General features: G+C 70.1%; 51 protein-coding genes and 2 tRNA genes (2 of these 53 running past the window's edge). 38 read left to right on the forward strand and 15 right to left on the reverse strand.

Annotated features, from left to right (window positions below):
* Positions 1-364, forward strand: the 3' portion of a protein-coding gene (locus H9I38_RS01100; RefSeq protein WP_226336782.1) for a DsbA family protein. 230 nt of this gene lie to the left of the window's left edge; only the last 364 of its 594 coding nucleotides appear in the window; the start codon falls outside the window, past its left edge; its stop codon occupies positions 362-364.
* Between the two features lie 154 nt (positions 365-518).
* On the opposite strand, the gene H9I38_RS01105 is transcribed toward H9I38_RS01100, so the two are convergent.
* A complete protein-coding gene (locus tag H9I38_RS01105; protein WP_226336783.1) occupies positions 519-983 on the reverse strand; it encodes a DUF2231 domain-containing protein in 465 nt (154 codons plus the stop codon).
* 1 nt (position 984) lies between these two features.
* On the reverse strand, positions 985-3,594 hold the full coding sequence (gene valS, locus H9I38_RS01110) for a valine--tRNA ligase (RefSeq protein ID WP_226336784.1): 2,610 nt from the start codon (positions 3,592-3,594) through the stop codon (positions 985-987).
* 112 nt (positions 3,595-3,706) lie between these two features.
* Between valS and H9I38_RS01115 the strand changes: the two genes are divergently transcribed.
* The 7 genes from H9I38_RS01115 (at position 3,707) to H9I38_RS01145 (ending at position 12,251) form a co-directional block, all read left to right on the forward strand.
* Positions 3,707-4,456: an SDR family oxidoreductase gene (locus H9I38_RS01115; RefSeq protein WP_226336785.1), complete on the forward strand. Its 750-nt coding sequence runs from the start codon at positions 3,707-3,709 to the stop codon at positions 4,454-4,456.
* 417 nt (positions 4,457-4,873) lie between these two features.
* Positions 4,874-8,161 (forward strand): isoleucine--tRNA ligase, encoded by a 3,288-nt coding sequence (gene ileS / locus H9I38_RS01120; RefSeq protein WP_226336786.1) that lies wholly within the window; start codon positions 4,874-4,876, stop codon positions 8,159-8,161.
* On the forward strand, positions 8,158-9,549 hold the full coding sequence (locus H9I38_RS01125; protein WP_226336787.1) for a bifunctional folylpolyglutamate synthase/dihydrofolate synthase: 1,392 nt from the start codon (positions 8,158-8,160) through the stop codon (positions 9,547-9,549). Before ileS ends, H9I38_RS01125 begins: the two co-directional genes overlap by 4 nt.
* A complete protein-coding gene (locus H9I38_RS01130) occupies positions 9,539-10,015 on the forward strand; it encodes a DUF4233 domain-containing protein (protein WP_226336788.1) in 477 nt (158 codons plus the stop codon). The genes H9I38_RS01125 and H9I38_RS01130 overlap by 11 nt, the downstream gene beginning before the upstream one ends.
* A 93-nt stretch (positions 10,016-10,108) precedes the next feature.
* Complete coding sequence (gene ndk / locus H9I38_RS01135; protein ID WP_226336789.1) at positions 10,109-10,525, forward strand: nucleoside-diphosphate kinase; 417 nt, start codon at positions 10,109-10,111, stop codon at positions 10,523-10,525.
* 428 nt (positions 10,526-10,953) lie between these two features.
* Positions 10,954-11,160, forward strand: a complete 207-nt coding sequence (locus H9I38_RS01140) for a helix-turn-helix transcriptional regulator (protein ID WP_226336790.1) — start codon at positions 10,954-10,956, stop codon at positions 11,158-11,160.
* Complete coding sequence (locus H9I38_RS01145; RefSeq protein ID WP_226336791.1) at positions 11,157-12,251, forward strand: type II toxin-antitoxin system HipA family toxin; 1,095 nt, start codon at positions 11,157-11,159, stop codon at positions 12,249-12,251. Before H9I38_RS01140 ends, H9I38_RS01145 begins: the two co-directional genes overlap by 4 nt.
* 34 nt (positions 12,252-12,285) lie before the next feature.
* On the opposite strand, the gene H9I38_RS01150 is transcribed toward H9I38_RS01145, so the two are convergent.
* Positions 12,286-13,500, reverse strand: coding sequence for a glucose-1-phosphate adenylyltransferase family protein (locus tag H9I38_RS01150; RefSeq protein ID WP_226336792.1), 1,215 nt, complete (start codon positions 13,498-13,500; stop codon positions 12,286-12,288).
* A 1,244-nt stretch (positions 13,501-14,744) separates the two neighbouring features.
* Positions 14,745-15,386, reverse strand: coding sequence for a vitamin K epoxide reductase family protein (locus H9I38_RS01155; RefSeq protein WP_226336793.1), 642 nt, complete (start codon positions 15,384-15,386; stop codon positions 14,745-14,747).
* A gap of 360 nt (positions 15,387-15,746) precedes the next feature.
* On the opposite strand from H9I38_RS01155, the gene H9I38_RS01160 reads away from it, so the two are divergent.
* The 12 genes from H9I38_RS01160 (at position 15,747) to H9I38_RS01215 (ending at position 27,371) form a co-directional block, all read left to right on the forward strand.
* Positions 15,747-18,740, forward strand: coding sequence for an Rne/Rng family ribonuclease (locus H9I38_RS01160; protein ID WP_226336794.1), 2,994 nt, complete (start codon positions 15,747-15,749; stop codon positions 18,738-18,740).
* A 285-nt stretch (positions 18,741-19,025) separates the two neighbouring features.
* Positions 19,026-19,334, forward strand: a complete 309-nt coding sequence (gene rplU / locus H9I38_RS01165) for a 50S ribosomal protein L21 (protein WP_226336795.1) — start codon at positions 19,026-19,028, stop codon at positions 19,332-19,334.
* 49 nt (positions 19,335-19,383) lie between these two features.
* Complete coding sequence (gene rpmA, locus H9I38_RS01170; RefSeq protein WP_226336796.1) at positions 19,384-19,641, forward strand: 50S ribosomal protein L27; 258 nt, start codon at positions 19,384-19,386, stop codon at positions 19,639-19,641.
* Between the two features lie 137 nt (positions 19,642-19,778).
* On the forward strand, positions 19,779-21,401 hold the full coding sequence (gene obgE / locus H9I38_RS01175; protein ID WP_226336797.1) for a GTPase ObgE: 1,623 nt from the start codon (positions 19,779-19,781) through the stop codon (positions 21,399-21,401).
* 3 nt (positions 21,402-21,404) lie between these two features.
* A complete protein-coding gene (proB, locus tag H9I38_RS01180; protein WP_226336798.1) occupies positions 21,405-22,547 on the forward strand; it encodes a glutamate 5-kinase in 1,143 nt (380 codons plus the stop codon).
* A gap of 2 nt (positions 22,548-22,549) precedes the next feature.
* A complete protein-coding gene (locus H9I38_RS01185) occupies positions 22,550-23,824 on the forward strand; it encodes a glutamate-5-semialdehyde dehydrogenase (protein ID WP_226336799.1) in 1,275 nt (424 codons plus the stop codon).
* Positions 23,825-23,964: 140 nt separating this feature from the next.
* A complete protein-coding gene (locus tag H9I38_RS01190; RefSeq protein ID WP_226336800.1) occupies positions 23,965-24,180 on the forward strand; it encodes a hypothetical protein in 216 nt (71 codons plus the stop codon).
* A 24-nt stretch (positions 24,181-24,204) separates the two neighbouring features.
* Positions 24,205-24,852, forward strand: coding sequence for a nicotinate-nucleotide adenylyltransferase (gene nadD / locus H9I38_RS01195; protein ID WP_226336801.1), 648 nt, complete (start codon positions 24,205-24,207; stop codon positions 24,850-24,852).
* A 12-nt stretch (positions 24,853-24,864) separates the two neighbouring features.
* Complete coding sequence (locus tag H9I38_RS01200; protein WP_226336802.1) at positions 24,865-26,013, forward strand: hypothetical protein; 1,149 nt, start codon at positions 24,865-24,867, stop codon at positions 26,011-26,013.
* A 26-nt stretch (positions 26,014-26,039) separates the two neighbouring features.
* Complete coding sequence (gene rsfS, locus H9I38_RS01205; RefSeq protein ID WP_226336803.1) at positions 26,040-26,462, forward strand: ribosome silencing factor; 423 nt, start codon at positions 26,040-26,042, stop codon at positions 26,460-26,462.
* Positions 26,463-26,470: 8 nt separating this feature from the next.
* On the forward strand, positions 26,471-27,247 hold the full coding sequence (locus H9I38_RS01210) for a histidine phosphatase family protein (protein ID WP_226336804.1): 777 nt from the start codon (positions 26,471-26,473) through the stop codon (positions 27,245-27,247).
* Between the two features lie 51 nt (positions 27,248-27,298).
* Positions 27,299-27,371, forward strand: a tRNA-Ala gene (locus H9I38_RS01215).
* 143 nt (positions 27,372-27,514) lie between these two features.
* On the opposite strand, the gene H9I38_RS01220 is transcribed toward H9I38_RS01215, so the two are convergent.
* Positions 27,515-28,696 (reverse strand): NAD-dependent formate dehydrogenase, encoded by a 1,182-nt coding sequence (locus H9I38_RS01220; RefSeq protein ID WP_226336805.1) that lies wholly within the window; start codon positions 28,694-28,696, stop codon positions 27,515-27,517.
* A 127-nt stretch (positions 28,697-28,823) separates the two neighbouring features.
* On the opposite strand from H9I38_RS01220, the gene H9I38_RS01225 reads away from it, so the two are divergent.
* The gene (locus H9I38_RS01225) at positions 28,824-29,780 is read left to right on the forward strand and encodes a LysR family transcriptional regulator (RefSeq protein WP_226336806.1); all 957 of its coding nucleotides are present in this window, start codon (positions 28,824-28,826) and stop codon (positions 29,778-29,780) included.
* 63 nt (positions 29,781-29,843) lie between these two features.
* Here H9I38_RS01225 and H9I38_RS01230 read toward each other — a convergent pair whose 3' ends face one another.
* Positions 29,844-30,635, reverse strand: coding sequence for a putative hydro-lyase (locus H9I38_RS01230; protein WP_226336807.1), 792 nt, complete (start codon positions 30,633-30,635; stop codon positions 29,844-29,846).
* A complete protein-coding gene (locus tag H9I38_RS01235; RefSeq protein WP_226336808.1) occupies positions 30,635-31,933 on the reverse strand; it encodes an NRAMP family divalent metal transporter in 1,299 nt (432 codons plus the stop codon). The genes H9I38_RS01230 and H9I38_RS01235 overlap by 1 nt, the downstream gene beginning before the upstream one ends.
* A 241-nt stretch (positions 31,934-32,174) precedes the next feature.
* On the opposite strand from H9I38_RS01235, the gene H9I38_RS01240 reads away from it, so the two are divergent.
* The 5 genes from H9I38_RS01240 to H9I38_RS10710 all read left to right on the forward strand — a co-directional run bounded on the left by H9I38_RS01240 (position 32,175) and on the right by H9I38_RS10710 (position 36,326).
* Positions 32,175-32,921, forward strand: a complete 747-nt coding sequence (locus H9I38_RS01240; RefSeq protein ID WP_226336809.1) for a hypothetical protein — start codon at positions 32,175-32,177, stop codon at positions 32,919-32,921.
* A 169-nt stretch (positions 32,922-33,090) separates the two neighbouring features.
* A tRNA-Ala gene (locus H9I38_RS01245) sits at positions 33,091-33,163 on the forward strand.
* Between the two features lie 210 nt (positions 33,164-33,373).
* Positions 33,374-34,075, forward strand: a complete 702-nt coding sequence (locus H9I38_RS01250; protein WP_226336810.1) for a hypothetical protein — start codon at positions 33,374-33,376, stop codon at positions 34,073-34,075.
* 322 nt (positions 34,076-34,397) lie between these two features.
* Complete coding sequence (locus H9I38_RS01255) at positions 34,398-35,936, forward strand: PepSY-associated TM helix domain-containing protein (RefSeq protein WP_226336811.1); 1,539 nt, start codon at positions 34,398-34,400, stop codon at positions 35,934-35,936.
* Between the two features lie 258 nt (positions 35,937-36,194).
* Entirely contained in the window at positions 36,195-36,326 is a 132-nt protein-coding gene (locus tag H9I38_RS10710; protein ID WP_264177253.1) for a hypothetical protein, read from the forward strand.
* A 213-nt stretch (positions 36,327-36,539) separates the two neighbouring features.
* Here the strand turns inward: H9I38_RS10710 and H9I38_RS01260 are convergent, their stop codons facing one another.
* Positions 36,540-37,265 (reverse strand): AAA family ATPase, encoded by a 726-nt coding sequence (locus H9I38_RS01260; protein WP_226336812.1) that lies wholly within the window; start codon positions 37,263-37,265, stop codon positions 36,540-36,542.
* 195 nt (positions 37,266-37,460) lie between these two features.
* Between H9I38_RS01260 and H9I38_RS01265 the strand changes: the two genes are divergently transcribed.
* On the forward strand, positions 37,461-37,760 hold the full coding sequence (locus H9I38_RS01265) for a hypothetical protein (RefSeq protein ID WP_226336813.1): 300 nt from the start codon (positions 37,461-37,463) through the stop codon (positions 37,758-37,760).
* Positions 37,761-37,959: 199 nt separating this feature from the next.
* Here the strand turns inward: H9I38_RS01265 and H9I38_RS01270 are convergent, their stop codons facing one another.
* Positions 37,960-38,877: a LysR family transcriptional regulator gene (locus H9I38_RS01270; RefSeq protein WP_226336814.1), complete on the reverse strand. Its 918-nt coding sequence runs from the start codon at positions 38,875-38,877 to the stop codon at positions 37,960-37,962.
* Positions 38,878-39,334: 457 nt separating this feature from the next.
* On the opposite strand from H9I38_RS01270, the gene nrdH reads away from it, so the two are divergent.
* From nrdH to nrdE, 3 genes are read left to right on the forward strand one after another with little or no spacing between them, the layout of a single operon-like run.
* Positions 39,335-39,583 carry a glutaredoxin-like protein NrdH gene (gene nrdH, locus H9I38_RS01275; protein WP_226336815.1) on the forward strand — a complete coding sequence of 83 codons (249 nt, stop codon included), beginning with the start codon at positions 39,335-39,337 and terminating at the stop codon, positions 39,581-39,583.
* Positions 39,584-39,585: 2 nt separating this feature from the next.
* The gene (gene nrdI, locus H9I38_RS01280) at positions 39,586-40,029 is read left to right on the forward strand and encodes a class Ib ribonucleoside-diphosphate reductase assembly flavoprotein NrdI (protein ID WP_226336816.1); all 444 of its coding nucleotides are present in this window, start codon (positions 39,586-39,588) and stop codon (positions 40,027-40,029) included.
* On the forward strand, positions 40,026-42,167 hold the full coding sequence (gene nrdE, locus H9I38_RS01285) for a class 1b ribonucleoside-diphosphate reductase subunit alpha (protein WP_413463495.1): 2,142 nt from the start codon (positions 40,026-40,028) through the stop codon (positions 42,165-42,167). The genes nrdI and nrdE overlap by 4 nt, the downstream gene beginning before the upstream one ends.
* A gap of 300 nt (positions 42,168-42,467) precedes the next feature.
* Here nrdE and H9I38_RS01290 read toward each other — a convergent pair whose 3' ends face one another.
* Positions 42,468-43,268, reverse strand: a complete 801-nt coding sequence (locus H9I38_RS01290; RefSeq protein ID WP_226336817.1) for an SDR family NAD(P)-dependent oxidoreductase — start codon at positions 43,266-43,268, stop codon at positions 42,468-42,470.
* A 161-nt stretch (positions 43,269-43,429) separates the two neighbouring features.
* Here H9I38_RS01290 and H9I38_RS01295 point away from each other — a divergent pair, with 161 nt between their 5' ends.
* The 5 genes from H9I38_RS01295 to H9I38_RS01315 all read left to right on the forward strand — a co-directional run bounded on the left by H9I38_RS01295 (position 43,430) and on the right by H9I38_RS01315 (position 49,170).
* A complete protein-coding gene (locus tag H9I38_RS01295; protein ID WP_226336818.1) occupies positions 43,430-45,073 on the forward strand; it encodes a dihydroxyacetone kinase family protein in 1,644 nt (547 codons plus the stop codon).
* Positions 45,074-45,110: 37 nt separating this feature from the next.
* The gene (locus H9I38_RS01300; RefSeq protein ID WP_226336819.1) at positions 45,111-46,289 is read left to right on the forward strand and encodes a PH domain-containing protein; all 1,179 of its coding nucleotides are present in this window, start codon (positions 45,111-45,113) and stop codon (positions 46,287-46,289) included.
* A gap of 8 nt (positions 46,290-46,297) precedes the next feature.
* A complete protein-coding gene (locus H9I38_RS10880) occupies positions 46,298-46,873 on the forward strand; it encodes a PH domain-containing protein (RefSeq protein ID WP_226336820.1) in 576 nt (191 codons plus the stop codon).
* A 26-nt stretch (positions 46,874-46,899) separates the two neighbouring features.
* Positions 46,900-47,868, forward strand: coding sequence for a class 1b ribonucleoside-diphosphate reductase subunit beta (nrdF, locus tag H9I38_RS01310; RefSeq protein ID WP_226336821.1), 969 nt, complete (start codon positions 46,900-46,902; stop codon positions 47,866-47,868).
* Positions 47,869-48,498: 630 nt separating this feature from the next.
* Entirely contained in the window at positions 48,499-49,170 is a 672-nt protein-coding gene (locus H9I38_RS01315) for a type IV toxin-antitoxin system AbiEi family antitoxin domain-containing protein (protein ID WP_226336822.1), read from the forward strand.
* Positions 49,171-49,297: 127 nt separating this feature from the next.
* Here the strand turns inward: H9I38_RS01315 and H9I38_RS01320 are convergent, their stop codons facing one another.
* Both H9I38_RS01320 and H9I38_RS01325 read right to left on the reverse strand, forming a co-directional pair.
* On the reverse strand, positions 49,298-50,893 hold the full coding sequence (locus H9I38_RS01320; protein ID WP_413463496.1) for an amino acid permease: 1,596 nt from the start codon (positions 50,891-50,893) through the stop codon (positions 49,298-49,300).
* Complete coding sequence (locus H9I38_RS01325) at positions 50,893-51,987, reverse strand: S-(hydroxymethyl)mycothiol dehydrogenase (protein ID WP_226336823.1); 1,095 nt, start codon at positions 51,985-51,987, stop codon at positions 50,893-50,895. Before H9I38_RS01325 ends, H9I38_RS01320 begins: the two co-directional genes overlap by 1 nt.
* A gap of 196 nt (positions 51,988-52,183) precedes the next feature.
* Here H9I38_RS01325 and H9I38_RS01330 point away from each other — a divergent pair, with 196 nt between their 5' ends.
* Positions 52,184-53,026 carry a thioesterase family protein gene (locus H9I38_RS01330; protein WP_226336824.1) on the forward strand — a complete coding sequence of 281 codons (843 nt, stop codon included), beginning with the start codon at positions 52,184-52,186 and terminating at the stop codon, positions 53,024-53,026.
* Here the strand turns inward: H9I38_RS01330 and H9I38_RS01335 are convergent.
* Entirely contained in the window at positions 53,001-53,597 is a 597-nt protein-coding gene (locus tag H9I38_RS01335; RefSeq protein ID WP_413463497.1) for a uridine kinase, read from the reverse strand. The genes H9I38_RS01330 and H9I38_RS01335 overlap by 26 nt on opposite strands.
* Before the next feature lie 24 nt (positions 53,598-53,621).
* Between H9I38_RS01335 and H9I38_RS01340 the strand changes: the two genes are divergently transcribed.
* Positions 53,622-54,335, forward strand: coding sequence for a biotin/lipoate A/B protein ligase family protein (locus H9I38_RS01340; RefSeq protein WP_226336826.1), 714 nt, complete (start codon positions 53,622-53,624; stop codon positions 54,333-54,335).
* 76 nt (positions 54,336-54,411) lie between these two features.
* Here H9I38_RS01340 and H9I38_RS01345 read toward each other — a convergent pair whose 3' ends face one another.
* Positions 54,412-55,083 (reverse strand): MBL fold metallo-hydrolase, encoded by a 672-nt coding sequence (locus tag H9I38_RS01345; RefSeq protein ID WP_226336827.1) that lies wholly within the window; start codon positions 55,081-55,083, stop codon positions 54,412-54,414.
* A gap of 3 nt (positions 55,084-55,086) precedes the next feature.
* Positions 55,087-55,356, reverse strand: coding sequence for a mycoredoxin (locus H9I38_RS01350; RefSeq protein ID WP_226336828.1), 270 nt, complete (start codon positions 55,354-55,356; stop codon positions 55,087-55,089).
* Between the two features lie 84 nt (positions 55,357-55,440).
* Between H9I38_RS01350 and H9I38_RS01355 the strand changes: the two genes are divergently transcribed.
* Positions 55,441-56,122, forward strand: partial view of an SOS response-associated peptidase gene (locus tag H9I38_RS01355; RefSeq protein ID WP_226336829.1) — the 5' portion only. Its footprint extends 74 nt past the window's final position; only the first 682 of its 756 coding nucleotides appear in the window; its start codon is at positions 55,441-55,443; the stop codon falls past the right edge of the window.

Here is a 56,122-nt window from a genome sequence, read left to right on the forward strand (position 1 = left end):
CGACCGCCTCTACACGGCGCTCGGCGAGGTGCACCACGAGCAGGGCGTGAAGGACCGCCGCGAGGCCATGGAGAAGGCGCTGGACCGCGCCGGCCTCAGCCCCGAGCTCGTGAAGGCCGCCGAGGACGAGTCTCTGGACGCGAAGATCCGCACCTCCCATGACGCCGCCCTCGAGAAGGTGGGGGACGAGGTGGGCACGCCCGTCGTCGCCGTCGGCGGCACCGCGTTCTTCGGCCCGGTCATCACGCGCGTTCCTCGCGGCGACGCGGCCGGAGAGCTCTTCGACGGCGCCCGGACGCTGGCCGCATACCCGTACTTCTTCGAGCTCAAGCGCTCGCGCACGGAGATGCCGCAGGTCGGCTGACGTTCCGGGCAGCGCAGCCCGCGGTTGAGACGGGCGAGCAGGCCCGCTGAGTGCCGCTGGCCGCCCGCGTCGCGAAGCGGAAAGGCCCCCGCACCGTCCGTCTGGACGGCGCGGGGGCCTTCTGCATGCGCCCGGGTGCCGGAGCCGGTGCCGGTCAGCCGTTCCAGACGGCGACGGCCCCCGAGTGGCCCGCGAGAACCGCCCACACGGTGGCGGCCACCGCACAGAGGGAGGTCGCGGCGGCGAGGAGCGTCTCGATCCAGGGGCGCCGCTCCACAAGACCGCGGATGCGGGCAGGAGAGCTCTCGGAGACGGCGAACCAGCGCGCCGTCACGAAGGCGGCGAGGGCGAACGCGAGGTTCCGCGCGGTCTCGCCGAGCTCCCGGTGCTTGTCCACGAGTCCGCTGGACCCGACGCGGTGCAGGAGGTCCTCGCCGGTGAAGGTGGCGAGCCACGCGGAGACCGCCGCGATGACGGCGAACGCCACTGCGAGGAAGCCGAAGCGGCGCTCCCACCGCCGGGAGAACAGGCCGGGCAGGACCACGATCAGCGTCAGCGGGATGAACACCACCGGCACGTGGACGAACAGCGGGTGGAGGGGCAGAGACGCGGCGAGCATGCTACTCGGCGCTCTCCACGATCAGCTCGACCTCGGACACCGTCACGTCGCCGGAGCCCTCGCGGACGTCGATCGACTCTGCGTTGGCGGCGGCCCGGAGGTCGCCGAGGCCCGTCGTGAGACGGGCGGCGTCCGCGGAGGCCGCCGTGACCACGGCGGAGCGGACGGGCGTCCGCTGCTTCACCTTGGCCTCGGACTTCGCCTTGCGGAGACCGGCGAGCGCGCGGCCCACCACGGGCAGCATCCCGGCGTCCCCGCCGGCGAAAGCAGAGTACTCCTGCGGCGTCGGCCAGGACTCGTGGTGCACGGACCCCCGGCGCCACCAGGAGTAGACCTCCTCGGTGGCGAACGGCAGGAACGGCGCGAAGAGGCGCAGGAGGGCGTCGAGCGTCGTCGCCAGCGCGGCGCGGACCGAGTCGCGGCCCTCCTCGCCCTGGGCGCCGTAGGCGCGGTCCTTGACGAGCTCCACGAAGTCGTCCGTGAACATCCAGAAGAAGGACTCGGTCAGGGCGAGCGCGCGGGCGTAGTCGTACTGCTCTAACGCCCGGGTGGACTGCTCCACCACGGACGCGAGCTCCGCGAGCAGGGCCTTGTCCAGCTCGTTCGTCACCGCGTCCGCGCTGCCGCGGGCCACGTCCGCCTCGGTGGCGCCGAGGTTGAGGACGAACTTGGAGGCGTTGAGCAGCTTGATGGCCAGGCGGCGGCCGATCTTCATCTGCGCCACCTCGTACGCCGTGTCCGCGCCGAGCTTGGCGGAGGCGGCCCAGTACCGGACGGCGTCCGCCCCGTACTCGCTGAGCACGTCGGTGGGCACCACGACGTTGCCCTTGGACTTGGACATCTTCTTGCGGTCCGGGTCGAGGATCCAGCCGGAGATGCCCGCGTGCTTCCACGGGGCGCACTTCTGCAGGGCGTCCGCGCGGACCACGGAGCTGAAGAGCCAGGTGCGGATGATGTCGTGGCCCTGCGGGCGGAGGTCGAACGGGAAGACCTGGGAGAAGAGCCTCTCGTCATGGCCCCAGCCGCCCACGATCTGCGGGGAGAGGGAGCTGGTGGCCCAGGTGTCCAGGACGTCCGCATCGCCCACGAAGCCGTGGGCGGCGCCGCGCTGGTCCTCGGTGAACCCGGGCGCCGGCTCGGCCGCGGGGTCCACGGGGAGGGCGCTGATCTCGGGGAGGATCGGCTGATCGTAGTCCGGCTCGCCCTGCGCGTCCGCCTTGTACCAGACGGGAATCGGCACGCCGAAGAAGCGCTGGCGGGAGACGAGCCAGTCTCCGTTGAGGCCCCGGATCCAGTCCTCGTAGCGGGCTCGCATGAAGGACGGGTGGAAGTCGATCTCCCGGCCGCGCGAGATGAGGCGCTCACGGCGGTCCGCGTCCCGCCCGCCGTTGCGGATGTACCACTGGCGGGAGGAGACGATCTCGAGCGGCTTGTCGCCCTTCTCGAAGAAGTTGACCGGGTGGGTGATCTTCTTCGGCTCGCCGTCGAGCAGTCCCTCCTCCACGAGCATGCCGACGACGGCCTCCTTGGCGGAGAACACCGTCTTGCCCGCGACGTTCTCGTAGTTCGCGCGGCCGGCCTCGGACGTGATCCACTCGGGGGTCTCGGCGCGGAAGCGGCCGTCGCGGCCGATGAGCGTGCGCGTCGGCAGGCTGAGCTCGCGCCACCAGGTGATGTCGTTCGCATCGCCGAAGGTGCAGATCATGGCGATGCCCGAGCCCTTGTCCTGCTTGGCCAGGGCGTGCGGGTGCACCTCCACCTCGACGTCGAAGAGGGGAGAGGTGACGGTCTTGCCGAAAAGGTGCCGGTAGCGCTCGTCCTCGGGGTGGGCCACGAGCGCCACGCAGGCGGGCAGCAGCTCGGGGCGGGTGGTCTCGATGAAGACCTTCTCGCCGTCCTCCGCCGTGAAGGCGTAGCGGTGGTACGCGCCGGGCATCTCCCGGTCCTCGAGCTCGGCCTGCGCCACGGCGGTGCGGAAGGTGACGTCCCACATCGTGGGCGCCTCGGCCATGTACGCGTCGCCGGCCTGGAGGTTCTCGATGAAGGCGCGCTGGGAGACCGCCCGCGAGTGGTCGTCGATGGTCCGGTAGGTCATGGACCAGTCCACGGAGAGGCCGAGCGTCTTGAAGAGGTGCTCGAAGACCTTCTCGTCCTCGACGGCGAGCTGCTCGCAGAGCTCGATGAAGTTGCGGCGGGACACCACGTCCCAGTCACGCTGGTTCTTGGCCGGCTTCTCCGGCGGCTGGTAGCCCGGCTCGTACTTGATCGCCGGATCGCAGCGCACGCCGTAGTAGTTCTGGACGCGGCGCTCGGTGGGCAGGCCGTTGTCATCCCAGCCCATGGGGTAGAAGACGTTCTTGCCCGTCATGCGCTGGTAGCGCGCGAGCACGTCCGTCTGCGTGTAGGAGAACATGTGCCCCACGTGGAGCGAGCCGGAGGCCGTGGGAGGCGGGGTGTCGATCGAGTAGACCTGCTCGCGCGTGGTCTCGCGGTTGAAGGCGTAGGTCTTCTCGCTGACCCAGCGGTCCGTGAGCTTGGACTCGAGGCCCTCGAGAGCCGGCTTGTCGGGGACGGAAATGGGCGTGTCTGTGCCCTGCGGGTTCTCAGTCATGGGCTCCATTCTTCCATGCGGCGCCTCGCCGCCGGCGGTGCGCCTCCTGCATGCGGAGGGTGTTCTTCATCCCGTCGGAGACGGCTGCGCAGCCGCGGGCTAGGCTGACGGCATGAGCACTCGCATCGCAGTCGTGACAGGAGCATCCACGGGCATCGGAGAGGCGAGCGCGCTCGCCCTGGCCGAGGCCGGGTTCGAGGTCTACGCCGTGGCCCGCCGGGCCGAGCGCCTCGAGGCGCTCGCCCAGCGGCATCCGGACATCCACCCCTACCCCTTGGACGTCACGGACGAGAACGCCGTGCAGCGCTTCGCGGAGACCGTTCGGGAGGCGGGCGGCGCGGACACGCTCGTCAACATCGCCGGCGGCGCCCGCGGCACCGAGTGGGTGGCCGAGGCGAAGACCGAGGACTGGGAGTGGATGTACCGCGTCAACGTCCTCGGCACCATGATCGTCACCCGCGCGTTCCTCCCACAGCTGCGGGCCGCCGAGGGCACGGTCCTCAACCTCACCTCGACGGCGGGGCTCGTGGGCTACGAGGGCGGCTCCGGCTACAACGCCGCCAAGTTCGCCGAGCGCGGCATGACCCGAGCCCTCCGCCTCGAGGAGGCCGAGCACAACGTCCGCGTCATCGAGGTGCTCCCCGGCATGGTGCACACCGAGGAGTTCTCCCTCATGCGCATGGGCGGGGACAAGGAGGCCGCGGAGAAGGTGTACGCCGGCGTGGAGAAGCCGCTCACGGCCGAGGACGTGGCGGACGTGGTCCGCTACGCGGTGACCGTTCCCCACCACGTGAGCCTGGACGAGATCGTGCTGCGCCCGGTGGCCCAGGCGGCCCAGCACAAGGTGGTCCGGAAGGGCTAGCGCCCGCCGTCGCGGGGATGAAGAGCGATGTTGGCCCCCGGCGCGGGAGAGCCTAAGATGGAGGAGATCAGCATTGACCCGGCCATCACCGGCGAGCTTTCGGAAGAACAGGCGTATGGCTCCAGGCGGACGTGACCTTCAGGGCGCGGACCGCCGCCCATGGAAGCCCCCGGCCCGCCCCTCGCGGGGCGGCCCGGCGCCTCAGTAGACCCGAACGGGTGTGCCCGTCACAGCACTGAAACAAGCGGCACTGTGCCGATGCCCCGGGGAAGGGACGCATCGTCGCGGTGCAAGCGAGGTGGTACCGCGGAGGTCCCGCCGAGCAGGTCAGCCTGGGCCTCTGAGCCCGGGCCGGCCTGCTTCGCGTGGCGTTCGTCCTTGCACTCCCGGCTATTCACGTCTGAGACAAGGACCGCGATGAGCACCTACCCGAAGGTCAGCGCCACCGGCGAGACCCGCACCCCGTCCTCGCCCCGTTTCCCGAGCATCGAGCAGGCCGTCCTCCGCTACTGGGCCGAGGACCAGACCTTCCAGGCGTCGATCGACAACCGCCCGGCCGGAGAGAACGGGGCGAACGAGTTCGTGTTCTACGACGGCCCTCCCTTCGCCAACGGCCTGCCGCACTACGGCCACCTCCTCACGGGCTATGCCAAGGACCTCGTGGCCCGCTACCAGACCCAGCGCGGCCACCGCGTGGAGCGCCGCTTCGGCTGGGACACCCACGGCCTGCCCGCCGAGCTCGAGGCGATGAAGCAGCTCGGCATGACGGACAAGAAGCAGATCGAGGAGATGGGCATCGACCGCTTCAACGATGCCTGCCGCGCCTCCGTCCTCCGCTACACCGAAGAGTGGAAGGACTACGTCAACCGCCAGGCCCGCTGGGTGGACTTCGAGCACGACTACAAGACGCTCAACGTCGAGTACATGGAGTCCGTCATCTGGGCGTTCAAGCGCCTCCACGAGAAGGGCCTCACGTACCAGGGCTTCCGCGTCCTGCCGTACTGCTGGAATGACGAGACCCCGCTGTCCAACCACGAGCTGCGCATGGACGACGACGTCTACCAGCAGCGCCAGGACCCCACCGTCACGGCGGCCTTCGCCCTGAACGGCGCCAAGGCGGACGAGCTCGGTCTGGCCGGCGTGTTCGCCATCGCGTGGACCACCACGCCCTGGACCCTGCCCACCAACCTCGCCCTCGCGGTGGGGCCGGACGTGGACTACGCCGTCGTCCCGGCCGGTCCCGGCGGAGCGGGCCTGGGGGAGCGCTTCGCGCCGTCGTCGTCGTTCCTCCTCGCGAAGGACCTCCTCGGGGCGTACGCGAAGGACCTCGGCTATGAGGACGCAGAGGCCGCGCACGCGGCCGTGGCCCGCACGCTCACGGGCCGCGAGCTCGAGGACGTGGAGTACCTCCCGCTCTTCGACTACTTCACGGACGCCGAGCAGCACGGCACGGAGAACGCCTGGCGCATCCTCGTGGCGGACTACGTCACGACGACGGACGGCACCGGCGTGGTCCACCAGGCGCCCGCCTACGGTGAGGACGACCAGGCGGTCTGCGAAGCGGCCGGCATCCCCGTGGTGCTCTCGGTGGACGAGGGCGCGCGCTTCCTGCCGCTCTTCTCCAAGCCGAGCCCCTCGGGGTCGGAGGAGCTCGCGGAGATCGCGGGCGTGCAGGTGTTCGAGGCGAACAAGGCGATCGTCCGGGTCCTCAAGGAGAAGGGGCTGCTCGTCCGGCAGGCCACGTACGAGCACAGCTACCCGCACTGCTGGCGCTGCCGCCGGCCGCTCATCTACCGGGCCATCTCCTCGTGGTACGTGGAGGTCACCAAGGTCAAGGACCGGATGCTCGAGCTCAACCAGGAGATCAACTGGATCCCGGGCAACGTCAAGGACGGCCAGTTCGGCAAGTGGCTCGAGAACGCGCGGGACTGGTCCATCTCCCGCAACCGCTACTGGGGCTCGCCGATCCCGGTGTGGGTCTCGGATGATCCGGACTGCCCGCGCATGGACGTCTACGGCTCGCTCGCCGAGCTCGAGGCGGACTTCGGCCGGATGCCGCTCAACCACGAGGGCAAGCCGGACCTGCACCGCCCGTTCATCGACGAGCTGACGCGGCCCAACCCGGACGACCCGACCGGAAAGTCCACGATGCGCCGCGTCCCGGACGTCCTGGACGTCTGGTTCGACTCGGGCTCGATGCCGTACGCCCAGAACCACTACCCGTTCGAGGCGGAGGAGTGGTTCGACACGCACAACCCGGCGGACTTCATCGTCGAGTACATCGGCCAGACGCGCGGCTGGTTCTACACGCTGCACATCCTCTCGACGGCGCTCTTCGACCGGCCCGCGTTCCGGAACGTCATCAGCCACGGCATCGTGCTCGGCTCGGACGGCAACAAGATGTCCAAGTCGCTGCGCAACTACCCCGACGTCTCCGAGGTCCTGGACCGTGACGGCTCGGACGCGATGCGCTGGTTCCTCATGTCCAGCCCGATCCTGCGCGGCGGCAACCTCATCGTGACCGAGGAGGGCATCCGCGAGGGCGTCCGCCAGGTCCTCCTGCCGCTGTGGAGCGTCTGGTACTTCTTCACGCTCTACACCAACGCGGCCAACGGCGGCGAGGGCTACGAGGCGCAGGAGCGCTTCAGCTCCGAGGACCCGCTGGACCAGTACATCCTGGCCGCCACGGGCCAGCTCGTCGAGGACGTCCGCACAGCGCTGGACGCCTACGAGGTCTCGGACGCCACGGACGCCCTGCGCTCCTACACGGACACCCTGACCAACTGGTACGTGCGCCGCTCGCGCGAGCGGTTCTTCGAGGAGGATCCGGCGGCGTTCGACGTCCTCTTCACGTGCCTCAAGACGGTGTGCGAGGCCGCGGCGCCGCTGCTGCCCCTGGCGGCGGAGGAGATCTGGCGGGGCCTCACCGGAGGCCGCTCGGTCCACCTCGCGGACTACCCGGACGCCTCGCGGTTCCCGCGGGACGAGGAGGGCCTCGAGGCGATGGGCCTCGTGCGCCAGGTGGCCTCCACGGGCTCCGCGCTGCGCAAGGCGGCCAAGCTGCGCGTGCGCCTGCCGCTCGCCGGAGCCTCGCTCGTCATTCCGCAGCCGGAGCGGCTCACCGAGGCGCACACAGCGATCCTGCGGGACGAGCTCAACCTCAAGTCCCTCGACGTCCGCAGCGCGGACGAGGAGGACGCCGCGGACTACGGCATCAGCCAGCGGCTCGCCGTCAACGCCCGCGCTGCCGGCCCGCGCCTCGGCAAGAGCGTCCAGCAGGCCATCAAGGGCTCCAAGTCCGGCGACTGGTCCGTCGCCGAGGACGGGACGGTCACGGCCGGCGGGCTCGAGCTCCAGGAGGGCGAGTACACGCTGGAGACCGTCGTCGACCCGGAGAAGGCCGACGGCGGCGCCGCCGCCGTCCTGCCCGGCGGAGGCTTCATGGTGCTGGACACCGCGATGACCCCGGCGCTCGAGGCGGAGGGCACCGCCCGCGACACGATCCGCCAGATCGCCCAGGCCCGCCGCGACGCGGGCCTGCACATCAGCGACCGCGTGGTGACCACGATCCGCGCCAACGCCGAGCTCATCGGCGCGCTCACGGAGAACCAGGAGCTCGTGGAGCGGGAGACGCTCTCCACCGCCCTGGTCTTCGAGGAGACGGACGCGGCCCAGCCCGAGATCTCCGTGGAGGTGGCCCAGTGACAGACCGGTTCGAGGCCGCAGACCGCTCCGATGCGCTGAGCGTCTACGCAGAGCTGCTCTCGCGAGCGCCGGAGAACAAGATGGAGCCCCGCATGGAGCCCATGTGGCGGGTCATGGAGCTTCTGGGCGACCCCCAGAACGCCTACGAGTCCATCCACATCACCGGCACCAACGGGAAGACCTCCACGGCGAGGATCATCGAGGCGGGCCTGCGTGCGCACAACCTGCGCACCGGCCGGTACACGAGCCCTCACCTGACGTCCGTCACCGAGCGGATCTCGATCGACGGCGAGCCCGTCTCGGACGAGACCTTCGTGCGGATCTGGGACGAGATCCGCCCGTACGTGGAGATGGCGGACGCCGAGCTCGAGGCCGAGGGCGAGCCGCGGCTCACCTATTTCGAGGCCCTCACCGTGCTCGCCTTCGCGGTGTTCGCGGACGAGCCGGTCGACGTCGCCGTCGTCGAGGTGGGCCTCGGCGGGATCACGGACGCCACCAACGTGGTGAGCGGGCGGGTCAGCGTGGTGACGCCGATCAGCCTGGACCACACGGACCTCCTGGGGGACACCGTCCGGGACATCGCCCTGGAGAAGGCCGGCATCCTCAAGCCCGGCGGGTTCCTCGTCTCCGCGGCGCAGGACCGGGACGCAGCCAACGTCCTCCTCGAGCGGGCCCGTGAGCTGGAGATCCCCTTCCGCTTCGAGGGGGTGGAGTTCGGCGTCGAGTCCCGGCAGGTGGCCGTGGGCGGCCAGGTGGTGACGATCGACGGGATCGCGGGCCGGTACGAGGACCTCGTGCTCCCGCTCCACGGCGAGCACCAGGCTCAGAACGCCGCGGTGGCCGTGGCCGCTCTCGAGGCGTTCCTCGGCGGGGGAGAGAAGGAGCTCAGCATCGAGGTGCTCCGCGAGGCCTTCGAGCAGGTCGCCTCGCCGGGCCGCCTCGAGGTGGTCCGCACCGCTCCCACCGTCATCCTCGACGCCGCGCACAACCCCGCCGGCATCCGTGTCACGGCCGCGGCGCTCAAGGAGGCGTTCACGTTCTCGCGGCTCGTGCCCGTCGTCGGCATCCTCGGGGAGAAGGACGCGGCCGAGTTCCTCGCCGCCTTCCGGCGGGAGCTGGACGACCTCGCCGGTCCGATCGTCCTCACCGCCTCCACCTCGCCGCGCGCCGTCCCTCCGGCCGAGCTGCGCGAGTTCGCGCTCGCCGCCGGCTGGACGGAGGAGGAGATCTCCGTCGAGGCTGACCTCGTGGACGCGCTGACCCGCGCCGTCGCCCTGGCCGAGGAGCCGGGCGACTTCGCCGGCGGGGTCCTCGTGACGGGGTCCATCACCGTGGTCGGAGAGGCCCAGGTGCTGCTCGCCGGGGGAGGTGCCGCCGATGGCGCGTGAGTCGATCCGCCAGCGCCTCGAGCGCCAGCAGGCCGAATGGCGGCCGGGCATCCCGAAGCCCCGCCGCAGCGTCCGGACGATGTTCGCCTCCACGGTCCTCGTCCTCCAGGCCCTCGCGGTGGCCTTCGCCACGCTCGCGATGATCGGTCTGTACCGGGGCAGCGCCGCTCTGCCGTGGCTGCTCGCAGGAGGGGCTGCGCTCGCCGTGGCCCTCGTGGCGTGCTGCGCGGTGCTCCAGAAGCCCTGGGGCCTCAAGGCGGGCTGGGTGCTCCAGGTCCTCACCTTCGCACTCGGCCTCGCGATCCCGCTCATGCTCATCGTGGCCGCCGGGTTCACCGGCTGCTGGATCTACGCGCTCGTCAAGGGCCGCCAGATCGACGCGGAGAACGCCGAGCGAGACCGTCTTGAGGCCGAGTACCGCCGGGAGCATCCGGACGAGTCCGAGAGCCCCGAGGGAACGCTGTAGGGGTCTTGCCGCCCCAACGGCCGCGATAGCCTGGAACCCCGGCCGTCCGCCGATCATCCACCCACCCACCGAACCACCCAAGGAGCACCTCGCATGACCGCAGAGCGCACCCTCGTCCTCGTCAAGCCGGACGGCGTTGAGCGCAGCCTCACCGGCCAGATCCTCGCCCGCATCGAGGCGAAGGGCTACCGCGTCACGTCCCTCAAGATGGTGGAGGCCGAGCGCTCCGTGCTCGAGGCCCACTACGCCGAGCACGAGGGCAAGCCCTTCTACGAGCCCCTGCTCGAGTTCATGTCCTCCGGCCCGGTCGTCGCCGCGGTGGTCGAGGGCCACCGCGTCATCGAGGGCTTCCGCTCCCTCGCCGGCACCACGGATCCGACGACGGCGGCTCCGGGCACCATCCGCGGCGACTTCGGCCGGGACTGGGGAGAGAAGGTCCAGAAGAACCTCGTCCACGGCTCGGACTCCGTGGAGTCCGCCGAGCGGGAGATCGGCATCTGGTTCGCCTGATCCGCTGAAACGAGCGCGGCCGGCCGGGCCGGCGTGCTGCGCTGACGCGCCCCTCACAGCGGGGCGGGCCGAGAAGGGGCTGTTCCTCAGGGGACGGCCCCTTCTGCCGTTCCCGGCGGCTGTGCACCCGCCTCAATTCCGTCCGTGCGTCTTGTGCCCTTGCCCAGAGACATGACAACCGTGCGTGTGTCTAATGGAAGCACCGAGACTGATGGGGGAGTGAGGTCATGGGAAGGGAGTCTGCATCGGCGATCTTCTGCCGATCAGGGGCAAAACCGGCAGGATCTGGAGGTATTTGCGCCTCATCGGCAGAGATCCGCCGGTGCGCGAGATCACGCCGGGTGCGGATGAGGTCTGCTGGGATGTGCCCCGTCCTGCCGGGCTCGAAGGACGCGGCGGCGTTCTTCCGCGGGCCCAGAGGGTGAACCATGAACAAGACCACGGCCCAGGCGCTCGGGGAGGCCATCCGTGCCGCGCGCCGCGCGGAGGGGCTCTCGCAGGAGACGCTCGCGGCACTGGGAGGCATCTCGGAGAGGACGCTGAGGGACATCGAGACGGGCCGCGGCAGTCCCTCGCTCCGTGCGGTCATCGCCGTCTCCGCGGTGCTCGGGCTGACCGTCCGGGCCTGTCCGTGAGCTCGATCTTCTCCGCGCCCGTCCTCGAGGCGGACCCCAAGGCATCTCCGGTCCTCGCCGCGGACGTGTGCAAGAAGGGTCGGCGGGTCGCGGTGCTCCGGCAACGGGAGGACGGCTGCGTGGAGTTCTCCTACTCCCCTCAGCTGCTCGCCGCGGAGACCCCGCCGCTGGCTGTGGCCACCACGCTGCCGGTCGGCACAGAGGTGCTCGAATTCCCTGAGGGAGCCCTGCCGCCGTACTTCGCGGGTCTTCTGCCGGAAGGGAGGCGGGTCGCCGGGCCGAGCTGCAGCGTGAAGTCGAGCCCGCCGAGCGAGCTGGGCATCCTTCTCGCCCTCGGCGCCAGCGTCCCCGGGGACGTCTGCCTCCGTCCGGCGGGGGCACCGGTGCTCAACGCCGGACGCCTCGCGAGCAGGCAGCCGTTCGTCATCCCGGAGAACCGCCGCCGGTTCGGCTGGGCGCTCAACCAGATCCGCCACCTCGAGGCTGCGCGGCGGATGCGCTGTCCGGTGGTGGACGCCCGTGCCGTGCGCTGCGGAGACGGGGACCGGATGCTCGTCATCGAGCGGTTCGACTCGGCTCCGGACGGGACGCGGCTCGCCTTTGAAGACGGGGTGCAGGTGCTCGGCCTCTCCCCGCAGGCCAAGTACAGCCCGAGCGCGGAGGAGCTCGTCCTGCAGCTGAGCCGGCACTGCGTCGCACCGCAGGCCGCCCTGCGCACGTTCTACCTCCAGATCGTCTTCGCGTGGATCATCGGCCACGGAGAGATGCACGCCCGCGCCCTCGGGATCCTCGAGCGGCCTGGCGGAGGCTGGGGGCCTGCGCCCATCACCTCGGCCGAGTGCAGCCTCCTGTACGGGGACGAGTCGATGGCGCTCAGAGTCGGCGGCAAGGCGGAGGGACTCACAGGACGTGACTTCAGGGCCTTCGCCGCGGAGGTCGGGCTCCCGTGGAAGGCGGCGCGCCTCGCGGACGAGCTGGCGCTCAGGGCCGCGGCCACCATCCGGCTCGGCGGACTCCCGGCGCCCGCCGTCTCGGCCCGCACCGCCGTCCAGGAGCTCGAGAGGCGCAGGCGCTCGCTGCGCAGCCCGTGACGCCGGACCGTGACGCCCGGCCTCGGCGGGGCGGTCAGTGGCCGGTGGTCTCGTCCTGGCCGTGCTCGGGGCCGCGCGCGGCCGGCTCGAGCACGGTGATGTTGCCGGGTCCGGGCTTGGTTCGGCCCACGCGCTCCGCGGGGATCTCGGCCCCGACATCCGCGATGACGGACTCCAGCTCGGCCCCAGCCGGCACCACGCAGCTGCCGAGCAGCACGGAGCGGCGGACGGAGGCGCCGGGCTCCACGTGCACGCCGGGGCCGATGACGCTCTCGGAGACTGCCCCCTCGACTCGCGCGCCCGCGCACACCAGGGCGTCCCGGACCTCGGCCGAAGGGCCGATGCTGGCCGGCGCGGACGTGCGGGGATTCGTCGTGATGGGCCAGTCGGCCCGCGTCAGCTCCAGTCCGCGCCCCGCCACGAGGTCCATGTGCGCCTGGAAGTAGGAGTCCACGGTTCCGATGTCCCTCCAGTAGCCGGTGTGCCGGTACTCGAACACCTTCCCCCGCTCCACGAGGGTGGGAACGATCGACTCCCCGTAGTCGCCGAGCGTCTCTCCCTCGATGCTCGGGTCCGGATCGTGCTCTTGCTCCTGGGCGGCGACGAGCTCGTCCGTCACTCTCGCAAGCACCGAGACGTCGTAGACGAAGATCTCCGTGGCCACCACGCTGCCCTGGGGATCGTCCGGCTTGTAGTCGTAGCGGGTGACCCGGCCGTCGTCGTCGGTCTGGACCACCCCGTAGCGGCCCGGGTGCTCGGAGACCTCGGTGGTGACCACCGTGAGTTCCGCGCCAGTGGCGCGGTGCTGCTCGAGGACGGGCCGCAGGTCGAGGAGGTAGAGGTGGTCCGCGGAGAGGATCACGGCCTCGTCGGCTCCGAAGGACTCGAGGAGCGGCGCGTGCTGGTGGAGGACGTGCCCGTTGCCCGCGGCGAAGCCCTCCTCGATCCGCCCCTCGGCCGGCGGGAGGATCTGGAGGCCGTGGCGCGTGCCGTCGAGGTCCCAGGGGCGCCCGCCGGCGAGGTGTCGGTTGAGGGTGAAGGGGCGGTACTGCTCGGCGATCCAGACGTCCTGGAGCCCCGAGTGCGCGAGATTGGACAGGACGACGTCGATGATCCGGTACGAGCCCGCGAACGGGACGGCCGGCTTGGCCCGCGCGTCCGTGAGCGGAGAGAGCCTGGACCCCTTGCCGCCGGCCAGGACGAGGGCCACGGTGGAACGAGCGGGCTGGTCGGGGAACGGATGCGCCATCGCGGGGCCTTCCTCGTGCGGGGTGCGGTCGGGGCTCGTGAGGGGTGCGTGCGGTTGTGGTCTCAGCCTAGGGGACGCGTCCCCGTGCCGGTGTTGAGCACTCGAGTTTCCGCGCCGTAGAGTCTCACCGTGACCACCGCACCCCCGCGCACCGTGCGCATCCTCGTGCTCTCGGATCCCGGGATGCCCACCCGTTCCATGTCCCGCGTCGAGGACCGCTTCCGCAAGCGCCTCCAGGCCACGTTCGGCGCCCAGACCGAGCTCCTCGTGAGGACCGGTCTGTTCCGCATCAAGCCCGGCAACACGCTGGACCTCTCCTGGGCGGAGAAGGTGTCCGCCGAGTTCGAGAGCGTGGACGCGATCTTCATGCTCACCGAGATGCCGCGGCACTCGGGAGAACGGGCCGTGGCCGCCGAGTTCTTCCCGGAGCCCAACGTCGCAGTGATCTCCTGTCCCGCGCTCGGAGTCGTCAACACGGAGGGGCGCCTGCTCAACCTCCTCGTCAGCTGCACGTTCCAGATGGCGAGCGCCCGCATGCACGCGCCGGAAGAGGGGCACGAGCTGCCGTTCTCCACGTGGAGCCACCACAAGGAGCGCGGAAACAAGGTGCTCCACGTCAACATGTACACGGGCGGCGTCCGCACGGTGCTCGGCATGGCCCGGGCCAACCAGCCGCTGCGCACCATGACGAAGCTCTCCAGCGCTCTCGCGGGTGCCCTGGCCACAGGCGCGTTCGGCCTCTTCTACACGTCGATCTGGCAGATGGCGAACTACCTCAGCGAATGGCGCATCGGGTTCATCGGCGTGCTCTCGATGTTCGTCATGGTGGCCTGGCTGATCGGGCACAACCGGCTGTGGGACCGTCCGGGCCCGGGGCGCAAGAAGTCGATCACAGTGGTCTACAACCTCTCCACCGCCACGACCCTCTTCTTCTGCGTCTTCATGCTGTATGCGGCGCTCGTCGTCGCGATCTTCGTCGGCAGCCTCATCATGATCAGCCCCGAGTTCCTGTCCCACATCCTCAAGGAGCCGCACGTCACGCCGCTCAACTACGTCAAGCTGGCGTGGCTGAGCGCGGCGCTCGGGGTGTTCGGCGGCGCCATCGGCTCGAGCTTCGACTCGGAGACGGACCTCCCGCCAGCTGACGCACGGCCGCCGCGAGGCGCTGCGGTGGTACACGGAGGACGAGCTCAAGCTGCTCGGCTGACCGTCCCTGGAGAGCCAAGGTCCGGGGCGCCCCGGGATCAGACGAAGGCGTCCATGAAGATGACGAACACCGTGCCGAACACGAGCAGCTCGGCCACCGCGGTCACCACGAACGTCCAGTGCTCGAAGAACCGCCGCACGCCCTCCGGCGCGGGCAGTGTCCCGGTCAGGAGGTTCCGGCGGAGGGTGTAGAAGAACATCGGCATCGAGAAGAACCAGACGATCATGCAGTAGATGCACAGCGCGCCGATGACGAACACCGCGGAGTAGAACAGCCAGCCGAGCATGACCAGGCAGAGCAGCAGCCCCGTCTGGAGCGCGATCCAGAACCACCGCGAGAACCGCGCCCGCGCCAGGAGCGCGGCGCCGATGGCGACGACGACGGCGAAGCCCACCAGGCCGATGAAGGGATTCGGGAAGCCGAAGAGGGAGGCCTGCCAGGACTTCATGACCGTGCCGCAGGAGATGAGCGGGTTGAGGTCGCAGCTCGTGACGTATCCCGGGTCCTTGTACAGGTTCAGGCGCTCGGCCACGAGGGCGGCGGAGGCCAGCCACGCGCCCAGGCCCGTGACCACGAGGGTCCAGGCGAGTCCGCGGTCCAGGCGGGAGAGCGGGGCGGGGTCGGAGTTCTCGTCTGCTGGGGTGCGGCGGGTCGGGGTGTCGTCCGTGCGAGTGCTCATGGCCTCCACGGTACTCGCGGTGACGGGCGGGGCGCGCCGAGGCGTGCCCGGTTCGGCGTCAGACGTGAGAACATGGGGGTGGTCCGAGACGCCTGCCACACCAGGCGGCCCGGCCCCGTCGGAGCGCCAGACGCGGAGCGCTCACCGGACGGCCGCCGCGCGCATCACGCGCGGAGAGCGGCTGCAGGGCAAAGGAAAGCCCCGGTGAGCCGGTTGACGCAGCCAGGGCGCGCAGCCGACGGCCCCCAGGGGCAGAGACGAAGGATTTCACGGTCCGCCGCAGGGCTTCGCCCGCGGACGGCCAGGATGCCCGGCGCGAGGGTGTGGCCCCGCGCCGAGGAGAAGAGAAGCGAGAGACGCATGGCAGAGAACACGGAGAACGGGCCCGCAGAGTCCGGGGAGCCGGCGGCGGGAGAGGTTCCCGCGGAGCAGCAGACAGCGGAAGCGCAGGCGGACCAGGGACAGACGGACGCTGAGCAGTCCGAGGCCTCGGAGAACAAGGGCTCGGAGAACAAGGACCAGCAGGCGGAGCCGGCACCCGGCGAGGCCTCGGAGAGCGATCCCGCTGACGAGGACGAGTCCGGTGACGCGGAGGGCGCCGAGTCGTCGTCGCTCTCGATCGACCCGTTCGACCCGTTCAGCATCCCCTCGGAGGTCGAGTCGCTCATCGTCGAGCAGATCTCCGCTGAGGTGAAGGAGCGCTCCGGGCGGAAGAAGCGCGGAGGCGGCGAGGGGTCGAACGGACCGGACGCGGGCTCGGATGCGGGCGAGTCCGGCTCGTCGCGCCGCCGTCGTCGTCGCCGTCGCGGGGAAGAGGACCTCGAGCTGATCGGCGGGGAGGACGAGGACCCGCCCAACACGGTCACCCGCGTCCGCGCCCCGCGGGGAGTCGCCGAGGGCACGGGCCCGGAGAACGTCACGGCGGTCAAGGGATCCACCCGTCTCGAGGCCAAGCGCCAGCGCCGTCGCGAGTCCCGCGAGGGCGGCCGCCGCCGCACGGTCATCACCGAGGCGGAGTTCCTGGCGCGGCGCGAGAGCGTCGAGCGGACCATGGTGGTGCGCGAGCGCAAGGACCGCATCCAGATCGGCGTCCTCGAGGACGGCGTGCTCGCGGAGCACTTCGTCTCCAATACCACCCAGGACTCGCTCATCGGCAACGTGTACCTGGGCAAGGTGCAGAACGTCCTCCCGTCGATGGAGGCGGCGTTCATCGACATCGGCCGCGGGCGCAACGCGGTGCTCTACGCGGGCGAGGTCAACTGGGATGTCGTCAAGCTGGACGGCAAGCCGCGCCGGATCGAGAACGCCCTCAAGGGCGGGGACTCGGTCCTCGTGCAGGTCTCCAAGGACCCGGTGGGCCACAAGGGCGCCCGCCTCACGAGCCAGATCTCGCTCCCGGGCCGCTACCTCGTCTACGTGCCGGACGGCTCGATGACGGGCATCTCCCGGAAGCTCCCGGACGTGGAGCGCGCCCGCCTGAAGAAGATCCTCAAGGAGCACCTCCCGGCGGACGCGGGCGTGATCGTCCGCACCGCGGCCGAGGGCGCGAGCGAAGAGGAGCTGACCAACGACATCAACCGCCTCCGCGTCCAGTGGGAGGGCATCAAGGAGAAGGCCGGCTCGACCAAGACGCTTGCGCCGGAGCTGCTCTACGCGGAGCCGGACCTCACCATCAAGGTGGTCCGGGACGTCTTCAACGAGGACTTCACCAAGCTCGTGGTCGCGGGGGAGAACACCTGGGACCAGATCGAGGCCTACGTGACGTACGTGGCCCCGCACCTCGTCGACCGCCTCGAGCGCTGGGAGGGCGAGGAGGACGTCTTCGCGAGCTACCGGATCGACGAGCAGATCAACAAGGCCCTGGACCGCAAGGTCTTCCTGCCGTCCGGCGGCTCGCTCGTCATCGACCGGACCGAGGCGATGACTGTCATCGACGTCAACACAGGCAAGTTCACCGGCTCCGGGGGCAACCTCGAGGAGACGGTGACCAAGAACAACCTCGAGGCCGCCGAGGAGGTCGTCCGGCAGCTGCGCCTGCGGGACATCGGAGGCATCATCGTCATCGACTTCATCGACATGGTGCTCGAGTCCAACCGGGACCTCGTGCTCCGCCGCCTCGTGGAGTGCCTCGGCCGGGACCGCACCAAGCACCAGGTCGCCGAGGTCACGAGCCTCGGCCTCGTCCAGATGACGCGCAAGCGCATGGGCACGGGCCTGCTCGAGGTCTTCGGCGAGCAGTGCGCGGAGTGCGCCGGCCGCGGCGTGGTCACCCACGAGGAGCCGGTCATGCACCGCCGTCCGCTCTCCTCCGGCTCCGGCAAGTCGGAGGGCGGCCACCACCGTTCCACCCGCGCCGAGCGCCGCCGCAACCGCAAGCAGCGGATGCAGGAGAGCGACCAGGGCGGTCCGTCAGCCGAGGAGACCCAGGACTCCCCGAAGGACGCGGGATCCGGCCGCAAGGACAAGCAGGAGCGCGGCAGTCGCCGGGACACGTCGGGCGAGGACAAGGCCGCCGAGGAGAAGTCGAAGACCAACCGCGCCACGATGGCCTCGATCCACGCGGCGTCCGTCGGCGGCGGCCGGCGCCTCGCCCCGGGATCGCTCGCGCCGAAGGACGGATCTCAGAGGGGCGCCGGAGAGAGCGCGATCGAGGAGAGCGCGGCCGAGGCCGTCAAGGCCGCAGACCGCGCCGAGGCGGCCGAGCAGGACGCCCGCGGCGAGGCCCTCGAGTTCGGCGACGAGAAGGTGGCCCTCCCCACGGGCAAGGGCTCCGGGCGCGGCCGCTCCCGCCGCTCCACGGCGAGCCTCGACGAGCTCGACGACGTCTTCGCCGGCAAGGGCTCCTCGGACTCCGGCCAGGACGCGGGCCAGGGGGACGCGGACGACGACGGCGAGCGCAAGGGCCGCAAGCCCCGCCGCCGCGGCGGCCGCAGCCGTGGCCAGGGCCGCGCCCAGCAGGACGAGGCTCGGCAGGGCGAGGCTCGGCAGGGCGAGGCCCAGGCGACGGCGGACGAGGCCGCATCGAGCCGGTCGGGCTCGGAGCGAGCGCGTGCGAACGAGTCGGCTCCGAAGGCCGAGCGTCCAGCTCGGAAGGCGGACCGGCCCGCTGCCGCGCAGGACGCGTCGTCGTCGGCGGCCCCGGCCGCGCCCCGTCGCCGCCGTCGCGTGGCCTCGAGCGCCCAGGGCGCCTCGAGCGTGAGCGTCGCGGAGCGGGAGCAGTCCGCCTCGGGCGCGGCGTTCACGGCGTCGGCGTCCGCGCCGTCGGAGAAGAGGGAAGGCTCTGCCGCGGCCGCTCCGGTCATGCTCGGCGTGGGCGTCTCCGCCTCGGAGATCGCCCGCCAGGGCAAGGAGTAGCCGACGCGCCGAAGATCCAGGAATTGGAAGGGCTATGCTCCGTGCAGTAGACTGGATCTTCGGTGCTTTAGCCTCCAACTGACGGAGACCGCAGACTCGCGGGCGCGCAGCGCACGCCGCGGGGTCGGTCACAGGGTTGTCGGTGTGGCTTGAGGCCATGCCGAGAGGCATCCCCTGAAGGGTCCGCTGGGACGCGTGGGCGGTCGGGACACCGCCCCGAGCGAGCATCACCCGGACGCCCAGGGGCGAATCAAGAATTTGAACGTCTAGAGAAGTGAGAACCAAGTGGTGTACGCGATTGTCCGTGCCGGTGGCCGGCAGGAAAAGGTGTCCGTCGGAGACCTCGTGACCCTTGACCGCGTTGCCTCGGAGGCCGGCAGCACCATCGAGTTGCCTGCTCTGCTATTGGTGGACGGGGACAAGATCACGTCGGCAGCCGATGAGCTCGCCAAGGTGAAGGTCACGGCCGAGGTGGTTGAGAACCTCCGCGGCCCGAAGATCGTCATTCAGAAGTACAAGAACAAGACCGGCTACAAGAAGCGCCAGGGCTTCCGCGCCGCTCTGACCAAGGTCAAGGTGACGTCGATCGCCTAGTCGGCGCTCCCGTCACTCACCCATCCGTTTCCGAAGGTAGGCAAGAGACATGGCACATAAGAAGGGTGCGAGCTCCACTCGCAACGGCCGCGATTCCAACCCGCAGTTCCTCGGCGTGAAGCGCTTCGGCGGCCAGTCCGTCAACGCCGGCGAGATCATCGTCCGCCAGCGCGGCACGCACTTCCACCCGGGCGCCGGCGTGGGTCGCGGCAAGGATGACACGCTGTTCGCCCTCGAGGCGGGCGCTGTCGAGTTCGGCACGCGTCGCGGTCGCCGGGTCGTCAACATCGTCGCCGCTGCGCAGTAGCATCACGCGCTGCCGCAGCACGGCAGAAAGGGCCGCGAATCCTCTCGGGTTCGCGGCCCTTTCTCCATCTTCTGCCACCGGTCACTCCGGCGGCTCATAGACTGGGGGACAAGCCCCACGAGAGGAAAGCTGATTCCATGGCCGAGTTCGTAGACCGGGTCGTCCTGCACGTCTCAGGAGGCAAGGGCGGCCATGGGTGCGTGTCCATCCGCCGCGAGAAGTTCAAGCCGCTCGGAGGCCCGGACGGCGGCAACGGCGGCAACGGCGGAGATGTCCTGCTCAAGGCGGACCCCCAGGTCACCACGCTTCTGGACTACCACCACTCTCCGCACCGCAACGGCGGCAACGGCATGCCAGGCATGGGAGACCACCGGGACGGCAAGCTGGGGGAGACCCACACCCTGCCCGTCCCCGTGGGGACCGTGGTGAAGACCAAGGACGGCGAGCTCCTCGCGGACCTCGCCGAGCCCGGTGCCGAGTACGCGGCGGCCCGCGGCGGCATCGGAGGCCTCGGCAACTCGGCCCTGGCCTCGACCAAGCGCAAGGCCCCCGGCTTCGCCCTGCTCGGCACGCCGGGCACGGCCCAGGACATCGTGCTCGAGCTCAAGTCCATCGCGGACATCGCGCTCGTCGGCTTCCCGAGCGCGGGCAAGTCCTCGCTCATCGCGGCCATGTCCGCCGCGCGCCCCAAGATCGCGGACTACCCCTTCACCACGCTCATCCCGAACCTCGGCGTGGTCCAGGCGGGAGACGTCCGGTTCACCACCGCGGACGTCCCCGGCCTCATCGAGGGTGCGGCGGACGGACGCGGCCTGGGCCATGACTTCCTGCGCCACGTGGAGCGCTGCGCGGCGATCGTCCACGTCCTGGACACCGCGTCCCTGGAGTCGGACCGCGACCCGATCTCGGACCTCGAGATCATCGAGGCGGAGCTCGAGAAGTACTCCGTGGACATGTCCTTCGACGAGTCCGAGGCCGTCCCGCTCAACGAGCGCCCCAAGCTCGTGGTGCTCAACAAGGTGGACGTGCCGGACGGCCGGGACATGGCCGAGTTCGTCCGGGGAGACCTGGAGTCCCGGGGCTACCGCGTGTTCGAGGTCTCCGCAGTGGCGCACGAGGGCCTGCGGGAGCTCGGCTTCGCCATGGGCGAGCTCGTCTCCCAGGCGCGCGCCGCGCTCGAGTCCAAGCCAGAAAAGGTCAGCCCGGAGATCCTCCGCCCCAAGGGCTTCCGGTCCAAGGGGGAGAAGAACTTCACCATCCGGCGGGAGGAGCGCAATCTCGAGCCGCTTTTCCGCGTCATCGGCGAGAAGCCCGAGCGCTGGATCATGCAGACGGACTTCCAGAACGACGAGGCCATCGGCTACCTCGCGGACCGCCTCAACCGCCTCGGCGTGGAGGACGAGCTGTTCAAGATGGGCGCCAAGCCCGGGGACGCCGTCGTCATCGGCACGAGCGAGGACGCCGTCGTCTTCGACTGGGAGCCCACCATGGCGGCCGGCGCGGAGCTGCTCGCCTCCCCGCGCGGCACGGACGTCCGCCTCGAGGAGATCATCCGGCCCACGCGCGCCCAGAAGCGCGAGGAGCACGAGGAGCGCAAGCAGGCCAAGGCCGAGGCGCGCGCCGAGCTCGAGGCGGAGCGCCGGGCCGGCATCTGGACGGAGTCGGTGGACGAGCGCCGCGCCGCCCGCGAGGCGGCCGAGCGCCAGGACGCGGACGGCGAAGCCCGTGAGCCCGCAGGGCTCGACGACGACGAGGACTGAGCCGTGTCCGAGCTCGACGCCGCCCATCACCCCGTGGCCTCCGCACGCCGGATCGTGGTCAAGGTCGGCTCGTCCTCGCTGACGAGCCTCACGGGCGGCATCAGCCGGGCGGCGCTCCACGGGATCGTGGACGCCCTCGCGGAGGCCCGGGCGCGGGGGACGGAGATCGTGTTCGTCTCCTCGGGCGCCATCGCCGCGGGCCTGGCGCCGCTCGGCCTCGCGAAGCGCCCGCGGGACCTCGCCACCCAGCAGGCCGCCGCGACGGTGGGCCAGGGGCTGCTCATGCACGCCTACGCGGCTCGCTTCCAGGAGCACGGCCTGCGCGTGGGGCAGGTGCTCCTCACGAGCGAGGACCTGGTGCGGCGCTCCCACCACGTCAACGCCTTCCGGGCGCTCGAGCGCCTGCTCGCGATGGGCGCCCTGCCGATCGTCAATGAGAACGACGCCGTGGCCACCCACGAGATCCGCTTCGGGGACAACGACCGCCTTGCCGCCCTCGTAGCCCACCTCATCAAGGCCGATGCGCTCGTCCTCCTCTCCGACGTGGACGCCGTGTACTCGCGGCACCCGGCCCAGGGAGGCGAGCGGCTGCCCGTCATCGCGTCCGCCGCAGACCTCGCGGGCGTCGAGACCGGCGCCGGCGGCTCGGGGCTGGGGACCGGCGGCATGGCCACCAAGATCTCGGCCGCCTCCATCGCGGCGGACTCGGGCGTGAGCGCCCTCGTCACGAGGGCGGGCCTCATCCGGGAGGCCCTCGCGGGCGACGACGTCGGAACGCTCTTCCCCGCGCGCGGCCCCCGGCAGCCGGTGAGGAAGATGTGGCTCGCGCACCTCGCGGACTCCCACGGCAGCGTCCACGTGGACGCGGGAGCCGCCCGAGCGCTCGTCGAGGGCCACAAGTCCCTGCTCGCGGCCGGCGTGACCGGCGTCACCGGGGAGTTCGACACCGGGGACCCGGTAGACGTCGTCGGCCCCGAGGGGACGGTGGCCCGGGGGATCGCGGCCTACGAGTCCCGGGAGATCTCCCGCATGATGGGACGGCGGACCCGGGACATCCTCGCCGAGCTGGGCGAGGGCTATGATCGGCCTATCGTGCACGCGGACGACCTCGCCGTCGTCGTCGAGAACCCCGGCGCAAGGAGCTGAGCATGGCCACGGACACCGAGTCGCAGCTGATCGAGCGGGCGCGGAGGTCCAGGGCCGCGGCCTCCGCCCTCGCGCAGGCGCCGCGCCGCGTCAAGGACGCCGCGCTGGAGTCGGTGGCGCGGGCGGTGGTCGCGGAGGCCGAGCGCATCCTCGCCGCGAATGCCCGGGACGTGGAGCGTGAGGCGGCCGCCGGCATGCCGGAGCCCCTCACCGATCGCCTGAGGCTCACCCGGGAGCGGATCGAGGCGCTGGCGGAGGCCATCGGCGTGGTCGTCGGGCTCGAAGACCCCGTGGGCCGCGTCCGCCAGGGGAAGACCCTGCCCAACGGGCTGAGGCTGCGGCAGGTGAGCGTGCCGCTCGGCGTCGTCGCGTGCGTGTACGAGGCACGGCCGAACGTCACGGTGGACATCGTGGCGCTGGCCCTCAAGTCCGGCAACTCGGCCATCCTGCGCGGGGGCTCGGCGGCCCGGGAGACCAACACCGTGCTCATCGAGGTGATGCGCGAGGCCGTGGAGGAGGCGGGGATCCCGGCGGACAGTGTCATCGGGATCGACGACCTGGGGCGGGAGGGCGTCAACGCCCTCCTCGGCGCCCGCGGCCACATCGACCTCCTCATTCCGCGCGGCGGCAAGGGCCTCATCGAGACGGTGACGCAGAACGCGCGCGTCCCGGTCATCGCCACGGGGGACGGGAACGTGCACATCGTCCTCGACCGCAGCGCCCGGACGGACGAGGCCGTCTCCGTCCTCCTCAACGCCAAGACCCAGCGCACGGGCGTGTGCAACGCCGTGGAGACGCTCCTTCTGCTCGAGGGGGCTGAGGCGGCGCCGGCCGTGCTCGAGGCGCTCCTGGAGGCGGGAGTCCGGCTGCATGCGGACGAGCGCGCCCGGGCGCTGCTGGGCGGACGAGGCGACCCATCTCAGGTGCTGCCGGCCGCGGAGGCGGACTGGGAGACGGAGTACCTCGACATGGACCTGGCCGTGAAGACCGTGGACACCCTCGACGAGGCGATGGAGCACATCGCCCGCTATTCCTCCGGGCACACGGAGGCCATCCTGACGGATTCCGTGGCGAACGCCGAGCGGTTCCAGCGGACCGTGGACTCGTCCACGGTGGTCGTCAACGCCTCCACGCGCTTCACCGACGGCGGCGAGTTCGGACTCGGCGCGGAGGTGGGGATCTCGACGGCGCGGCTGCACGCGCGCGGGCCCATGGGGGTGGAAGAGCTGACCACCTCCAAGTGGCTCGTCAACGGGGACGGACACGTCCGCGCCTGACCGCCTCCCGATCCCGCCCGGCCGTGTGAACGGCGCCAGCACGCCTCTGCCCGTGTGTCCGGGCCTGCCGCTGGCCCGTTCTCCTCGCCGAGGAACTAGAATGGACACCAACTGATCAGGAACACACCAAGGAGCGCCCAGTGCATTCGGTCCTCAACTCGGTCTTCGTCCTCGGCTCGGAGGGCGGCCACGCCATCCACGGTGACGCCGTGGTCATCGGCGTCATCATCTTCGCCGCGCTTATGCTCGCCATGTTCGTGACCATGTCCTTCAGCCGCGTGGCCAACCGCCACCCTGAGACGCCGGCTCGCGTTGACCCGCACCGCGTGGTGCACTCCCGCCAGTCGAAGCACTAGCGGCGTCCGCTGGACGCGCCTGACGTGACAGCACTGCAGGAACAGCCCAAGCGCCTGGGGATCATGGGCGGCACGTTCGACCCGATCCACCACGGGCACCTCGTGGCTGCCAGCGAGGTCGCGGCGCGGTTCGACCTCGACGAGGTCATCTTCGTCCCCACGGGACGTCCGTGGCAGAAGTCGGACCAGTCCGTCACCTCGCCCGAGCACCGGTACCTCATGACCGTGGTGGCCACCGCCTCGAACCCGAGCTTCAAGGTCTCCCGCGTGGACATCGACAGGGACGGGCCCACGTACACCGTGGACACGCTCCGTGACCTCGCGGCCCAGTATCCGGAGAGCGAGCTCTTCTTCATCACCGGAGCGGACGCGCTCGCCAAGATCATGTCCTGGAAGGACGTGGAGCTGCTCTGGGACCTCGCCACGTTCGTGGGCGTGACCCGGCCGGGGCACGTGCTCTCGGACCAGGGGCTCGAGGGAGTCGAGCTCCTCGAGATCCCCGCCATGGCCATCAGCTCCACGGACTGCCGCGAGCGGGTCCGTGAAGGACTTCCCGTCTGGTACCTCGTACCGGACGGAGTGGTGCAGCACATCGCCAAGCACCGCCTGTACGCACAGGACACCGATTCACCGGCGGAGCCGCTTGCCGGCCCCGCAGCCTCGAGTTCTTAGGGGATGACGAGCATGTCGAGCAACGACGAGTCCAGCACGCAGCGGCCCCGCCGCGCCCGCCGGGCCGCCGTCCGTCCGGACGAGCAGGCCGCTGGCGCGCCCGCCGCGCGCAAAGGGGCCCGCCGGAGCGCCGGTGCCGGGGGAACCGGTGCGGAGGCCGCTCGTTCCGCGTCGGCCCGCCCCGAGGCAGAGACCGTTGTGACGGCCACGGACGCCCCCGCCGTCTCCGCAGAGAACGCGGCCCCGGCCGGGGGCTCGAGCGCTGTGAGCCGCTCTTCGTCCGAGATGCGGTCCGCCTCCGCGGACACGGCTTCGGCTTCTGCGCCGACGGCGTCTGCAGCCAGTTCTGTGCGCGATGCCGGGTGGAGCGGGTTCAAGGCCTCGCGCCGTCGTCGTGAAGAGCAGGAGGGCCGGGCCGAGCGGGGAGCGAAGCCCGGGGAGAGCGCAGCCCGGGAGCAGCGCGAGGCGCCCTCGGCGCCGGCCGCGGACCGCTCGAAGCTCGACGCCGCGTGGAAGGACCCGAATCCGCAGACGGGACGCCTCTCCTCGCTGGCCGCTCCGGGATCCGGGACGGAAGGCACGGAGCAGGACGCCGCCGTGCAGCAGGCCGAGGCGGACCGCCGGCATGCCGAGACGCCGGGCGGAACCAGCAATCTGGCCATGGTCACGCCGTTGGACTTCGAGAAGCGCGAGGACGGCTCGCGCGGGGCCATGAAGGCTCCGCCCACCACGAGCATCTCCGTGGTGAGCCGCCCGGCCGATGGAGCCGGCCCTGCGCAGGGCGCCCCGGTTGCTGGCTCCGTGTCTGCGCCGTCGCCCGCGGCGTCGGGCGAAGGCCAGTCTCCGGCTGACGCGGACTCCTCTGCCGCCCCCGCCGGTGCGGACGCGCATGACGGCCTGGCGCAGGAGCGCTCCGAGGCGGAGGCCGCGCGCACCCGTTCCGGGGAGACGTCCGAGGCGGAGGCCGCCGCCGCGGAGACGCCCACGGATGCTCTCAAGCCGCCGCACGAGCCTGTGCGCGCGGGCGACTCGAATGGACTGGATCCCCTCGACCCCTCCGACCGCACCGGCCGGGGCAAGCGCTTCGGCGTGGAGATCGCCCTGCTCGCCGGCGGCGTCGCCTCGCTGGGCGCCGCCATCATCGTCTTCCTCAACCGCTGAACCACCCGAGACCATCAAGGAGCCCTGTGGCACTTCCCGCCAACACCCGCGAGGCCGTTCTCACGGCCGCTCGCGCCGCTGAGGAAAAGCTCGCAACCGACATCCGCGCGTTCGACGTGCACGAGACCGTGGGCCTCGCCGACGCGTACTTCGTGGCCACGGGAGAGACCGAGCGGCAGGTCAACGCGATCGTCGACTCGGTGGAGGAGGCTCTCAGCACGGAGCACGGCCTGAAGCCGGTGCGTCGCGAGGGCCGGGCGCAGGGCCGCTGGGTCCTCCTCGACTTCGGGGACATCGTCATCCACGTCCAGCACGGCGAGGACCGCGAGTACTACGCGCTCGACCGCCTCTGGATGGACTCCCCGGCTGTGGACCTCTCCGAGGCTCTTTCCTCGTCGCGTGGCGGCTCCAGCGCCGTGGACCCGAGCACGGCCGGGCTCGACGCCTAGGAGCAGCCGTGGGCCGTCTCACCGAACCCCGCCGCGCCGCCCGCCGGCTCGTGCTCATGCGGCACGGCCAGACCGACTGGAACGCCCAGTTCCGTTTCCAGGGGCGCACGGACATCCCGCTCAACGCCGAGGGCCGCGCCCAGGCTCAGGCGGCCGCGCCGTTCGTGGCGGCGTACCGTCCGAGCCGGATCGTGGCCTCTCCGCTCGAACGGGCCCTCGTGACGGCGCAGGCCGTGGGGGAGCGCGCCGGTCTCGCAGTGGAGACCGATGCGAGGTTCCAGGAGACGTTCCTCGGCGAGTGGGAGGGAATGGTCAACGACGACGTCGTGGCCCAGGACCCCACCGGCGTGGCGCGCTGGCGCGCGGGTGAGCCGGGCTTCCGTGCGGGCAGGACGGGCGAGTCCAAGCTGGACGTGGCGCGACGGGCCTCTGAGGGCCTCGAGGAGATCATGCGCACGGCGGAGCCCGGATCGACGACGCTCGTGGTCATGCACGGCGGAGCGGCGGCGGCCCTGATCGGTGCCCTCATGCACCTGGATCCGCGCGACTGGCCGCGGTTCCAGGGGCTCGGCAACTGCGCCTGGAGCGTCCTCAAGGAGGACCTTGCGGGCGTCAACCGCTCCGAGATCTTCGAGCGCGGAGCGGCCGGCGTCGGCGACGTCCCGCAGCAGCGCCGCGAGGCGTCCGAGGGCGAGACAGCCGGCTTCGCGGACATCTCCTGGCGGCTCGAGCACCACAACCTCGACGCAGGACTCCTCGATTTTGCAGGCCGCGGATCCGTGTAGTAAGCTAATGGAGTTGCCGCGGCGAGGGCCGGGGAAACGGAAAGTGAATACGGGGGTATGGCGCAGTTGGTAGCGCGTCTGCATGGCATGCAGAAGGTCACGGGTTCGAATCCCGTTACCTCCACAGAGTGAAGGGCCGCACCCGAGAGGGTGCGGCCCTTTTGTCTGCCGTCCGCGGATCGCCTGGGTTCTCCGGATCGTCGTTCAGGCGCGGAAAAGGCCGGGCCCAGGCGCTGCGCCCGGACCCGGCCCCCAGAACAGTGCGGCTTAGGAGTTCTTGCCGTCGTTCTCCGGCTCGTCCGCGTAGGAGTGCGCGCCGGTTCCGCTGTACCTGCCGCCCTGGGTGATGACGTATTCGGGGCGGATCTCCGTTCCCTCGAACCAGCTCTCCAGGATCTCGCGGGTGCCGGCCGCGTAGCGCGCCTGGCCGGAGAGCGTGGCGCCCGAGGTGTGCGGCGTCATGGCGTTGTGGACCATGGACCGCCACGGGTGGTCCGCCGGCGCCGGCTGGGGCTCCCAGACGTCGCCTGCGTAACCCGCGAGCTGACCGGAGTCCAGCGCGCGCACAATGGCGTCGCGGTCCGCGATGGCGCCGCGGGCCGGGTTGACGATGTAGGCGCCGCGCTTCATGGTGCCGAGGAGCTCGTCGTTGAGGAGACCGCGGGTCTCGTCGGTCAGCGGGGCGTGGACGCAGAGGACGTCAATGTCCTTGACGAGCTCGTGGATGCTCTCCTTGTACTCGAGGCCGAGCTTCTCCTCGTACTCGCCCGGCAGACGGAAGCGGTCCGTGTAGCTGAGCTTGACGTCGAACGGGGCGAGGCGTTCCATCACGGCGCGGCCGATGCGGCCTGCCGCGAAGACTCCTACGCGCATGCCCTCGAGGTCGTAGGAGCGGGTGACCGCGTCCGCGATGTTCCAGGCGCCCGCCACGGACAGACGGTGCTGGGCTACGAAGTCGCGGACGAGGACGAGCACCTGCATGACGGTGTGCTCTGCCACGCCGATGCTGTTGGAGTAGGTGACCTCGGCCACGGTGATGCCCTTGGCGTTGGCGGCGTTGAGATCAGTGTGGTCGGACCCGATGCCCGCGGTGACGACGAGCTTCAGCTTCTTCGCCTTCTCGATGAGATCCGCGGTGAGGTAGGCGGGCCAGAAGGGCTGGGAGATGACGATGTCAGCGTCGGGCAGCTCTCGCTCGAAGACCGAGTCCGGGCCGTTCTTGTCACTCGTCACCACAACGGTGTGGCCCTCCGCCTCCAGCCAGTCCTTGAGGCCGAGGTTGCCGGAGACGCAGCCGAGCAGGGTGCCGGGCGTGAAGCCGAGCGCCTTCGGCGTGGGGAGGGTGTCGCCGTTGGGGTATGCCGTGATCTCGGGGAGACCGGTGCGAGCGTAGTTGGGCGGGTAGCCGCCCACGGGATCGGGGAACAGAACGATCAGGATCTTGGCCACAATTCCTCCTAGGGATGAGAAGCCCGGACGGATGTCCTTGCTCTTTCAGCCTAGGAAGGCACGGTCCGGGCGACAACGAACATCAGGTTGTCGTGACACAACCGAGCATTGTGGCTAGTGTGGTGGCATGTTCAGCCGGGAGCTTCCAGACCTCCGCGCCCTTGAGCTGCTCGAGGCAGTGGCCCGGACCGGTTCGATCACTCTGGCGGCGGGAGAGCTCGGTGTCAGTCAGCAGGCCGCCTCGCACCGCCTGCGACGCCTCGAGGCGAGGCTCGGCCGGGAGCTCGTCACGCGAGCCTCGCGCTCCTCGCATCTGACGGGCGACGGCGCGGCGGTCCTCACGCTCGCCCGGCCTGCCCTCGCAGCGGCGGAGGCGTTGGACCAGGGGCTGGAGCAGTTCCTCTCGGCCGAGCAGGAGCTGCGCATCGCGGCGAGTCTCACCATCGGAGAGTACTTCCTGCCCGCCTGGATCATGGAGTACGCCCACGAAGGGCACGACGCACGGCGGATCCGCTCCATCGCCATCAACACGCGTGAGGTCACTCGACTCGTCGCGGACGAGGAGGTGCAGCTCGGGTTCGTCGAGGGGAGCGCACCGCCGCGGGGACTTCCCTATGCGTTCCTCGCGGACGACGAGCTCGGCGTGTACGTGCACCCGAGGCATCCTTGGGCGCGCCGCGGCCGGATCAGCGCGTGGACACTGGCGGGGACGGGGCTGGCGACTCGCGAGGACGGCTCGGGCTGCCGGGCTGTGGTGAGAAGCGCCCTCGCAGGCCACGGGGTGGAAAAGGAACAGATCGCACCACCGGCGCTTGAGCTCCCGAGCAACATCGCGGTGCTCGAGGCAGCCGCGGCGGAGATGGCGCCCGCTGTGGTGAGCACTCGGGCCGCGGCGCACTATGCGAACGGCGGCCGTCTCGTCCGAGTCCGGGTGGAGAAGGTGGAGTTCCACCGACAGCTGGGGGCCGTCTGGAGGCGGGGCGCCAACCCGCCAGGCGCCGAGGCGCAGGCCCTCCTCGCAGCGGCCCGGCGACACGAGGGAGGATCTGCCCCGAACGGCGCAGCCCGGACGCCGTTGGCCTGAAAACGGCCCGAGCGGCGCTCACGCTGGAGACCCTGCGCCGCGTGTGGGCCGCAGCGTGGCCGTTCAGGGCACCTGATACCCCGCGTCCCTCGCGTCCGTGACGAGCATGTGGCCGGGGGCGTGGGCGATGGCAAGCGGCGGCCGGGACTCCCGGACCGCCGCTTGCGGCGTCACGCCGCAGGCCCAGAAGACCGGGATCGTGCCGGCGGGGATCTCCACGGGGTCCCCGAAGTCCGGTGCGGAGAGGTCCGTGATCCCGAGCTCCTCCGGGGCGCCCACGTGGACCGGGGCGCCGTGGACGGCGGGGTAGCGGGAGGTGATGCGGACGGCGTCGGCCACCTGATGGGCGGGGATGGGCCGCATGGAGACTACGAGGGGGCCGCTCATGCGGCCTGCGCTCTCGCAGCGGCGGTTCGTGACGAACATCGGGACGTTGACGTCCTGCTCGATGTGCGCGATCCGGATGCCCTCCTCGATGAGCGCCCGCTCGAAGGTGAAGGAGCAGCCGATGATGAAGGTGACGAGGTCGTCCCGCCAGCGCTCCGTGATGTCCGTGGGGGTGTCCACCGCCTCGCCGTCCTCGTAGACGACGTAGCGGGGGAGGTCCGTGCGGATGTCTCCTCCGGCGAGGAGCGGGCCCTCGGTCTCGCCGGCGTCGAGGACGCCGAGGACGGGGCACGGCTTGGGGTTGCGCTGCGCGAAGAGCAGCACGTCGAAGGCGTAGTCCTTCGGGACGATGATGAGATTCGCCTGAGCGAACCCGTCTGAGACGCCGGCTGTGGGACGGGCGAGGCCGCCGCGGAACGCGCGGCGGGCCTCGCCCGGAGTCCAGAGGCGCGGTGCGCCGTCGTGCATCAGGACCAGAGCTTCCCGAGGCCGGCGAGAGAGTTCCAGCCGAGGTAGAGCGTCAGGAGCCAGGCGAGGACGCCGATGACGAGCAGCCACTTCGGGTAGCGGTAGCCCTGCATGAGGTCCCGGCGGCGCCACGCCACGAAGAGCAGCACGGCGAAGCCCACCGGGAGGATGAGGCCGTTGAACGCGCCCGCGAAGACGAGCAGCTGCTGCGGCGCCTTGCCGAGCACCACGAACAGCACCGCGCAGACCGCGATGAAGCCGATGGTGAGGAGGTTGCGCGTGCGGACCTTTCCGTCCGCCTTCGTGATGAAGGAGACGGAGGTGTACGCGGCGCCGACGACGGAGGTGAGCGCGGCCGCCCAGAGCACGATGCCGAACATGCGGACGCCGATCTCGCCGGCCGCGTGGCCGAACGCCTCGGCGGCGAGGTTGCTGCTCGTGAGCGCGACGCCGCCGGCGACGACGCCGAGGATCGCGAGGAAGAGGAGCACGCGCATGACGCCCGTGACGATGATGCCGAGGACCGAGGAGCGGGTGATCTCCTTGACGCGCTCCTCGCCGCGGATGCCGGAGTCGATCATGCGGTGGGCGCCGGCGTAGGTGATGTAGCCGCCCACGGTGCCGCCGATGAGCGTGGTGATGACGAGGAAGTCCACCTTGTCCGGCATGACGGTGTTCTTGAGGGCGTCGCCGACAGGCGGTGCGGCCTGGACCGCCACGTAGAGCATGAGGAGGATCATGACCGCGCCGAGGAGCACCACGATGCGGTCGAGCGCCATGCCGGCGCGCTTGGACAGGAAGATGAGGATGGCGATGACGGCGGAGATCGCGCCGCCGATGGTCGGGTCGACGCCGAGCATGGCGTTGAGGCCGAGGCCGGTGCCGGCGATGTTGCCGATGTTGAAGACCATGCCGCCGACGAAGACGAGGAACGCGAGGAACCAGCCGAGGCCCGGGAGGACGGTGTTGGCCAGGTCCTGCGCGCGCATGCCCGTGACGCCGATGACGCGCCACACGTTCAGCTGGACGGCGATGTCCACGAGGATCGAGATGAGGATCGCGAACGCGAACGCCGCGCCCATCTGGACGGTGAAGACGGTGGTCTGGGTGATGAAGCCGGGGCCGATGGCGCTGGTGGCCATGAGGAACATGGCACCGAGCAGGGCGGTCTTGCGGTGCTTGGCCGCATCGGGGAGCTCGGCGGCCTCGGCGTGCTGGGGACGGTCGACGACGTGCGAACCGGCCGCGTCATTGCGGGCGTGCTCGTCGCGCGAGTGTGAAGTGGGAGACGTAGGCATGCGCCCAATCATAGGGGTCAGTGACCCCCGCCACCAACCTGGTTCCCTGAGGGGTCGAAGACCGGTCCTGAGGCGAGGGCTCAGGGGAGTGGGGGAGTCCGGGATCACGCGGATCTGAGGCCGCGGAGAGGCTCGTGCAGTCTGAAAGCCGAGTGGTCAGTTGAATTTAGGGCACCGTTTTTATAAAGTATATGACGTAACACAGTACGACTGCCCCCGGTCACAACGAGAAGGAACGAAAGTGAGAACCGCCAACATCCCCGGCCATCAGCACATCCCCGCTGGCATGTCAGTCAACGATCTTCCCTTCCGGAGCCAGCCGGTGCGGACGATCGCCCTCGGCAGCCTGCCCGCCATGCCGCCCGACGATGTGTGGGACAAAAAAGAGGCGGCCTCGGACGTCCTCTGGATCAGCGTCCGGGAGGAGGCGGACGGGTTCTTCGCTGTCGAGGAGAACGCCCGGTGGCTCGCCGAGGTGCTCCGGCTGCGCGTCCCCGTGGAGATCTCGGTGAGCTGGCCCCAGCTGTTCGACCTCGCCGACGTGCTCGGCCGGCTCAGCTCTGAACTGGTGGACGCCCCCATTGTCGTCAGCCCCCGCGGCGGCATGCCCATGCTCCACCCGCTCAGCGAGTGCAGCGCCGTCCGCTGGCGCCTCTGCACGGCGGAGCTCGCCCGCGTCCCCGCCGTGTTCATCAAGCTGAGCGGCATGTACGACGCCTGCGCGGACGGGCTCGCCTTCCGTCGCGTCCGGCTCCGTGCCCGCCCCTACATCCGCGCCGTCATGCGCACGTTCGGAGCGGAGCGCTGCATCATGGGCCTGCCGCGGCAGGGCGCTGAGCTTCAGAGCGCTGAGGAGCGCGAGGCCTGGGTGGAGGACATCCTGGCGTCCATCGACCTCGTCTGCGCGGAGGGCTCTTTCGGGGATCGCACGGCCGACGACGTCACGGACCTCATGTTCCGCGGCAACGCGAAGTGGGTTTACGGCTGACACTGTCTCTTCCTGGCTTTGTTCGAACGTGCCTGCTGCGTGGGGGCGCTGCTGATGGCGGCGTCCCGCGTGGCGGCCTGAGCAGCAGTCAGGAGAGCGGTGCCCGCGGATTTGCGCTGCGAGGACTGGGGCGACTAGCCTGGTGATGTTCAGCCGTTGCGGCGGCTGAGGGGCTATAGCTCAGTTGGTAGAGCGCTTCGTTCGCATCGAAGAGGTCAGGAGTTCGATTCTCCTTAGCTCCACTCGCATCACACAGACGAGAACCCCGGTTCCTGCGCATTGAACGCAGGGCCGGGGTTTTCTCATGCCCCATTCCTTTTCCGGGGGGTGCAGTCTGCACCGAACAGGCGTTCCCTGACCCGCCTTCCAGAAGTGCGTGGCATCACCCTGTGGTCCGACCATCGGTCTATACTTGACTCTGATTCTCAACGCCTCGTGGAAGCCCGTTTGCCATGACCGCTGTCAGCCCCGCCGCCCGCCTCGTGCGCGGCACCCTGGCTGCAGCCGTCAGCACCCTTGCGGCCTCCGCCTCCCACGGCATGGCGGACGGGGCCGCGCTCTTCACGCTCGGCACCCTCGTGGCCCTCTGCCTCGCCACGCCGTTCTGTGTGGCGTTGGCCGGCCGTGAGCTCTCGCTCCGGCGTCTCAGCGTGGCCGTCATCCTCAGCCAGACCGCCTTCCACGGGCTGTTCCGCCTCCTCGGCCACGGGCCGCACCCGGCCCACGGTGCACACGGCGCCCACGCTCCGCACGCGGCCCACGCGGCCCACGCCGCCCACACCCCCGAGGCCGCCGGATCCCATCTCTCGCTCCACGCCGGCCATAACGCCTCGATCCCGCTGCCCGAGGCTGGCACCGGGGCCATGGAGCACCACTCCCTGTTCTTCGACGGCAACGCGAGCATGGCGCTCAGTCACCTCGCAGCCGCCCTGGCCACCATCGCGGTCCTGCGCCAGGGGGAGCAGGCACTGGCCCTCGTCTGGCGCCTGCTCGCCCTCGTCCTTCCTGCGCTTCCGGTGGCGCCGCGCGCCGTTGTCGTCGGGCCGCAGTCTGCGCGACCCGTGCATTTCTCGCCCCAGCCGCTCACGGACCTGGGGCTGGTCCTCTCGGGAGTCGGGCGGCGGGCGCCGCCGCTCATCGCCGCGGCAGTGTGACCCTGCGCCTCGCATCGCCCTCCGCATCAGCGGCCTCGAGCCCACGTCATCGGACGCGGGCCGACGCGAGCTGACCCCGGGAAGGCGAGGGGCGCTCCGCCGTCGTGCCGTGACGCACTCCACCAGAGCGCCCACGGGCCCTGACGGCCGCGCGAGGACTCCCGCCGCGCCTCACACTCGCCGCTCTCTCGCGGACGCCGAACCGAAGGCGTCCTGTTCACCGTTTCCACGGCCGCCCGGTCCGCACCCCAGTGCGCGCCGGATGCCCGGCCGTGCCCTCGGGCGCGCACACCCGCCCGGGGCCGCAGAGAGAGAACCAACCATGAGCACTCAGACTCAACCGGACCTGTCGGCGCAGACGCCGCAGGCCACACCGCCCAGGACGGGCTCGCGGGCCGCGTCCTCGTCCAACGCCTTCCTCCAGCTGCTGCGCAGGCTCCACTTCTATGTGGGGATCTTCGTGGGGCCGTTCCTGTTCATCGCCGCGCTGACGGGGGTGGCGTACGCGATCGCGCCCGCGGTGGAGACGCAGCTGCACAAGCACGAGCTCACCGCCGCCTCGCCCGCGCAGACCGTCTCGCTCGACGAGCAGGTCAAGGTGGCGCAGAAGAAGCAGCCCGGACTCGACGTCTCCGGCGTCATCCCGGGGGAGGGCGGCGCCTCGACGCGCGTCCTCTTCAAGGACCCCGGCCAGCCCTCGGCGAGCTACCGGCCCACGGTCTTCGTGGACCCGTCCAACGGCGACGTCCGCGGCGAGACCGTCCTCTACGGCAGCAGCCTCGCGTTCCCGGAGCGGACGTGGCTGTCCGTGCTGCACAAGCGCCTGCACCTTGGCGAGCCCGGTCGCGTCTACTCGGAGCTGGCCGCCGCATGGCTCGGGCCGGTGACCATCGCGGGCCTCATCCTCTGGTGGAAGCGGCGCAAGAGCGGCGCGCACAAGGCCACCTCCCCGTGGGCCAAGACGACGCGCAACCACTCCACCGTCGGCGTGGTCATGGCGCTCGGCTTCCTCTTCCTCTCCGCCACGGGCCTGACCTGGTCCGCCTACACGGGTGCGAACGTCAAGGACGTCCGCACGGCGCTCTCGTGGACGACTCCCAAGGTGGACGCCTCGCTGGGCGCCGGCGCCGCGGCCTCCGGCGAGGGCGGGGAGCACGCGGAGCACGGCGGCTCGGGATCGTCCGGGTCCTCCGGAAGCGGTTCGTCCGGGGCCGGTTCGGCGCACTCCGGCCATGCGGGCCACGAGGGGCACGCGGGGCATGAGGGCCACGGCCCGGCGAGCACCGCCGTCGTCGGCACGTTCGCGAAGGCGGCTGACGTGGCCCGGAACGTCGGCCTCGAAGGCCCCTTCGAGATCGCCCCGCCCACCGAGGGCAAGGGCTGGGCGGTCAAGGAGATCAGCCGCTCGTGGACGGTCGGCTCGGACGCGGTGGCGATCAGCCCCGCGACCGGCGACATCATCGACTCCGTGCCCTTCCGCAGCTTCCCGCTCATGGCCAAGCTGACCGACTGGGGCATCCGCCTGCACATGGGCTTCCTCTTCGGCCTGCCGAACCAGATCATCCTCGCGGCGATCTCGGGCGCGCTGGCCCTCGCGGTGGCGCTCGGCTACCGGATGTGGTGGATGCGGCGGCCGACCCGCGGCGCCTCCTTCCTGGGCGGCGGCCGCGCCCCGATCCGGGGATCGCTCCTGCGGCTCTTCCGCGCGCGACCCGTGACGACGACGGCGGTGGCCCTGCTCTGCGCCGTGTGGGCCGTGTTCGTGCCGCTGCTGGGCGTCAGTCTGGTGCTGTTCCTCGCCGTGGACGTGGTCCTCGGCTGGCGGCAGCGGCGGAGGGCGGAGGCTGCGCTGAACGGCTGACGGGGTGAACGGCTGACCCACACCGCTCAAGTGTTGCGACTCGGAGGAATGGCAGTGTTCATTCCTCCGAGTCGCAACAGTTAAGAGGGGCGTCTGCTCAGAGGGGGGGCTGCTCCGAGGGGGCGTCACTGAGTGAGGGGGGGCATTTCAGGTCATCTCTCAGCGACAGGGCGGCCAAAGGCCTTTCACAGTGCGTCTGCCCAGGATGGAGCCAACGCAAAGAAAAGGCCCTGAGGGGTCCTAGCAGAGGAGAGCCCCATGAACGTTTCCAGTGATTTTCTCGCCACAGCCGTCCCCGCCGTGAATGCGGTTCTGGGAGCGCTGTCCGCGCTGGCCGTCGTCGTCATGGCTGCGGGAACCGCGGCGACGACTGCGGCCTCCCGCCGCTGAGCAGCGCCGCCGCCTCCGACCCCTCGCGCACGCCTCGCGCCGGCGCCCCGCTGGGCGGCGCCCCTCTGGCCGGCACCCCTCTCGTTTGTTGCAAGTTGGAGGAATACGCCCCCTCATTCCTCCAACTCGCAACAAACGAACCCGGGATGGGAGCGGGAGGGGGACGGGACTGCGAGCAGAAGGAGAATCGGATCCGGAAGAGCCGGGTCCCAATCACTCCAGCAGGTGCTGAAGATAACGCCCCGGCTCGGCGAGGTAGCGCTTCCAGTTCTGGACCAGTGCCAGCTCCTCCCAGGTGCGCTCCCTGAAACCCCATTCTCCGAATTCCAGAATGCGCGCGCCGGGATAGGACGCGAGGATCGGAGAGTGGGTGGCACAGAGGATCTGGCCCCCGTTGCGCGTGACCTCGCCGAACGTGGCGAGCAGCCGGAGAGAGGACTGGAAGGAGAGGGCCGCCTCGGGCTCGTCCATGCAGTAGAAGCCGACGCTCGAGATGCGGTTCTCGATGAGGGCCGCGAAGGACTCGCCATGGCTCATCTCGTGGAATGGGGGCTCCGGCCGTGTGGGGCTCGGGGTGTCCGCGACGTACGAGTAGTAGGAGTGCATGGTCTCCGATCGCAGGAAGAAGCCGTAGCGCGGACTTCCGATGCCGCGCCGCACGGCGAGCCACGAGCCGAGCGAGGACTCGGATCGGCGAACCGAGTTCCGGGAGTGATGGGTGCCGCCCTGTGCGTTCAGCCCGTACGCCTCGGCGACTGCCTCGACCACCGTGGACTTGCCGGACCCGTTCTCACCGACCAGGAAGGTGACCTCTGGATCCAGCTCCAGCCCCTCGGCCAGGAGAAGGGCGACGGCGGGAATGGAAGCCGGCCATTCGGTGCGCAGGCTGTCCGCGGCACTGGCTGCGTGGACGGAGAGCACAGGCGGCTGAGCGGACATGGATCAGAGGCTATCAATCGCTCGGAATGCCAGCGTCCCGGGTGCTTTCAGGTAGGTCGCCTAAGGTCAGACCTTACGCAGAACGCCGAAGCATGCCGAGCCATGCCGCGGCCATGCCGCGGACCCGCGCACCGAAACAGCGGGCCCACGCGCACTGCCCAGCACCACCCCGAGATCGACTCAGGAGAGCGAACGATGAGCCAGACCTCCCCAGCCCGTGACGTCTACGAAGCCGCCGTGGAAGGCGCCCAGGCCGGACCGCTCCGCCGCGCCGCCGCATGGCTTGCCGGGGCCGTCGAGGTGGTGTTCGGCAGCGACGGCACGCTCTCGCGGAAGGCGGAGGTAGTGGTGCGCCGTCGGGGAGACGGGGCCGAGGTGCACCGCAACGGCGCCGTCTCCTTCGAGGAGGCGGAGTACGAGCTCGCCGGGTTCAAGGCGGACCTCGACTCGATGACGCAGGAGCAGTTCGAGCGGGAGCGCCTCGGCCGGCGCTGACCGGTCCCCGCCGCTCGTTTGCTTCCTTCGCGTTCAGCGTCTGGTTTTTCCTCCCGCCTCTGCTCTTTCCTCCCTCGTCTGTTGCGAGTTGGAGGAATAGGCCCGTTCATTCCTCCAACTCGCAACAGATGAGGCCGGGGGGGGCGTGAGGCTGTACGGGAGGCTGCGCACGAGCCTCTGCGGGCCGCCCCTGACCCACTCACCGGGCGCCCGGCGCCGTCTCCCTCGCCGCCTGGGCCGCCGCCTCCAGCACCGCCGTCACCACGGCCGCGTTCTTCGCGTTCCGGTGGGAGAGGGCGAACACGCCCCGGACGAGCCGGATGTGGCTGTTCGTGCGGACGTCCAGCCCACGGCTCGACGCCCGGCAGAGCACTCCCCTCGGAATGAGCGCCGCTCCCACCCCCGCGCGCACGAGCTCGAGCGAGGCCCGGAAGTCGTCGGAGTGCGCCACGACGCGCGGCCCCTCGGCGTCGAAGGCGAGCGCCCGCTCCATGATCGCGGCGTCCGCGGTGCCCGGGTGGTGGACGATCCAGCCGAGGTGGGCCAGGTCCGCGCCGCTCGCGTCCGCGGGCACGCGCCACGCGGCGGGGAGCACGACGTCGAACGGCTCGTCCTCGATCCAGTCCCGCCGGTAGGCGCCCGTCACCGCAGGGGAGCCTGCGCCGAGGTGGAAGACGAGCCCGATGTCCAGCCCCGAGCTCGCCCGGTCCCCGCGCATGAGCTGGTGGCCCACCACGGGCGGATCGGCGATGACGTAGCGCGCGGTGATGCCCTGCGGCTCGAGGAGGCGCTGGAGGGGATCGGCGATGCGCTGGGCGAGCGAGGCGAAGAGGCCGATCGCCACCACCCGCTCCTGCGTCTGGACCGAGGCGCGCAGCTTGAGGGCGTCGATCTCCGCGAGCACTCGCCTCGCCTGCTCCGCGGCGGCCTCCGCGCCGGGGCCGGGCTCAAGCCGGCGCGCGTGGCGGACGAACAGCTCGGTGCCGAGATCGCGCTCCAGCGCGGCGATCTGCTGGCTGACCGCGGACGGGCTGAGCGCCAGGGCCTTCGCCGCGGACGTGATGGATCCTGTGCGCATGACGGCGAGGAACGCCTCAAGGTGCTGCGAGCTGGTCATGTGGGGGCGAACCTCCGGTGGTGCTTGTTCCTCCGAGGGTATCGGGCGCGGGCGACGACGGCGAGGGGCGGGGCCGACCGCCGTCGTCGTCACCACAAGATCTAGTGGGACGCCGACTAGGCGCGACACGCGGGACACGCGCGACGCGCGGGTCAGTCGGACGGGTTTCGGGTGTGCACACGAGGTGGACAGCGATGGCCACAGCCTGTGCACAAGTGGGGCCGGGACCCGGCCTCGGGAGGTGCTCTGGGCCGGTTTCGCGCGGGTCTCGGGGACGGGGCTGCGCGGGCCCTCCTGTGGACGACGGCGTGGAAAACCCCACCTTTGTGACTTACAGTGGTGTAACACAAGGTCTTGTGGTGCTCCCCGGCGCCAGACACAAGATGTAGTATCGATTGAGCCGCCGAGGAACACTCCCGCGGCCAGCAGATTTAGCTCGAATCGGTGAGGAGTCCCCATGTCTGTGACCGTCTACACGAAGCCCGCCTGCGTGCAGTGCAACGCGACCTACCGCGCTCTCGACAAGAAGGGCGTCGAGTACACCGTCATCGACGTGACCGAGGACTCGGCCGCGCTGGAGCACGTCCGCTCGCTCGGCTACATGCAGGCCCCCGTCGTCGAGACGGCGGACGACCACTGGTCCGGCTTCCGCCCGGACAAGATCGCCACGCTCTCCCAGAGCTCGGCTGTCACGAACGTCGCGTAGCCATGGCGGCGGTCGTCCCTGAGCAGACGACCTCCGCGCGGCTCATCTTCTTCTCCTCCACCTCCAACAACACGGCCCGCTTCGTCGAGAAGCTGGGCGTCGACGCAGCGCGCATCCCCCTCCAGGCCAAAGAGCCCCGCCTCAAGGCGACGCAGGAGTACGTGCTCGTCGTGCCCACGTACGGAGGGGAGGAGGGGAAGAGGTCGATCCCCCCACAGGTCGTCTCTTTCCTCAATGACCCCGAGAACCGGGCGCTCCTGCGCGGAGTGATCTCCGGCGGGAACACGAATTTCGGCACCACGTACTGCATTGCGGGCGACAAGATCGCGGCCAAATGCCAGGTGCCTCTCCTCTACAAGTTTGAACTCATGGGCACGTCCGAGGACGTGACCCGCGTATCCGAAGGGCTGGACCGGTTTTGGAAAGCACGCTCGAGCACGGTGTGAAGACAGGCAAGAAGGACATCGCGCCCAAGTACAAGGGCCTCGGCTACCACGAGCTCAACGCGATGCTGAACCTCTATGACGAGGACGGAAAGATCCAGTTCGAGGCGGACCGCGAGGCCGCCCACCAGTACTTCCTCCAGCACGTCAACCAGAACACCGTCTTCTTCCACTCGCTGCACGAGAAGCTCGAGTACCTCGTGGCCAACGAGTACTACGAGGAGGAGACGCTGGAGAAGTACTCCTTCGAGTTCGTCAAGAGCCTCTTCAAGCTCGCCTACTCCAAGAAGTTCCGGTTCGAGACCTTCCTCGGCGCGTTCAAGTACTACACGTCCTACACGCTCAAGACGTTCGACGGGAAGCGCTACCTCGAGCGCTACGAGGACCGCGTCTGCATGGTGGCCCTCTACCTCGCGCAGGGCGACGAGAAGCTGGCCGAGAGCATGGTCGAGGAGATCATCGCGGGCCGCTTCCAGCCGGCCACCCCCACCTTTCTCAACGCCGGCAAGAAGCAGCGCGGCGAGCTCGTCTCCTGCTTCCTCCTGCGCATCGAGGACAACATGGAGTCGATCGGCCGCTCCATCAACTCCGCGCTGCAGCTCTCCAAGCGCGGCGGCGGCGTCGCGTTCGCGCTGACCAACATCCGCGAGGTGGGCGCGCCCATCAAGCAGATCGAGAACCAGTCCTCGGGCGTCATCCCGGTCATGAAGCTCCTCGAGGACAGCTTCTCCTACGCCAACCAGCTCGGCGCGCGCCAGGGAGCCGGCGCCGTGTACCTGCACGCGCACCACCCGGACATCTACCGCTTCCTCGACACCAAGCGGGAGAACGCGGACGAGAAGATCCGCATCAAGACCCTCTCGCTCGGCGTCGTCATCCCGGACATCACGTTCGAGCTCGCGAAGCGGGACGAGGACATGTACCTCTTCTCCCCGTACGACGTGGAGCGCGTCTACGGCATGCCGTTCTCCGACGTGAGCGTCACGGAGAAGTACTACGAGATGGTGGACGATTCCCGCATCAAGAAGTCGAAGATCCGCGCCCGCGAGTTCTTCCAGACGATCGCGGAGATCCAGTTCGAGTCGGGCTACCCGTACGTCATGTTCGAGGACACGGTGAACCGGGCCAACCCCATCGAGGGCAAGGTCATCATGTCCAACCTCTGCTCCGAGATCCTCCAGGTCTCGAGCCCGACGACGTACAACGACGACCTCTCCTACAACGAGACCGGCAAGGACATCTCCTGCAACCTCGGCTCGATGAACATCGCCAAGACGATGGACTCGCCGGACTTCGGCGCCACCATCGAGACGGCGATCCGCTCGCTCACGGCCGTCTCGGACCTCTCCGACATCAACTCGGTCCCGTCCATCGCCAAGGGCAACGAGTCCTCCCACGCCATCGGCCTCGGCCAGATGAACCTCCACGGCTACCTGGCGCGCGAGCGCGTCCACTACGGCTCGGAGGAGGGCCTCGACTTCACGAACGTCTACTTCTGCACGGTGCTCTTCCACGCGCTGCGGGCCTCGAACCTCATCGCGCAGGAGACCGGCCGGACGTTCGGAGGGTTCGAGAACTCCAAGTACGCGAGCGGCGAGTTCTTCGACAAGTACACCGAGCGGGAATGGACGCCGACGACGGCGCGCGTGGCCGAGCTCTTCGAGGGGATCCACATCCCCACGCAGCAGGACTGGCTCGAGCTGAAGAAGCTCGTCATGGAGCACGGCATCTACAACCAGAACCTCCAGGCCGTCCCGCCGACCGGCTCGATCTCCTACATCAACAACTCGACCTCTTCGATCCACCCGGTGGCCTCGAAGATCGAGATCCGCAAGGAAGGCAAGATCGGCCGCGTCTACTACCCGGCGCCGTACCTCACGAACGAGAACCTGGACTACTACCAGGACGCGTACGAGATCGGCTACGAGAAGATCATCGACACGTACGCCGCCGCCACGCAGCACGTGGACCAGGGCCTGTCCCTGACCCTGTTCTTCAAGGACACGGCGACGACACGCGACATCAACAAGGCGCAGATCTACGCGTGGAAGAAGGGCATCAAGACCCTCTACTACATCCGCCTCCGGCAGCTGGCCCTCGAGGGCACGGAGGTCGAGGGCTGCGTGAGCTGCATGCTCTGACCGGGGTTGGGAGGGCTGGTGCTCCTGCGCCGGCCCACCCCCTTCTCCGGCTTGCGCACCCGGTACTTCCGCTTGAGCACCCGGTTCTCCGGCTTGCGCACCCGCTGGTGTCAGGATTCAGCTCGAATCCTGACACCAGCGGGTGCTTAAGCGAGAGCTGAGCCCAGTCCGTGGGCTTGTGCACCCGGATCGTTCGGATTCTGGCTCTAGAACCGAACGATCCGGGTGCAGAGCTCTCTGGCTGACCCTTAGCTACTCTCTAGCGGCTCCCTGGCCGGTCTCTCGCTGGCCGGAAACCCGTCAGCGCCCCGCGCCGCGCTGGCGCTCCAGCCCCTCCGCCATGCCCCAGGCCACGAAGCGGCGGCTGAACAGTCGCGGCACGAACGCCGCCGCCTTGTTGCCGGCTCCGGAGACCACGCTCGGCGGCGGGTTGCGCCGGCCGAGCGTCCTGATGGCCGAGTCCACGACGCTCGCGGCCGTGCTCCGGGGCAGGCCCGCGTCCGCGGCGTGGCCCGCGACGTCGAAGAACTCGGTCTCCGTGGGGCCGGGGGAGACGGCCAGGATCTTGACGGGGTCCTTGCGGTGCTCCGCCCAGAGGGCCTCCGTGAAGGAGAGGACGTACGCCTTCGTCGCTCCGTAGACGGCCATGTAGGGGATGGGCTCGTAGGCCGCCACGCTCGCGAGGTTGATGAGGAATCCGCCCTTGGTCTGCGCGAACTCGGGCAGGAACTCCCGCGTCAGCTCGGTCAGAGCGGCCACGTTGAGCTGCGCCATGCGCGCGGCGTCGTCGGGATCCTGCTCGGAGAAGCGGATCTGGCGGCCGAAGCCCGCGTTGTTGACGAGGGCGTCCACGCGCAGGCCGCGGGAGCGGATCTCCTCGTGGAGTCGGGACGCGGCGCCGGGCTCGGTGAGGTCCGCCGTGACGGGCGTGGCGGTCACGCCGTGGCCCGAGGACAGCTCGGTTGCGAGGGCCTCGAGCTTCTCGGCTCGGCGGGCCACAAGGATGAGGTCGGCGTGCATGGCGGCGAACCGGCGGGCGAACTCCTCGCCGATGCCGGAGCTTGCGCCGGTGATGAGGACGGTGGCTGGGATCTCGGTCATGCCGCCAGACTAGGGGCGCAGACTGGGAGCCGGCCAAGCGCTCCGCGCGGCCAGAGGACCACGCAGCCGTGCCGGCCCGGGCCGCAGAGCGTGCCGCCCCGGCAACTCGAACCGCCGGCGATAGAGTGAGCCGCAACACGCATTCGACCGCCGGAGGAGCCATGACCCACCTCATCAACGCCCAGGAGAACGTCGTCAGCGAGGCCCTGGACGGCTTCGGGCTGCTCCAGCCGAACGTGCGGCGGCTGGCCGGGCGGAACGTCGTCGTGCGAGCGGATCAGGCCGTGACGGAGGCGAACCGGTCCACGGTTCCCGTGGCGCTCATCTCGGGCGGCGGCTCGGGGCACGAGCCCGCGCACGCCGGATACGTGGCAGACGGGATGCTCGCGGCGGCCGTGGCGGGGGAGATCTTCTCCTCGCCGAGCGTGGACGCGGTGCTGGACGCCATCCGCGCGGTGACGGGGGACGCGGGAGCGCTTCTCATCGTCAAGAGCTACACCGGAGACCGGCTCAACTTCGGCCTCGCCGCGGAGATCGCGCGGAGCGAGGGGCTGGACGTCGAGGTGGTCGTGGTCGGCGAGGACGCGGCGCTCGGGGATTCCGATTCGCACGCCGGCCGTCGCGGGCTCGCCGGGACCGTGTACGTGCACAAGATCGCAGGAGCCGCGGCCCGCTCGGGCGCGCCTCTCCGGGAGGTGGCCGAGCTCGCCCGCGCCGTGGCCGCCCGTGTCCGCACGTTCGGCGTGGGCGCCTCGGACGTGGAGGTGCCCGGCGCCGCGGCGGAGGGCCGGCTCACGGAGGGAGAGGTGGAGCTCGGGCTCGGCATCCACGGCGAGGCCGGAATCGAGAAGGCCGCCTTCACGAACGCCGCGGCCCTCGTGGACGAAGTCTCAGACCGCCTCGTCCGCGACCTCGGCGACACGAACGGCGCGCCCTGCGCCGTGCTCCTCGGCAATGTCGGCGGCACCAGCGTTCTCGAGATGGGCGTCCTCGCCCGCGAGGCCTATCGAGCGCTCACCGAGCGCGGGGTGCGCGTCGAGCGGTTCGCCCAGGGGCCCGTCATGACCTCGCTCTCCACCCGCGGGTTCTCCCTCTCCGTGCTGCCGCTCGAGGACGGGTGGCTCGAGCGGCTCGACGAGCCCACCGAGTCCCTCGCCTGGCCAGGCCGCGCGGGCACGCCCGCCCATACAGAGCCGCTTCCGGTCCCCTCGGAGCACGAAGTCCAGGACCTCGGAGACCCCGACGACGACGCAGCGGCGCGCATCAACGCCGTCTGCACGGCGATCCTCGAGGCCGAGGGGGAGTTGACGCGGCTGGACCAGGTCGTGGGGGACGGCGACCTCGGCCAGGCGCTCGCCCGCGGCGCGAAGTCCTGGCAGCGGGAGCCGGTCCGGGGCGACGCCGCCGCGATGCTCCGCGAGTGGTCCACGAGGATCCGGCGCGACGTCGGAGGGACCTCGGGGCCGCTGTACGCCGTCGGGCTCCTGGCGGCCTCGGAGGCGGTGGCCGAGGGCAAGACCTGGGCCGAGGCGTTCCGCGCGGGCGTGGACGCGGTCATGGAGCTCGGCGGAGCGAAGCCGGGGGAGAAGACGATGGTGGACGCGCTCGACCCGGCTGCGGACGCGGCGAGCGGCGGCCTGTCGGCGGCTGTGGAGGCGGCGAGGACCGGGGTGGAGCGGACCCGCCACGAGACGGCGTCCAAGGGCCGCGCCAGCTACCTCGGCGAGCGGGTCAAGGGGGAGCCCGACCCCGGCGCGGTGGCGGTGGTCGTCTGGCTCGAGGCGCTTCAGGGCGCGGGGCGCTAGGCGACGACAACAGCTCAACGAGGAGCAGCGACACCCCATGACTCAGCAGCATGACGACTGGTCTCCGACCCAGACCTGGACCGCACACCGCGCGTGGCATCGCACGAGCCGGGTGGTGCTCGCCGCGGGAGCGCTCGCGCTCGCCGTCGCGATGCTGTTCACGGGCCCGGGGTCCGGGTTCAACGCCGCGATGATCCCCTTCTCTGTCATTGCCCTGTTGTGCGGAGCCTTCCTCGCGGGATTCGCCGTTCCGACCGTCCGGGTTCAGGCCGCGCCCGCCGGTCTTGTGCTGCGCGGGCGGGTGTTCCAGGAGGAGCACGTTCCGTGGGAGGACATCACCGGGGTCCGAACCCGTTCAGACGCGCCCGTGCCCCGCGTCCCCGCGTTCCTGTACGCGTTCGTGCGCGAGTCCCGCCCGCCGGAGACGGTGCTGGACATCGGCGGCCCCGCCGTCATGGTCGCCACGGACGAGCGCGTCTACACCGTGTCCTGTCCTGACCCGGACGCCGTGGCGGGGGTGGTCCGCGGTCGGCTTCCGAGCGTGCCGATGAGCGCTGATGATCGCGCGACGACGGACGCTCGGCGCCGGGGCGTTGCGGCGTCGTACCTCGTCGGGACGGCCTGTGCGGAGGCCCCGCCGCGAGAATCGCCGCTCGGCGCTTCGGAGCTGGAGAGGGGCGAGGGCGCAGACGCGTTCGAGGCGAGCACGCCCACGCGCCTCTGGGGACTGCCGCTGTACGGCCTCGAGTGGGGGCTGGTGGCCTGCGGAGCCGTGCTCGTCCTACTGATGCTCCTCGGCGTGGGGCCCAAGGCCGTGCTGATTCCGGTGTTCGCCGTGGTGCTCGGCGTCTACGCCGTGGTGCGGGTGTTCGCGACGCGCATCTCCGTCATCACACTCAGCCCGCGGGGGATCAGGCTCGTGAGCCGCGGCGGTCAAGACCAGGACGGCTCGCGGATGAGCCGTGTGCGGGCCTTCCGCTGGGCCGAGGTCGAGTCGATGCGGGCCGTGCCCGTTGCAGAGCTCCCCTCGGACCTCACGCGCCTCGGCTGGTTGCGGGCCTCGAACGGGTCGTATCTCGGCGGACCCGCCGTGGAAGTCGTCTCGGCGGGACGCGCTCATTACGCCAGCGCCGACGATCCGTCCGCCGTTGTCGCCGCCGCAGAGCGCATGCGGAAAGGCCGTGGCAGCGGTGAGCGCTCGGGAGAGACGGCATGAGCCGGGGAGTGGCGGCGCGGCAGGCCGAGTCCGGCTCCGCTCCCGTCTTCGAGACCGCAGCTCGCCGGTACCTGCACCGCACCAGCCGGGTGGTGCTTGCAGCGGCGTTTCTTGGTCTGGCTCTGTCCATCCCGGCGCTGGCCAAGCCCGGCATTCCAAGGGGGCCGCTGTTGTTCTTCTCCGCGCTGATGGTGGCGGCCGGTCTCGTCCTGATTCCGATGGCGACGCCGACGGTGCGCGTGACCTGCACTCCCGAGGGGATCCGGGTCCGCGGCGTGCCGTTCCGCTCGGTTTCGATCCGCTGGGAGGACGTCGTCTCCATCCGCGGAAGACGACGGCGGCCGCCGCGCGTCCCGGCGTTTCTCTGTGTGCTGGCCCATGTTTTCAAGAGCACGCGCACGCTCAACGACATCGGCGGACCGCGAATCGTGGTCCGGACGAACAGGGCCGAGTACAGCATTTCCTGCCCGGACGTTGACGGCTTCCTCGCGGTGGCGGGGGAGTGCTGCCCTCAGGCTGTGGTGTCGCCGCCGGGGCGACAGCAACGCGATGACGAGGCCTCGTCGCCGGACACGGGATTCTGACGGCTCGGAGCGGTAGATTGGTGCCCATGAGCGACCACCTCCTGTCCCACGTCGAAGCCATCAACTGGAACCGCATCACGGATGAGAAGGATGTCGAGGTGTGGAACCGCCTCGTCAACAACTTCTGGCTCCCCGAGAAGGTTCCGGTGTCCAACGACGTGCAGTCGTGGGCCACGCTGACGCCCGAGGAGCAGCAGCTGACCATGCGCGTCTTCACGGGCCTCACGCTGCTCGACACCATCCAGGGCACGGTCGGCGCAGTCTCGCTCATCCCGGACGCACTCACGCATCATGAGGAGGCGGTCTACACCAATATCGCCTTCATGGAGTCGGTGCATGCGAAGTCCTACTCCTCGATCTTCTCCACGCTCTGCTCCACCCGGGAGATCGACGACGCCTTCCGCTGGTCCCGTGAGAACGAGAACCTGCAGCGCAAGGCCAAGATCGTCATGGACTACTACCACGGCGAAGACCCCCTCAAGAAGAAGGTGGCCTCCACGCTCCTCGAGAGCTTCCTCTTCTACTCGGGCTTCTACCTCCCGATGTACTGGTCCTCCCGCGCCAAGCTCACGAACACCGCGGACATGATCCGCCTCATCATCCGCGACGAGGCCGTCCACGGCTACTACATCGGCTACAAGTTCCAGAAGGGCCTTGAGGGCGCCTCGGAGGAGCGCAAGCAGGAGATCAAGGACTACACTTTCGAGCTGCTCTTCGAGCTCTACGAGAACGAGGTCCAGTACACGCACGATCTCTACGACGGCGTCGGCCTCTCCGAGGACGTCAAGAAGTTCCTGCACTACAACGCGAACAAGGCGCTCATGAACCTCGGCTACGAGGGCATGTTCCCGTCCTCCGTGACCGACGTGAACCCGGCCATCCTCTCCGCGCTCTCCCCGAACGCCGACGAGAACCACGACTTCTTCTCCGGCTCCGGCTCGAGCTACGTCATCGGCAAGGCCGTCACCACCGAAGACGAGGACTGGGACTTCTAGCTTCCACTTCCCCGGAGGCTCCCTCCTCCCCGAACGACGAGGACGGCCCCCGCCCAGCCCAGCGCCCGGCGGGGGCCGTCGTCGTTCTCTGACCGGGTACCCTCCTCTGGGCGTTCGCTCCTTCTCTCGGGCCGTCGCTTCTTCTCTCGGCAGGATCCCTCCGCCTTGCCGCGCAAGGGAGACGGGGGAGGGCAGTTTCTTTGACGTCTTCCGTCAAACGAGTACCAAAACTGGTACGTCTTTGCCATCAACACCACATGAGACTCCACTTCGGACCTCGCCTGGCTGTCTTTTTTTTTGGGGGGGGGGGGGCAGGAGCTCGGGGCGGCGACTCTCTGGGTGCCGGAGACTGTCTGGGCGGCGGCAACTACCTGGGTGACGGACTGCGGCCCTCTCAAGCTCCGAGCGAAGCGGTGCTGCTCTGAGGACTCGGGGCGGCCTCGAGCAGGACACAGCCGCAGCGGACCGCGGACGGTAGTGGGGATCCCATGCGAAGATGTGTCAATTCCGTACCAGAAATGGTACGCTTTTGCCACAAAGTCAAAAAGAGTCTGGTCTCCCCGGCGGCAGGAGTCCGGGGAGACCGGTTGAGCGGGCGGAGAGCCGGCAGAGAGCGGGAGCGCTGGGGAAATGAGGGACCGGGAGCCAGAGAGCGCTGACCTCACGAAGCGGATCACCGCTCGGAAGGTCTTGCGGACCATGGCGGAGGACAACTACGGCGTGGTGACCGTGGCCATGGCGGCAGAGGCGGACATCCCGGCTGTGGAGGTCAGGAAACTGGCGTCGCGGGGTGCGCTGGAGGCACTCGGGCAAGGGGTGTACTTGCACAAGGAGGTGCCGCAGACGCTGCCGGAGACCTGGCTTGCGGCGGCGGTGGCGCTGTGCGGACCGGGAGCTTACCTGAGCGGGACGGCGGTGATGACGCTGCTCGGCGTCGGCGCCTTCGGGCGGCGGCCGTTCGACTTCATGCGGAATCCCGTCAGCGTGGGAACACAGCGGAGAGTCCGGCGGCGGCTTCCCGAATGGATCTCGCTTGAGAGGCGCACGGACATCCGCGAGGAGAGCCTCGTCTGGATCAAGGGGCTGCCCGCGACCCGGCCGGTGCTCGCCCTGGCGGAGGTGGAGCGGAAGGTCGCTCCGCTCGCGTGGTTCGAGCTCGTGCGCGAGGTGGACGCGATGGGCCACCTGGAGACCGGGAACCCGTCGGAGCCGGACGGGCCGACGGACTGGAACGACGCGATCATGCGCATCCCTCTGGCAGAGGAGAGGCTTCCCGGAGACGACGCCGAACTCCGCGGCTGACGCACTGGACGTCGGCGCAAGTCCGACTGGGGCACGGCACGTTGGCGCAAAGGCGACTCGCGCGCTGCCCGGCAGACGAACGGCCCGGCTGAATCAGCCGGGCCGCACGGTCACAGAGCGGAGCTCGTCAGGTCAGGTCCACCGGTGCAGAGATCCGCGAGTCCAGGTCCATCTCCTTGAGCGGGACGACTCGTGACCTGGTCACGAGGCGGTGCCCCAGCCAGAGCAGCAGGAACGCCGGAATGCCGATGTACGCGGAGAGGACGGCGAGGAGGTCGCCCTCGCCGACAGCCGTGTACCCCTGGCCGATGATGATGATCACGCAGGTGAGGAACGCGAGGATCGGTCCCACCGGATAGAACGGCGCCTTGTACGGCAGCTCGTCCAGGGAGCGGCCTTGGAGCACGAACGCCTTTCTGAACCGGTAGTGGCACACCGAGATGCCCAGCCAGACGATGAACCCTGCCAGCGCTGAGACGTTGAGCAGCCACTCGTACGCCTTGCCCTGGCCGATGAGGCTCGAGAGGAACCCGAAGAGCCCCACGCTCGCCGTCGCCATGAGCGCCGGGATGGGAACGCCGCGTCGGCTCACCTTGGCGAAGACCTTCGGCGCGGTCCCGGACACCGCCATGCCGTAGAGCATGCGGGTCGAGGCGTAGAGGCCCGAGTTGCCGGCCGAGAGGATCGAGGTCAGGATGACCGCGTTCATGAGCGCCGCCGCGAACGCGATGCCCGCGTTCTGGAACACCATGGTGAACGGGGAGAAGGCGATGTCCGTGTCGTCGTTCTTGAGCAGGTTCGGGTGCGTGTACGGGATGAGGAAGCCGATGACCGTGATAGCGCCGATGTAGAAGATCATGATGCGCCAGAACACGGTGCGGATGGCCTTCGGGACGTTCTTGCCCGGGTCCTTGGCCTCACCGGCCGCCACGCCCACGAGCTCCGTGCCCTGGAAGGAGAAGCCCGCGATGAGGAAGATGCTGAACACCCCGAGCAGTCCGCCCTTGAACGGCGCCTCGCCCTCGGTCCAGTTCTTGAACCCCGGCGACGTTCCGCCCATGATCCCGAAGATCATGAGCACGCCGCAGATGAGGAACGCGATGACCGCGATGACCTTGATGGCCGCGAACCAGAACTCGCCCTCGCCGAACGCCTTCGCCGAGAGCGCGTTGAGTCCCGTCAGCAGCACGAGGAACACAGCCGCCCAGACCCAACCGGGCACGTCGGGCAGCCAGTACCCCATGACGAGTCCTGCCGCCACGAGCTCCGCGGCCACGGTGATGGCCCAGTTGAACCAGTAGTTCCAGCCGAGCGCGAACCCGAAGGACGGGCTCACGAACCGCTGGCCGTAGGTCTGGAACGAGCCGGCCGCCGGCAGGAAGGACGCCATCTCGCCGAGGGACTGCATCATGAGCAGCACCATGACGCCGATGAGCGCGTAGGCCGCGAGCGCGCCGCCCGGGCCGGCCTCGGCGATCGAGCCGCCGGAGGCCACGAACAGGCCGGTTCCGATGGCTCCGCCGATCGCGATCATCTGCATGTGCCGGCTGGACAGCCCTCGCTTGAGGTGCTCTTGCCCGGTCTCCTCGGCGGGGATCTCCTCCGCAGGGGCCTGCCCCGGTGCGGTCTTCTCCGGCGCCGTCCGGGGGACGGCCGAGCTGCTCCCGGCAGCGCGAGAGCCGCCCGGGCCGGGGTGCCCTGCGGGCGTGGGTTCAGTGGTCATCAGATCTCCACAACTGAGCGCAGGACCTTGCCCTGGCGCATTTTCTCGAAGGCCGGCTCGACGTCCTGGATGCCGATGCGCTCGGAGACGAACGCGTCGAGATCCAGCCGGCCGAGCAGGTACTGGTTGACGAGCATGGGGAAGTCCCTGCTCGGGAGGGTGTCGCCGTACCAGGCGGACTTGATCGCGCCGCCGCGGCCGAAGACCTCGTCGAGCGGGATGTCCCAGCTGGTCCCGGGATCGGGGACGCCGACCATGACGAGCCGGCCGGCGAGGTCGCGGGCGTAGAACGCCTGCTGGAAGGTCTCCTTGACGCCCACGGCGTCGATGACGGCGTCCGCGCCGAACCCCCCGGTCAGGGAACGGATCTCCTCGACGACGTCGTCGACCTGCTTGGCGTTGACGGTGTGCGTGGCGCCGAGCGAGCGGGCGGTCTCGAGCTTGTCGTCGTCGACGTCGACGGCGATGATCGTCGTCGCGCCCGCGAGCTGAGCCCCGGTGACGGCGGCTGTGCCGACGCCGCCGCAGCCGATGACGGCCACGGACTCGCCGCGCTGCACGGCCGCGGTGTTGAGGACCGCGCCGATGCCTGCCATGACGCCGCAGCCGAGGAGGCCCACGGCGGCGAGCTGCTTCTCGTCGAGGGCGTGCTCCAGCTTGGTGCACTGGCCCGCGGCCACGAGCGTCTTCTCCGCGAACGCGCCGATGCCGAGCGCGGGCTCGAGCTCCGTGCCGTCCTTGAGGGTCATCTTCTGCTCGGCGTTGTGCGTGTCGAAGCAGTACCACGGCTGCCCCTTGGCGCAGGCGCGGCACTCGCCGCAGACGGCGCGCCAGTTGAGCACCACCGTGTCGCCGACCTCCACGTTGGTCACGCCCTCGCCGATCTCCGCGACGACGCCGGACGCCTCGTGGCCGAGCAGGTATGGGTAGTCGTCCCCGACGCCGCCGGCCTGGTAGTGGGCGTCGGTCTGGCAGACGCCGCAGGTCTTGACGTCGACGAGCACCTCGCCGGGGCCCGGGGAGGGCACCAGGATCGTCTCGACCGTGGCTGGCTCGCCCTTTCCGTGGACGACGACCGCTGACACTTCATGCATGGGGATAGGACTCCGAACCGTCTTGGGTACAGTCTCGGCCCCGCGCTTCCGCGGCACGACGCGCCTGAGCGGGCTCAAGCCGTGTCGCCGGGGTCACACCGGGCTGGTGACAAGGCTATCGTGTGTGGCATGCCGAGGGGGCTCCGTTTCAGACTGTGAGCTTCCCGGGTCAAGATTGAGAGAGAAGCGAGGCGCCGTGGCGGCAGAGAACACAGGGACGACGACGGGCGGCGAGGCCGCCGGGGCGATGTACGTGAGGACGGCCCAGGAGGACGCCCGCTCAACCTTCCGCTCGACCGTCCGCGCCCAGGGCGCCTGGAACGAGCACGAGCAGCACATGGGCCCGGCCTCGGGCCTGCTCGCCCACGAGATCGACCGCTTCACGCGGGACGCCCAGGAGCAGGGCCTGCGCATCGCCCGCATCAGCTACGACATCCTCGGCCTCATCCCCGGCGGGGACGTCACGGTGGAGCTCGCCGTGGAGCGTCCCGGCCGCACCATCCAGCTGGTCCGGGCCGAGATGATCGGCGCGGACGGGCGTCCCTGCATCCGGGCGCGCGCCTGGCTGCTCGTCACGAGCGACACCTCCGAGGCGGCCGGCCTGGAAGACGAGGCGATGCCCGCCCTCGAGGACTGCCGCGAGATGGACGGCTCGGCGGTCTGGCCCGGCGGATACATCGCGCAGCTGCGGCTCCGCCAGCATCCGGACGCCCGCCCGGGACGCGGCCAGACGTGGGTCTCCTCGAGCTTCCCGCTCGTCGAGGCAGAGGAGGCGCCGTTCGGCGAGTTCATTCGTGACCTCGATGCCGCGAACGGGATGGTCACGCGCACCAAGCCGATGGGCGGCGGCTACGCCTTCCCCAACGTGGACCTGCAGGTGCACCTGCTCCGCGCACCGGAGGGGGAGTGGAAGGGCCTGGACACCCGCGTCTCCTTCGGCGCGGACGGGGTCGGGCTGACGAGCTCGGTGGTCCATGACGCGACCGGCGTCGTCGGCCATCTGGAGCAGACGCTCACCGTCCGGCGAGTCGGCGCTTGAGCCGGGACTTCGGCACGAGCTCGAAGCCTGCGTCCGCGTAGCGGGCGCGGATGGCCGCGTCCGCCTTGTAGAGGCTCCAGCCGCGCTTGAGGAGGAATCCGAGCGGCTTGCGGGCCTCGCGGACGTCCCGGACGAACCGGGCGAGCGCCGTCCACGCCGCCGGCTCCACGATGTAGTACGCGGAGACCTCGACCCCGCGCTCCCGGAGCGCGCCGAGGATCTCGGAGGAGAAGAGGCCCTCGGCGATGATCGGGCCGTCCGTGCAGCCGAGCTCCTGGGCGCCGATGTACGCGCTCTTCGAGATCGAGTAGAGCGGCAGGTGGGCGTGCCCCGTCTCGGCGAGCTGGGCGAGCATGTCCGCCGCCGCGTCCGCGTTCCAGGTGCCGGGATGGTCCCAGTCGATCTCCCCGTAGTCCGTGACGGGCAGCGGGCTCTCCGGCGTGTGCTCGGAGCCCTCCCGGTAGAAGTGGTCGAGCTCGACGTGGGGACGGCCGTAGGTCCGGGCCAGGTAGGACTTGCCTGAGCCGGAGGCGCCGCCGATCAACACAACTGGAAATGGCACGCCTTCCATTATGGCCGTCGGTAGCCTTGGTCTATGCCTCTTCCCAGCCTGCGCGTCCTCCAGCCCGCCGAGTCCCTCGGAGCGGCGGAGGACCTCGCCGGAGGCATCTCCCTCCTGCGGTCCGTGCAGGCGGACGGGGGCCCGACGACGCTGCGCCTCTACCGGCCCGTGCCGACCCTCGCCTTCGGCCAGAGGGACACCCGCCTGCCGGGGTTCGCGGCCGCCGAGGAGGCCAGCCGCGTCCACGGGTTCGAGCCGGTCATCCGCAAGGCCGGAGGGCGCGCCGCCGCGTACCACCGCGGCACCCTCATCGTGGACCATGTCGCGGCGGAGCCGGACGCCATGCTGCGCCACAAGGCCCGCTTCACGGAGTTCGGGGAGCTGTTCGTCCGCGTCTTCCGCCGCCTCGGCCTGGAGACCAGAATCGGCGAGATCCCGGGGGAGTACTGCCCCGGCGAGCACTCGGTCCGCGGAGAGGCCGCGGACGGGACGCCGATCAAGCTCGTGGGCACCGCGCAGCGCGTGGTCCAGGGGGCGTGGTTCTTCTCGTCCGTCGTCGTCGTCGAGGACTCGGAGCCGATCCGGCAGGTCCTCACGGACGTCTACGAGGCGATGGGGATCGAGATGGACCCCTCCACGGCAGGGGCCGCGGAGGACTCCGGCGTCCCGGGCGTCACCGTGGAGAGCTTCACCCGGGCCCTGTTGGGGGAGTACGCCGAGGCGTACACCCTGCAGGGGCTCGGCTGAGGCAGCCCAGTCCCGCGCGGGCTCGAGAACGCGGCAGGGCGCCGGCGGCTCACGGGGACTGAGCGGGCAGCGCGTCCTAGTGGCCGCGCTCCTTCCACTCGTCGAGGCTCGGCTTCTCCGCGCCGATCGTCGTCGAGTCCCCGTGGCCGGGGTACACCGCCGTCTCCTCGGGCAGCTCGAAGAGTGTGTGCTCAATCGAGTCGATGATCTTCTCGAAGCTGGAGAACGGACGGCCCGTGGCTCCGGGACCGCCCGGGAAGAGCGTGTCCCCGGTGAGGACCCAGCCCGCGGCCGGCGCGTAGAGGCACACGGACCCCGGCGTGTGGCCCGGGGTGTGCAGCACCTTGAGCTGGAGGCCGGCGATCGTGAACTCCTCGCCGTCCTTGAGCTCGCCGCCCGGCTGGGCGTGGCCGCGGACGGTTCCGTGGTCCTTCTCCCACAGCATCCCGTCCTCGCTGTGGAGGAGCGGGAGCGCGTCCACGAGGTCCGCGAGCTGCGGGGCCCTGTTCGTGTGGTCGAGGTGGCCGTGCGTCAGCAGGATCGCGGCCACCGTGCGGCCCTTGGTCGCCTCGGCGATCGCGTTCGCGTCGTGCGAGGCGTCGACGACGATCACCGTGTCGTCGTCGCCCAGCAGGTAGACGTTGTTCTCGAGCTCGATCTGCTCGCCGTCGATGACGTACGGGCCCGAGGTCACGAGCCGTTCGAGGCGGGTCGAGCCCTCACCGGTCCAGAGAGTCTCCGTGGCCATGGTCTAAGCACCTGCCCTTTCCTTGACTTCTGCGAGAGACGGGTTCGTGGCGGACGAGCCGTCGGAGAACACGAGCGTGGGGACGGTCTGGTTGCCGTCGTTGACGCTCTCGACGAGCTCGGCCGTGCCGGGGGTGTCCTCGATGTTCACCTCGCGGTAGCCGATGCCGGCCTTGTCCATCTGCCGCTTGAGGTTGCGGCAGTAGGAGCACCAGCTCGTCGTGAACATCGTGACCTCGCCCGGAGCGGGCGTGAATTCTGCAAGATCAGCCATACTGTGATTCAACCACGGGCGGGGGCGGCGAATTCCAGCCCTCCGGCCCGGTCCCCGGAGAACACCCAGCGAAGGAGCGCTCAGATGTGCGGACGGTTCGTCATGGCCAAGGCGGCGGGGGACCTCGTCGCCGAGTTCGAGCTGGATCCCCACAGCGGGGAGATCATCCTCCGCGAGTCCTACAACGTGGCGCCGACCGCCGACGTGCCTGTGATCGTGCGCAAGGCGGGTCAGGGGCCCGAGGGCGGCACGGGCCCCCGCGAGCTCGAGGTGGCCCACTGGGGGCTCGTCCCGGTCTGGGCCAAGGACATGTCCTTCGGATCCCGCGCGTTCAACGCCCGCAGCGAGACCATCCGGGAGAAGCCGACGTTCCGCAGCGCGGTGAAGCGCAAGCGCTGCCTGGTCCTCGCCGAGGGCTACTACGAGTGGCTCAAGCCGGACACGCCGAAGGGCCGGAAGCGCCCCTTCTACATCAGCCCGGAGGACGGCTCCACGATCGCCTTCGCCGGGCTGTACGAGTGGTGGCGGGACAAGGACGCGGGCGAGGACGCCCCCTGGCTGCTCTCTTGCACCATCATGACCGCGGCCTCGCCGGACCCGGACGAGGGCGGGGTCCTGGGCGAGCTCGGCCGGCTCCACGACCGCCTTCCCGTGCCGCTCGATCCGGCCTTCTTCGACGAATGGCTGGACCCGGAGAACGACGACGCCGAGACGCTCGTCAACACAGCGGTGGCCGGCGCCTTCGACGTCGCGAGCGGCTGGCGCA

This window comes from Arthrobacter sp. UM1, assembly GCF_020483305.1.
GTDB lineage: Bacteria > Actinomycetota > Actinomycetes > Actinomycetales > Micrococcaceae > Falsarthrobacter.

Coding starts and splice junctions, on each gene's coding strand:
- H9I38_RS01105 (WP_226336783.1), bottom strand. CDS start 983: ATGCTCGCCGCGTCTCTGCCCCTCCACCCGCTGTTCGTCCACGTGCCG.
- valS (WP_226336784.1), bottom strand. CDS start 3,594: ATGACTGAGAACCCGCAGGGCACAGACACGCCCATTTCCGTCCCCGAC.
- H9I38_RS01115 (WP_226336785.1), top strand. CDS start 3,707: ATGAGCACTCGCATCGCAGTCGTGACAGGAGCATCCACGGGCATCGGA.
- ileS (WP_226336786.1), top strand. CDS start 4,874: ATGAGCACCTACCCGAAGGTCAGCGCCACCGGCGAGACCCGCACCCCG.
- H9I38_RS01130 (WP_226336788.1), top strand. CDS start 9,539: ATGGCGCGTGAGTCGATCCGCCAGCGCCTCGAGCGCCAGCAGGCCGAA.
- ndk (WP_226336789.1), top strand. CDS start 10,109: ATGACCGCAGAGCGCACCCTCGTCCTCGTCAAGCCGGACGGCGTTGAG.
- H9I38_RS01140 (WP_226336790.1), top strand. CDS start 10,954: ATGAACAAGACCACGGCCCAGGCGCTCGGGGAGGCCATCCGTGCCGCG.
- H9I38_RS01150 (WP_226336792.1), bottom strand. CDS start 13,500: ATGGCGCATCCGTTCCCCGACCAGCCCGCTCGTTCCACCGTGGCCCTC.
- H9I38_RS01155 (WP_226336793.1), bottom strand. CDS start 15,386: ATGAGCACTCGCACGGACGACACCCCGACCCGCCGCACCCCAGCAGAC.
- H9I38_RS01160 (WP_226336794.1), top strand. CDS start 15,747: ATGGCAGAGAACACGGAGAACGGGCCCGCAGAGTCCGGGGAGCCGGCG.
- rpmA (WP_226336796.1), top strand. CDS start 19,384: ATGGCACATAAGAAGGGTGCGAGCTCCACTCGCAACGGCCGCGATTCC.
- obgE (WP_226336797.1), top strand. CDS start 19,779: ATGGCCGAGTTCGTAGACCGGGTCGTCCTGCACGTCTCAGGAGGCAAG.
- H9I38_RS01185 (WP_226336799.1), top strand. CDS start 22,550: ATGGCCACGGACACCGAGTCGCAGCTGATCGAGCGGGCGCGGAGGTCC.
- H9I38_RS01200 (WP_226336802.1), top strand. CDS start 24,865: ATGTCGAGCAACGACGAGTCCAGCACGCAGCGGCCCCGCCGCGCCCGC.
- H9I38_RS01225 (WP_226336806.1), top strand. CDS start 28,824: ATGTTCAGCCGGGAGCTTCCAGACCTCCGCGCCCTTGAGCTGCTCGAG.
- H9I38_RS01230 (WP_226336807.1), bottom strand. CDS start 30,635: ATGCACGACGGCGCACCGCGCCTCTGGACTCCGGGCGAGGCCCGCCGC.
- H9I38_RS01235 (WP_226336808.1), bottom strand. CDS start 31,933: ATGCCTACGTCTCCCACTTCACACTCGCGCGACGAGCACGCCCGCAAT.
- H9I38_RS01250 (WP_226336810.1), top strand. CDS start 33,374: ATGACCGCTGTCAGCCCCGCCGCCCGCCTCGTGCGCGGCACCCTGGCT.
- H9I38_RS01255 (WP_226336811.1), top strand. CDS start 34,398: ATGAGCACTCAGACTCAACCGGACCTGTCGGCGCAGACGCCGCAGGCC.
- H9I38_RS10710 (WP_264177253.1), top strand. CDS start 36,195: ATGAACGTTTCCAGTGATTTTCTCGCCACAGCCGTCCCCGCCGTGAAT.
- H9I38_RS01260 (WP_226336812.1), bottom strand. CDS start 37,265: ATGTCCGCTCAGCCGCCTGTGCTCTCCGTCCACGCAGCCAGTGCCGCG.
- H9I38_RS01265 (WP_226336813.1), top strand. CDS start 37,461: ATGAGCCAGACCTCCCCAGCCCGTGACGTCTACGAAGCCGCCGTGGAA.
- H9I38_RS01270 (WP_226336814.1), bottom strand. CDS start 38,877: ATGACCAGCTCGCAGCACCTTGAGGCGTTCCTCGCCGTCATGCGCACA.
- nrdH (WP_226336815.1), top strand. CDS start 39,335: ATGTCTGTGACCGTCTACACGAAGCCCGCCTGCGTGCAGTGCAACGCG.
- nrdI (WP_226336816.1), top strand. CDS start 39,586: ATGGCGGCGGTCGTCCCTGAGCAGACGACCTCCGCGCGGCTCATCTTC.
- H9I38_RS01290 (WP_226336817.1), bottom strand. CDS start 43,268: ATGACCGAGATCCCAGCCACCGTCCTCATCACCGGCGCAAGCTCCGGC.
- H9I38_RS01295 (WP_226336818.1), top strand. CDS start 43,430: ATGACCCACCTCATCAACGCCCAGGAGAACGTCGTCAGCGAGGCCCTG.
- H9I38_RS01300 (WP_226336819.1), top strand. CDS start 45,111: ATGACTCAGCAGCATGACGACTGGTCTCCGACCCAGACCTGGACCGCA.
- nrdF (WP_226336821.1), top strand. CDS start 46,900: ATGAGCGACCACCTCCTGTCCCACGTCGAAGCCATCAACTGGAACCGC.
- H9I38_RS01315 (WP_226336822.1), top strand. CDS start 48,499: ATGAGGGACCGGGAGCCAGAGAGCGCTGACCTCACGAAGCGGATCACC.
- H9I38_RS01320 (WP_413463496.1), bottom strand. CDS start 50,893: ATGACCACTGAACCCACGCCCGCAGGGCACCCCGGCCCGGGCGGCTCT.
- H9I38_RS01325 (WP_226336823.1), bottom strand. CDS start 51,987: ATGCATGAAGTGTCAGCGGTCGTCGTCCACGGAAAGGGCGAGCCAGCC.
- H9I38_RS01335 (WP_413463497.1), bottom strand. CDS start 53,597: ATGGAAGGCGTGCCATTTCCAGTTGTGTTGATCGGCGGCGCCTCCGGC.
- H9I38_RS01340 (WP_226336826.1), top strand. CDS start 53,622: ATGCCTCTTCCCAGCCTGCGCGTCCTCCAGCCCGCCGAGTCCCTCGGA.
- H9I38_RS01345 (WP_226336827.1), bottom strand. CDS start 55,083: ATGGCCACGGAGACTCTCTGGACCGGTGAGGGCTCGACCCGCCTCGAA.
- H9I38_RS01350 (WP_226336828.1), bottom strand. CDS start 55,356: ATGGCTGATCTTGCAGAATTCACGCCCGCTCCGGGCGAGGTCACGATG.